The following is a 56,326-nucleotide window of genomic DNA, read 5'->3' on the forward strand; positions in this document are numbered from 1 at the left end:
AAAATACTAGGCGAAACCATGACTCATGGCCCGATGGGCTATTAACCCATAAAATGCTAGGTTTGGCTCTGTAACGCTCTCATAAACCTCAAGAGGATTCAAGAGGAAAGCTATTGATGTGAATTAATTTTCTTTTATCCAAGTGCTGAGAAAAAAGTTTTTTTGCATTTAACTGTTAACACTGTTCACCTCGGTTATTTCTCATTTTATATCATTAAGTTAAGTGATGATGAGTTGGTGAAGGGTGAACAGTCGACTCTTCACCTTTTTTCGCTTTACTCGTTCCGGGGGCGCCCGGTCAGGCAATACTCGGGGGGATAAAAAGTTTTTCCGGTTTTAGTGTTCACACTGTTCACCTTTGCTTTTTTATCAATAATTTCATACTGATACAGGGTGAATATACGGTGAAGGGTGAACAGTGGAGTGTTCACCTTATGGCAATGGCCGGAAAGAAAAAGACCGGCTGTAGCCGGTCTGGAGTGGGTTATGTCGCTGCGGGTTCGTCGCATTTCGGCAGCCAGTCGCCGTAGCTTTCCTCTTTCAGCGACAGGTTGGTCTGTATCCCCTGCTTTGTGTGCCGCTTCTCATAATTCAGGCCGTACTCTTTCAGCATCATGGGCAGCCCCAGTCCGAACATTTTCAGGCTGAGCACGTTCCTGTACCCGTTAGCCTCCATATAGGCCAGATATGCGTGATAAAGATATTTACGGTAATTACGCGGGATGATGCTGGCATTACCCATAAACATCCCGTTGGTCTGCGGCAGCATTTCCAGATAACCGCAAAAATCAAACGTCGGGTCAGCATCACGCTTGATGCTGAGTGCCTCATCGGAGTTCTGCTGCGACTGGAGCAGTGCGCGCGCGGTCATCGGGTCGCTGAATTTCTGCATAAGCTGGCGCACGATAACAGCCAGCTCGCGCGCAATTTTATCCCTGAGCTGCGGGTCGCGCTCTTCCGGGGCAATCTGCTCCGGGAAATGAATAATCACCCGGCGACGTGACACACCGCCGCTGCGGTCGGTGAAGCGCATCGGGTTATTGTTTACCGCCAGAATGACCGCCGGAATATGCGTTGAATACGGGTTCTGGTATTTCGGGTCAACCGAGACCGCATCGCCGCCGGTGATGGCTTTAAGTCCAGCGCCGTCACCGCTCCATTTTTCCTGGTCAGGCAGACGGATAAGCGAGAAGCCAATCAGGGAGGCACGCTTGCGCGGGTCTTCCAGCGTGTCGATGTCGGCCGATGTGGCGTTATCCTCTCCGGCGAGCAGGGTCGCAATTTCGGCCAGAATACTTTTGCCGCTCCCACCGGGACCGGTGACTTCGAGAAAGAGCTGCCAGTCATAGCGGTTCGCCAGCACCATAAACAGCGCAGCGAGTATCACGTCGCGCTTTTGTGGATTTTTACCGGCCGCCCGGTCAAGCCAGCGCCAGAAATTCGGCGCGTGAGTCTCCAGCATTTCGCCTTCCACCGGCGGGGTAAAATCCACGTCGCACAGCGTGCGCAGCCAGTGCGATTTACTGTGCGGGCTGAATATGCCGCCTTGGGTATCGAGTACCCCGTTGCGAAAACCAATCAGACGACGCGCCGGTGTATCCTGCTGCGGAATAATCAGTTTCAGGGTCTCCACCACCGAGGCAATTTTCCCGGATGAGAACGGGGCGCGCAGGCGCTGGAATAAGTCAGCCACATTCCGTGAAAAAGTGGCTGCCGGGATATTTTTCCAGATGCCGTTTTCATAGCGGGACAGGAGCTGGCCGTTCGCATCCACGGCCAGCGCTTCACCGTAATGCTCATGCACCCGCAGAGCCTTGTCACTGGCGCTCATGGCCGTAAATTCCGCCTCGCTCATGGTATCAAACGGACTTTGCGCCGGTGGCCGGATGGCGTCATAAATGGCGTTCCGCGTGGCCTCCCCGCCATTCTGCATAAACGCATCATTCCAGTCGCCGAACACCGGCGGCAGGGCGACAATGCCCTCACAGGTTTCTGCGGCCGCGGCGGCTTTTGTCTGGCCGTCGCCGTTAAGGTCACGGTCGGCAGCGAGGACAATCTGGCAGGCCGGGTGTTTCTGGCGGACAAGGCTCGCCAGAGAAAGGAGGTTCACGGACGACAGCGCCACCATGACGGTTTCACCGGTCAGGTGATGCACGGTGAGCGCGGTCGCATAGCCCTCCGCTATCCACAGGTGTTTTCCGGCCTGTTTTTTCCCTTCGATGGTATGGCACGCTCCTTTTACCGCCCCGCCTTTCAGGGGGCGTTTGAGACCGTCAGAACTGATAAGCTGAAGGTTAACCAGTGCGCCGGTATCGTCATACAGCGGGACAACCACATCACCGGCGCGGAACGTCACGCCGCCGGTTTTATGCGTGACCGTCAGTACCGGACATTCCCGGTCGGGGAAGCCCTTGCGGGTCAGGTAGGCGTTGCCGCTGGCAGGTCGGGTTTTCTCCATGAGCCTGACGGCCAGTGCGGCCGCCGCTTTGCGGTCAGCCTCCGTTTCAGCCTCGGCGGCCGCAATCACTTCGGGGGCAACCGGCGGCAGGTTGCCGGTCACGGCGTTCACCTTCCCGGCAGCCTCTGATGCGTTCATGCCGAACACTTTCTCTACCAGCTTAAGCCCGTCACCCGCACCGCACTGGTTGCAGAACCATGTGCCTCGCCCCTCTTTATCGTCAAAGCGGAAACGGTCAGAGCCGCCGCACACCGGACAGGCCTGATGGCGGTTTTTAATCACCTTCACACCCAGCGCCGGGAGAATGCGCGGCCAGTGGCCGCATGCCTGTTTTACCGTCTCTGTTACGTTCATTTTCATCGTTATTTCCTCCCTCAGTGCACAACAGGCGATTGCATGTGACGGGCGCAGAGTTCATCCATCACGGCCAGCCCGAGAAAGGACAGTGAGGGCGCGGCCTTGAGCGGTCCGGCTTCCATTAAATCTTCCAGCAGTGCACAGGCAATCTGACGGCCTTTTTCCTCGCCGTGCTGGCGCAGGTAGAAGCCCTCCAGCTCGGCGGCAATGGCGCTTTCCAGCGCGTCAAGGGTGAGGTGCGGATAGCGGCGCTGGCGTTCGCATACCGTCAGCCATGCACAGGCCACGGAGCGACGATACAGCGCGGCGCGTAATACGGGCGGTAATGGCTTTTTCATACGTTGCCCTCCCCGGTCAGCCAGCGTTGATTGCAGCGCTCTACCACGCCGTCGAGCTGGGCGGTCATGAGGTAAATCACGGAGGTGAGCTGTGAATGCTGCGAAGGGTCACGACGAACGGTGGCGCAGTCCTGCACCTGCATCAGCTCATTGACGAGCTGGCCGACGTTGCGCATATGCTCCAGACATTCGAGGTCACGGGCAGTAATGGTGGTGTGTCTCATGCACGCACCTCCGCAACCGGCAGACGACCGGCAAACGAGAGGACGTAATCGCGAACGAGGGAACGACGTGCCGCGTGTTCATCACCGGCAACGGTGCGGAGCATACAGATACGGGGTTTACGGTTTGCACGACGAACGGCGGCAAACACAAAGACAAACTGCGGGTGTGACGGGGTGAGGGTCGTAGCCATTAGGGCAACCTCCATTGAGTAGCGGTTAACGCCACCACCGGAGTTCTCACGCTCGGGTGGTAGCCCAGACGGGGGTGAGAAACCGGCCTCAATGGGTACCGGCCAGCCCGAAGGCTGCCCCGCCTGAGCCACCATTACGCGGATACAGCAACGGCTAAAGAACCGATGCGTAAACAACAGGTGCACATAGGCATAGACACAAAAAAAGACGCATGGCGCGTCCGGTGTCGCCACTGAGTAACTCGGGTTCTCACGCCCGGCTGCCGATTTTGCGACAGCGGGAAAACTATACCTGGAAACGGCGACAGGAAGCAAGCCAGAAAAAGGGGCGGTTTGCTGAACGGTCATCATCATGCGTCATACCCCCGGTTACGTTCGGCAATGCGATCTGCCATCCATGCCGTGATTTCAGACTGCGCCCATGCCACGTTTTTGCCGCCCAGGCTGATTTGTTTCGGGAAAGCCTCGCGGCTGATGAGGTCGTAAATGGTTGACCGGGACAGGCCACACAGATGCATCACTTCAGGCAGGCGGATAAAGCGCTCCTGAACGGCATCAGAAACAGGCATCAGTGGTGCGGCAGGGGCAGAAGACGGGGAAGAAAAAGCGGTGTGCATCGGGCTACCTCATAAAGTCCATACAGTGCCGGTCATGTCCGTCCGGCATCGGGTAGCTCCTTATTATGTCTATATTTTTTCTCAGGTCATGTGAGATTTTCGGGGAAACAAACATTGACTTTTCGCTCTGGCAAACAAAGACAAACGCTGGCAAAGATGTGCAAATCACTGCATTACAATGCAGCAATTTATATTGCTTTTAGTTATACATTTTTCATTTTTAGTCGAAATATAGTCTTAGTGGTATAGACAGAGCAAAACAGGAGGGTGAACAGTGGTGAACAGACGGTGAACAGTCATACCCTCAACTGTTCACCCTTTATCTAACTGTATTACTTATATTTTTATTTAAGGTGAACAGTGGTGAATAGTTATAAGTAAAAAAACAATCGATGAGTAGGTTTTGCTGAGACCTTTCTCTGGCAAGCCGGGTTTTGAGTGGTGTTTGTGCCAGAACTGCCACAACTGCAATGAATCGAGATGTTGTGTGATGAAGGGCAGAATCATTTCAGGTTGAATAAACGGAGAGCCTGAACATGAAACCCGAAACAGTCATTACCGCCCTGCAAAATGTTGCCGCTCAGCAGTATGAAGTGAACAACCAGCACATCACCGACAAGCTGAGCGCATTCACTGCGGCCAGAGACACCCACGCGGCCAGCATGCAGGTACTGAAAGAGATTGATACGTCCATTGAACGCTGTAAGCAGGAGCGGCAGACCGCCCTCGATGAGAGCGCAGAGGCTGAGCAGGACTGGCGCAGCCGCTTTCGCACCCTGCGCGGCAGTCTCACCCCTGAAATGAAAGCTGAGCACAGCAGGCGTATCGCCAGTCGCGAGCTGGCCGACGAGTTCACCGGCCTGATTGCGGAGCTGGAGACAGACCGGAAACGCGCCATGCTGAATGCCTGCTCCACCGGCAATAAATACCTTTCAGCGCATGAAGATGCCTTTACCGCTTATGCCGGTGCGGAATGGGCTCAGGCTGTCAACGCCGTTCCTGTCGCCCTCATCCGCGCTTTCCTGCTGCGCATTCGTGCCCTCGAAATGAAGGGAGAAAGCGCCCCGCAGTCCGTGGTCATCAGTGAGCTGCGCGATGCGCTGAGCCGTCAGGGCAGCCTGTATCACTTCGATATGACGCAGGAGCCGGTGTTGTCCGTGACGGGCATGCACCGGCCGCAGATTACTGACGTTGATACGGAGCTGTTACGCAGCCCTGCGAAGAGAATGATGCTCGCCAGAAAGCTGGCTGAAAATGGCGAGACAGAAGCAGAGGGGTAAGCATGTTTCACTGCCCGTTCTGCAAAACCAGCGCGCATTCCCGCACCAGTCGCTATCTGTCCGATAACGTCAAACAGCGCTATCACCAGTGCATGAACATTGAATGCTCGGCCACGTTCCGCACGCTTGAATCCATCGACGGGGTTATTCGTTCACCGGCGACAGAACCAGTTATCCCGGCACCCGCACCGGCGGCCACCGTTAACCGTGCCGGTGCGTAAGCACGGCCAGTCATAAGGAGAAACATACGTGACCACACTGACGCTACAGAAAGCCTTTGAGGCCTGTCAGGCAAACAAATCCGCCTGGCTGCAACGCAGGGATGAACTGAAGCAGGCCGAACAGGCATACCGCGAACAGCTTGCCGGTAACGGCCACAGCGGCCGGAGCCTGCAAACGCTGCGCGAAATTATCGACGTGAAAAAATGGGAAATTAATCAGGCTGCCGGGCGTTATATCCGCTCGCATGAGGAGGTGCAGCGAATCAGCATCCGTAACCGTCTGAATGATTTTATGCAGGCGCACGGCGCGGAGCTGGCCGCCGCCCTTGCCCCGGAGCTGATGAATTATCCCGGGCAACATCCCGCCGTTCAGCGCTGCGCCATGCAGCACTCACTCGACTGTCTGCGTGAGGCGCTACAGGTCTGGCTGGCCGCCGGTGAAAAAATTAATTATTCGGCGCAGGACAATGACATTTTAACGGCCATCGGATTCAGGCCTGATGCGGCTTCGCGAGATGATAGTCGTGAAAAATTCACGCCAGCACAGAACCTGAATTACACCCGCCGCCGTGCAGAACTGGCCGTGCGGTAGTCCGCTTAAAAATCCCAGAAAATCCCGCCATTTTTACGTATAAAAGCCATGCATGCATAAGGTGCATGGTTTTGCATGCGTTTTACCGACACAGGATCCCCCGCCAGCGCCAGCACTGGCGTGCCCTGAGGCCGGTCATGCACCTGCATTAAAAGCGCCCCCTTAAGCGGGCAGGCGGGGCGGGGAGAGCATTGCGCGCGAAGGTTGCATTAATTTAAGGACATGATTAAATGTTCATCACGCATCTTCTTCTGATTAGATTTCTCCTAAAATCAAAGTATTCAACCTCAACTAATGGTGAGCAAATGAGCGAAGGACTGGTCACTTTTTTCAAATATAAACAATTAGGATTCCATAAGAGAGGTGATTCATATTATGAGCCATTGATGATGGCCGATATGCTGGATTCCTTACATACTTGGTTCTCAAGTAGGACCTCATTGGCAGATACATTGCCTTGGGATGACAATACCCCCGGTTATTCTTCAAGGAAAAAAGTTTACTTAAAGGGAATTGAGCGTAACGAGAGCACAGGTGACTATGTTGTAATTTTATGGCGAGCAATTGGAAATGGGAATGGAGTTTATGGTATTCGCTCTGACTCTGCCTTAAGTGATGATCGTTTGTACAGTGCTGATGAAGAGTTAGATGGTGAAAATGTTATATGGGGGGAGCCTGCTTATTATTGGTTTGTTCCTTCTTTAAATATTTTTGCATCAATAAAATTTCATAGTTCAGTTTCAGATACAGAACTGATGAATAAATATCTTCGTGATTTCATGACACTGCATAGTGATATTAAAACAAAGCGTCGAGAAATGAAGGAAGGAAAAAATGGTAATTATTTAAGTATATCTTTTGTTTCTGCTTCTGGCGAGAACTTGTGGCTTAGGATATATAGTGAACAATATACAAAATTAACAAATGAAGCCGACTTAGATAGAATCGCAAACCAGATAACGCACTTCGTCAAACGAGATGTGATTAGCGCATCAGTTCAGCCAGATGCTGGCTGGACAAGGTATTTTAGAGGTCTTCCATTCATTTCTAGCGAAGTAACAAGAGATACTCGAAAAATTGAATTAACTATAGAAGCCTCTCCTACAGGAGAAGAGCTGCGTTCCATTTTTGAAACGTACAATGAAGACTATAATGTTAGTGCTGGTGATTGGGCCAACTTAGGTTTTAGAAAAGAAGGTGTAGGGGGAACATGTTGGTTAAACGAGTTCGTTGTAAGGAATACATTATTAGTTAGTGATATAGGTCAGTATGATGATTCAGGGTTTTATACGACTAGTAGAATTTTGAATGCCTTGCACTTAACTAGAGATAATTTACTGGCTGCCTTTACAAGTTCTCCGGACTCCGAAGAACAGGCGAATTCTTGATTGGTGATGTTTATGAAAGATCAAACTCGAGAGCATCTTAAATATCTTCACATCATTCCATTGGTTGCTATTGTTTGGGCCAGTTTTGCATATCGATCTGATATTGTAAGTCAGGATTTAGACCCGTTAATTTCTATTCTGCAAAATGTTTCTGTAATGGTTTTTACTATAATGGGAATATGGATAGCATATCTATATCCTAATGCAATATTGAGGATTACGCAGCCATCAAAAGTGGATGCTATTTTTTCAGATGAGGATAGTGAGCGAGTCAAGATCATTGTTGGTGTTGTGGTTCTATCCGCAATAGTGTTATCTCTTCTTTTAATAGGAGTTGTTTTAAAGCCGTTCATCATTAAATCTTGGCTGTTTATTCATGCCCCAAGTTTTTTTGTCGGCATTGGTATTTTTTCTTTGCTAATATTGAGTTATTTACAACTTATAGCTCTTTATATTGTGATTGCATCTAATGTTAACTTTATAATTGAACTGAAAAATAAAAAAAACAAACATAACCTCAATAGTAGATTGTAATATTGTAATCACTGGCAGTCTTATTGTTAGACTGCCAGTCCATATTTTATAATGAAATCTTGGAGTAAGGGGAAAGTATTCTGTCTGCATACCACTGCAACATACATCTTCTTTTTTCTATATACTGAGCATGATTATAAGTGCCTCGAATACTATTCTTGTCAACATGAGCTAATTGCATTTCAATCCAGGCGCTATCAAATCCTTGCTCATGAAGTATAGTCGACATAGAATGCCGAAACCCATGACCAGTAGCCCGTCCTTTATAACCAAGCAACTCAATTACTTGTGAAACGCTTTCTTTAGAGATCGGTTTACTACGATTATTTCTACCAATAAAAATGTAGGGATAATGGCCGGTAATAGGTTTGAGCTGATTGAATAGCTCAACTACCTGAGTAGATAAAGGAACAATGTGAGGCCTACGCATTTTCATACGTTCTGCTGGTATTTCCCATATACTTTTCTCAAGGTCAACCTCATCCCATGTAGCAAAGCGCATCTCTTGGGTTCGTACACCGGTCAACATGACGATTTTTGTCGCATTCTTAGTGATGATGCTGCCGGTATACGATTCAAGATCCCGAATAAAATGAGGTAACTCTTCAGCGGATAAGAAAGGATGGTGTTTTTGCTTCGGGACGGCCAGAGCAATGGCTAAATCAGGCGCAGGGTTGTACTCAGCACGGCCAGTTATGATTGCATAGCGATAGACCTCGCCACATCTTTGGCGCACTTTTCTAGTCTTCTCCAGTGCTCCACGCTTCTCGATTCGTCGTAGTACCTCAAGCAGTTCCAGAGGTTTGATCTCATTTATCGGGCGTTTACCGATGAACGGGAAAACATCTTGCTCAAATGTTTTAATGATTTCTTCGCGGTAGGCCACTGTCCAGCGATCGGCTTTATTTGAGTGCCACTCCCGACATATAGCTTCGAATGAGTTTTCTGTTGAGAGCTGCTGTGCCAGCTTTTGGGCTTTGCGTTCCTCAACCGGGTCAATGCCATTGGCAACTTGCTTACGTGCGGTCTCACGCTTCTCACGTGCTTCAGCTAGGCTCACAAGGTCGTAGCTACCAAATGACATTAACCGCGCCTTTCCGGCAAAGCGGAAACGGAAACGCCAGCCCTTCGAGCCATCGGGATTGATAAGCAATGACAGGCCTTGTCCGTCGTTCAATGTGTATGGCTTGTCTTGGGGCTTTGCTCGTTTAATTTGTATGTCTGTTAGTGGCATGTGTATAAGTCAAAAATGTGTATAAAAAATCTATACACATCACTATACATATTTTTCATGGATTCAGGGAGAACTTGTCGGACGGTTACGGATGGAGGATTTACTATATGTTTTGAAAATAAAGGATTTTTATACTTTCTCGGATGGTGACGGAGGAATTTTGGCGGAAGATCACAGGAGTCGAACCTGCCCGGGAACGCTGGCGCCCCCAACTGGATTTGAAGTCCAGCCACCTCACCGGAGATGACGATCTTCCGCGCCTGCATTGCTACATGGAGGCGGGGCGCATTATAGCTACTTTCAGGCATTTACCACATACCCCACACCACTTTTTTCACCTCTCTTTTGACCTTAACCCCCCTGTTTCAGCTAATTCTTAAGAAAATCCTCAGGTTAGCATTTCGTGCTCGCCAACTTTAATCCCGATCACAAAAAACAAGAAACGTAATCTCTTAACCAGAAAACGCAATACCCGCATCTGAAACAATGGTTTAAAACCAATGCAACCGGTCTCAGCGCCCCCTACAGCGTGAAGGATAAAAATATGAGCGAAGTCCTGTCAGTAAAAGAGAAGATTGGCTACGGCATGGGAGACGCCGCCAGCCATATCATTTTTGATAACGTCATGCTTTATATGATGTTTTTCTACACCGATATTTTTGGTATTCCCGCCGGGTTTGTCGGCACCATGTTCCTGCTGGCCCGCGCGCTGGATGCGATCTCCGACCCGTGCATGGGGCTGATTGCCGACCGCACCCGCAGCCGCTGGGGCAAGTTCCGCCCGTGGATTTTGTTCGGCGCCATTCCGTTCGGCATCGTCTGCGTGCTGGCGTATACCACGCCGGACCTCAGCCTCAACGGTAAAATGGTTTACGCCGCCATCACCTACACCCTGCTGACCCTGCTCTATACCGTGGTCAACATCCCTTACTGCGCGCTGGGCGGTGTAATCACCAACGACCCGACGCAGCGTATCTCACTTCAGTCCTGGCGCTTTGTGCTGGCGACGGCGGGCGGCATGCTCTCCACGGTGCTGATGATGCCGCTGGTGAACCTGATTGGCGGGGATGACAAAGCCTTCGGCTTCCAGGGCGGGATCGCCGTGCTGTCGGTGGTCGCGTTCCTGATGCTGGCGTTCTGCTTCTTCACCACCAAAGAGCGCATCCAGGTGCCGCCGAGCACCACCTCCATGCGTGAAGATCTGCGTGATATCTGGCAAAACGACCAGTGGCGCATCGTCGGCGTGCTGACCATCCTCAACATCCTCGCCGTCTGCGTGCGCGGCGGCGCGATGATGTACTACTGCACCTGGATCATGGGCTCGCCGGAGGTGTTCGTCGCGTTCCTGACGACCTACTGCGTCGGCAACCTGATCGGCTCCGCGCTGGCGAAACCGCTCACCGACTGGAAGTGCAAGGTCAGCATCTTCTGGTGGACCAACGCCGCGCTGGCGGTAGTCAGCGTGGCGATGTTCTTCGTGCCGATGCATGCCACCGTGCTGATGTTCGGCTTCATCTTCGTTATCGGCGTGCTGCACCAGCTGGTGACGCCGATTCAGTGGGTAATGATGTCCGATACCGTCGACTACGGCGAATGGACTAACGGCAAACGTCTGACCGGCATCAGCTTCGCGGGCACGCTGTTCGTGCTGAAGCTCGGCCTGGCGCTGGGCGGGGCGATGATCGGCTGGATGCTGGCAGGCGGCGGCTACGACGCGGCAGCCAAAACCCAGAACAGCGCGACCATCAGCATCATCATCGGCCTGTTTACGCTGGCACCGGCGATCTGTTACGTGCTGAGCGCTATTATCGCCAAACGCTACTACACGCTGAAAACCCCCTTCCTGACCAAAATCCTGCGCGAGCTGGCGCAGGGCGCGCGCCGCAATCAGCAGGAGTTTGAAAACCTGCCGGTCAGCAAAGAATTGCAGAACTAAGAGGACGTAAGCATGAAAATCAGTGATGGAAACTGGCTTATTCAACCGGGCCTTAACGTGACGTATCCGGTCCAGGTGTTCGACGTGGAGCAGCAGGGCAATGACCTGGTGGTGTACGTCGCGCCGCGTGACGTGCGCGAACGCACCTGGCAGCTCGACACGTTGATGTTCACGGTGCGCCTGTTTGCTCCGCAGGAGGGGATTATCGGGGTGCGCATTGAGCACTTCCAGGGCGCGCTGAACAACGGCCCGCACTATCCGCTGAACGTTCTGAAGGATGTAAAAGTTGAGATTGAAAACAACGCCGAATTTGTCGAACTGAAAAGCGGCAGCGTCAGCGTGCGCGTCACCAAAGGCGAGTTCTGGGCGCTGGATTTCCTGCGCAACGGCCAGCGCATTACCGGCAGCCAGCTGAAAAACAACGGCTACGTGCAGGACAGCAATACCGATCGCAATTATGTGTTTGAACGTCTGGATCTGGGCGTGGGGGAAACGGTCTACGGCCTGGGCGAGCGCTTCACCGCCCTGGTGCGCAACGGTCAGACGGTCGAAACCTGGAACCGCGACGGGGGCACCAGCACCGAGCAGTCCTACAAGAACATTCCGTTCTACCTGACCAACCGCGGCTACGGCGTGCTGGTGAATCACCCCGAGAACGTCTCGTTTGAAGTCGGCTCCGAGAAAGTGTCCAAAGTGCAGTTCAGCGTGGAAGGGGAGTATCTGGAGTACTTTGTGATCGATGGCCCGACGCCGAAAGAGGTATTAAACCGCTATACCCGCTTCACCGGGCGTCCGGCGCTGCCGCCGGCGTGGTCGTTCGGCCTGTGGTTAACCACCTCTTTTACCACTAACTACGACGAAGCCACGGTCAACAGTTTTATCGACGGCATGGCCGAGCGCGACCTGCCGCTGCACGTGTTCCACTTCGACTGCTTCTGGATGAAGGCCTTCCAGTGGTGCGACTTCGAGTGGGACCCGGTGACTTTCCCCGATCCGGAAGGGATGATCCGCCGCCTGAAAGAGAAAGGGCTGAAGGTCTGCGTGTGGATCAACCCGTATATCGGCCAGAAATCACCGGTATTCCGGGAGCTGAAAGAGAAGGGCTACCTGCTGAAGCGCCCGGACGGCTCCCTGTGGCAGTGGGACAAATGGCAGCCGGGGCTGGCAATCTACGACTTCACCAACCCGGAGGCGTGCCGGTGGTATGCCGACAAGCTGAAAGGCCTGGTGGCGATCGGCGTCGACTGCTTCAAGACCGACTTCGGCGAGCGTATCCCGACGGACGTCCAGTGGTTTGACGGCTCCGATCCGCAGAAGATGCACAACCACTACGCCTACATTTATAACGAGCTGGTGTGGAACGTGCTGAAAGAGACGGTGGGAGAAGAAGAGGCGGTGCTGTTTGCCCGTTCTGCCTCCGTCGGGGCGCAACAGTTCCCGGTACACTGGGGCGGCGACTGCTATGCCAACTACGAATCGATGGCCGAAAGTCTGCGCGGCGGGCTGTCGATTGGCCTGTCCGGCTTCGGGTTCTGGAGCCACGATATCGGCGGGTTCGAAAACACCGCTCCGGCGCACGTCTACAAGCGCTGGTGCGCGTTCGGACTGTTCTCCAGCCACAGCCGCCTGCACGGCAGCAAATCCTACCGCGTGCCGTGGGCGTACGATGACGAGTCCTGCGACGTGGTGCGCCACTTCACGCAGCTGAAGTGCCAGCTGATGCCGTACCTGTATCGTCAGGCGGCGCTGGCCCGCGAGTTCGGCACGCCGATGCTGCGGGCAATGATGCTGGAGTTCCCGGACGATCCGGCGTGCGATTACCTCGACCGCCAGTACATGCTCGGGGATTCAATGATGGTGGCCCCGGTGTTCTCCGAGGCGGGCGACGTGCAGTTCTACCTGCCGGAAGGGCGCTGGACGCACCTGTGGCACAACGATGAAATCGAGGGTAGCCGCTGGCATAAGCAGCAGCACGATTTCCAGAGCCTGCCGGTCTATGTGCGCGACAACACGCTGCTGGCGCTGGGTAACAATAACCAGAAGCCAGACTATGCGTGGCACGAGGGGACGGCCTTCCAGCTCTTCAACCTGAGCGATGGCGCAACGGCGGTAAGTGAAGTGCCTGCGGCGGACGGTTCTGTGGCGTTTACGCTGAAGGCGTCACGTCAGGGCGACGTCGTGATCTTTACCGGCGCGGGAGATGCGCAAAACTGGTCGGTGTGCTTGCGCAACGTGCAGAAGGTCGGCGGCGTAAAAGGCGGTTCACATGTGGGCAGCGAGTGGGGTGTGGTGGTGAAAGCCGAGGGGGATGAGGTGGTGGTTCACCTCTGAACCGTAAAAATGCCCGGTGGCGCTTCGCTTACCGGGCCTACATGAGATCGTAGGCCGGGTAAGGCGAAGCCGCCACCCGGCTATTTACTGTGCCGGAGTCACCGTCGACACCATCCCGCCCGTCATGGTCTGCTGCACCTGCTGTTTATCCATATTCACCGCGCTCAGCTTCCCGTTCACCGTCGGCTTCAGCGGCGCATTCGCCTGCACGCTGCCGCTGGCGGTGAGCTGAATATTGCCGTCGCCCGCAATCGGCAGCGCTGGCCAGCCCCACTGCTGCAAAACGTTGAGCGGTACGCCGCGCCCGTTCAGGCTCACGGTGGTTTGCCGCTGTGGCAGCTGTGACACGGTGGCGGTCGCTTCCAGGATCCCTTTCTCGGTAAAGGCGCTCAGGTCGGTAATATTTACCGTCGCGGCGTTGGCATTCAGCGCCAGCGACGGGCGACGCACGTCGACGCGGTTAAAGGTTGCTGCCGCCCCGTTCAGGGTTGCGTTACCGCCCCACACGCCCCACTTGTGATCCTGCGCCAGCCGCAGATTAGCGCCATAACCGTCGAGGGAGGTGATCTGCCACGGGAACGCCGGATCGATGTCGATCACCAGGTTGCGGCTCAGGCCAAATTTTTTCAGCGTCACGCTGTTCAGCCATGCCGGAAGCGGGTCCATCCACAGCGTTTTCCAGTTTTCCGGAAGCGTATATTCCAGCCCGGCAATGGCAACGTCGTCCAGCACCAGCGCCTGACCCTCGCGCAGCCAGTTGCCGGAGGTGCGCACCATGCCTCCTTCCCAGCGGGAGGTGAACTGACGCAGCGCAATGCCCTGCGGGGAGAATTCCGCATTCAGGATAGGGTCAAACAGATGCAGCGAGCCGTAGATAAATTCGCTGGCGTTCATGGATAACCGTCCCTCCTGGCTTTGCCAGTCACCTTTACTCAGGGTGAGGTGACGCAGGCTGAGATCGAGGTCGGTTACCGCCCAGTCTGGCCCCTGTAGACGGGCATCGGTCACTTCCAGCCGCCCAATCTGTAACGAAGGCAGGGTGGAGAGAGGGGCGAAGAAATCCAGCAGCGATTTGTCGCTTTGCAGGCGGATCTCATTCAGACGCAGGGTGTTGATAACCCAGCCACCGTCGGCATTACGCAGAGCCGAGCCCGTCAGCGAGCCGCGCGCCATATCGGCACCGATGGTATTCAGCACCACCTCTTTGCCGTTGAGTTGTCCCTGAATCAGCACGTTGTTGGCCGGTATGCCGTTGAGCGTGAGCGACCCGGCGCTCATCTGGATTTGCGCATTTTTTCCCAGTACGTTCCCCGCCTCGGGCTGCCACGGGCTGACGCCGCCGGTCACCTTTTGCGCACTGAGATCCCACTCCGTATTCGGGCTGTTAAAGGCCATGTTATTCAGTTGCAGACGGTCGGCCTGGAACGGCAGCGGCGCCGTCTGCGGCGATAAATTCAGCGTGCCATCGAACAGGGTGATGGCATCCATATGCAGCGGGTCGGTGATCTGGCGGCTGCTTAAGCCAATATCCACTTTTTTAGCGACCAGCGTGGCCGGTTTGCCATCTCGTCCGAAGGTAACGTTTTCCAGAAGGATGTGAGAAGGGGATGAAAAGCGGTGATCCATCAGGTCAAAGTTGAGCTCGTAATCGGTATTCACCGTGATCCAGCTGCTGACCTGCGATGCGCCCCAGCGGGTCTGGAGCAGAAAATAAAAGGCGAGCACTACAATGAGCAGGGCTACCAGAAGATAGATAAGCAGCTTTCCAATAAATTTCATGGTCTTCCTTCCCGCGAAACGCACATAAGGGTGTTATGCACGATTTATGCGCAATGCTCAAGGCGGGAATGGTGTAAAGAGATGTCACGGCAGGCATTGACAGCCTGCCGTGTGGGGATCAGTTCTTTTCAGGCGGGAAAATGAGATTCAGCACAATAGCGGTAATACCGCCCGCGGCGATGCCGGAAGAGAGCAGGTTTTTCACCCAGTCCGGGGCAAACTGCAAAATCATCGGCTGCTGGGAGACGCCAAGCCCTACGGCGAGAGACAGCGCAATAATCATGATTGCGCGGCGGTTCAGCGGCTCGCGGGAGACGATACGCACGCCAGAGGCCGCGATGGTACCGAACATGACCAGCGTCGCGCCGCCCAGCACCGGCTCAGGGATGTGCTGCACAAACCCGCTCACCGCCGGGAACAGGCCGAGGACCACCAGCATCAGCGCTACCACGAAGCCCACGTAGCGGCTGGCCACGCCGGTCAGCTGGATCACGCCGTTGTTCTGGCCAAAGCAGGAGTTCGGGAAGGTGTTGAACACCGCCGAGACAAACGAGTTCAGTCCGTTCGCCAGCACGCCGCCTTTCAGACGTTTCATGTACAGCGGGCCGGAGACCGGCTGCTCGGACACGTCGGAGGTGGCGGTGATATCGCCAATGGTTTCCAGCGAAGTGATCATAAAGACCAGCATCAGCGGCAGGAGCAGACTCCAGTCAATGCCCAGGCCGTAGTAGAGCGGCGTTGGCACGGTAATCAACGCGCTGTTGGTTGGGGTGGTGTTTTCCGGCAGCATGCCCAGCGCCCACGCCAGCAGGTAACCGGCCGCCATGGCGATCACCAGCGATGCCACGCGCAGGTACGGGTTACGCTGGCGGTTAAGCAGAATAATGATCGCCAGCACCACGCCTGCCAGCAGCAGGTTTTTCGGCGCGCCGAAGGTATGGTCGCTCATTGCCGCGTAGCCGCCCCCGATGGAGGTCAGACCCACCTGGATCAGTGACAGGCCGATAATCATCACCACCACGCCGGAGACCAGCGGGGTGATCACCCGGCGCGCCAGGTGCAGAACGCGGGAGATGATCATCTCTGTGCAGCTGGCCAGCATCAGGGTGCCGAAAAGCGCCGCCATCATCGTCGGGACATCTGCGCCGCCGGTTTTCAGTGCCGTACCGCCCATGATCAGCGGCGCCACAAAGTTAAAGCTGGTGCCCTGAATCGACAGCAAACCTGAACCCACCGGACCCCAGGCTTTAATTTGAATGATGGAGGCCACGCCGGAAGCGAACAGAGACATACTGATGATGTGTTGCGTATCCTGCGCCGGTAACCCCAGCGCCTGGCAAATCAGCAGAGCCGGCGTGATGACCGCAACGAACATCGCCAGCAGGTGCTGGCAGGCGGCAAACAGGGTTTGAGGCAGCGGGGGACGATCTTCAAGGCGGTAAATCAGTTCGCTGTTTTGCTTCTGCGCAATCGGTTGCGCATCAGCAGACTCCAGAGTGTTAACAGACATCGGCGGCAATCCCACGGTGGAAAAGCGGGCATTTTAGCTGACCACCTGGTAAAAGCAAACGATTGCCAGCAAAAAAAAGAGAGAAAATCTGCCGGTGTGAGCAGGTTTTCTACAACGAACAGCAAAAAAAAATTACACTTTTCGCGCTGGCGGCTCATGACGAGCATCACCCGGCCCAGGATAACGCCGCGTGTGTATGGAATACGCGCATAACAGGAGCCTTTTATGATTCATCTCGATACGTTGTCGACCCTTGTTGCCGCAACGCTGGTTCTTCTGCTTGGTCGCAAGCTGGTACACAGTGTTTCCTTTCTGAAAAAGTACACCATTCCTGAACCTGTCGCCGGTGGATTGCTGGTGGCGCTGGCCCTGCTGGTGCTGAAAAAAAGCATGGGCTGGGAAATCGATTTTGATATGTCCCTGAAAGATCCGTTGATGCTGGCCTTCTTTGCCACTATCGGCCTGAACGCTAACCTCGCAAGCCTGCGTTCGGGCGGCAAGGTGCTGGGCGTGTTCCTGATTGTTGTGGTGGGCCTGCTGCTGATGCAAAACGCCATCGGCATCGGTATGGCGTCGCTGCTGGGGCTGGATCCGCTGATGGGTCTGCTGGCGGGGTCGATTACCCTGTCAGGTGGCCACGGAACGGGCGCGGCGTGGAGCAAGCTGTTCATCGAACGCTATGGCTTTGAAAACGCAACGGAAGTGGCAATGGCGTGCGCGACCTTTGGCCTGGTGCTTGGCGGGCTGATTGGCGGCCCGGTGGCGCGCTATCTGGTGAAACACTCCACCACGCCGGAAGGCAGGCCAGACGATGAAATGGTGCCGACGGCATTTGAAAAACCGGACGTTGGCCGCAGCATCACCTCGCTGGTGATGATTGAAACCATCGCCATGATTGCTATCTGCCTCACCGTGGGCAAAATCGTTGCGCAATGGCTGGCGGGAACGGCTTTCGAACTGCCAACCTTTGTCTGCGTGCTGTTTATCGGGGTGATCCTGAGCAACGGTCTGGCGCAGATGGGCTTTTACCGCGTCTTTGAGCGTGCAGTGTCCGTGCTGGGGAACGTCAGCCTGTCGCTGTTCCTGGCGATGGCGCTGATGAGCCTCAAGCTGTGGGAACTGGCCTCGCTGGCGCTGCCGATGGTGGCGATCCTGGCGGTACAGGCCGTGTTTATGGCGCTGTATGCCATCTTTGTTACCTGGCGCATGATGGGTAAAAACTATGATGCGGCGGTACTGGCAGCGGGCCACTGTGGGTTTGGTCTGGGAGCGACGCCAACGGCCATCGCGAATATGCAGGCGATCACCGAACGGTTCGGCCCGTCGCACATGGCGTTTCTGGTGGTGCCGATGGTGGGGGCATTCTTCATTGATATCGTCAACGCGCTGGTCATTAAGCTCTACCTGATGCTGCCGATGTTTGGCTGATCGTCAGGCGTTGGAATACCGCTCGGTTTCTGGCATCCAGCGTTCAATCAACGCTGCCGCCTGTTCGGGGTAGCGTTCATGAATATGACGCGCAAGGCGTTGTACTTCAGGGATCATGGCCTGATCGCGCAACAAATCCGCCACTTTAAATTCGGCGTTACCCGTCTGACGCGTGCCCAGCAGTTCGCCCGGGCCGCGGATCTCCAGATCTTTTTGCGCAATCACGAAGCCGTCATTGCTGTCGCGTAATACCTGCAAACGCATCTGCGCGGTTTTCGACAGCGGGGCTTTGTAGAGCAGCACGCAGTGAGAGGCGATCGCGCCACGGCCCACGCGCCCGCGAAGCTGGTGGAGCTGCGCCAGGCCCAGGCGCTCCGGGTTCTCAATAATCATCAGGCTGGAGTTCGGCACGTCCACGCCCACTTCGATGACCGTGGTCGCAACGAGTAAATGCAGTTCACCCTGTTTAAACGACTGCATCACCGCCTGCTTCTCGGCAGGCTTCATGCGCCCGTGAACCAGACCGACGTTCAGCTCCGGCAGGGCGAGCTTTAACTCTTCCCACGTGGCTTCGGCAGCCTGCGCTTCCAGCAGCTCAGACTCTTCAATCAGGGTACAGACCCAGTAAGCCTGACGTCCTTCGTGGGTGCAGGCGTTGCGCACGCGGTCAATGATGTCGCTGCGGCGCGTGTCCGGAATGGCGACCGTCGTCACCGGCGTACGGCCCGGCGGCAGCTCGTCGATGGTGGAGGTATCCAGATCGGCATAGGCCGTCATCGCCAGGGTGCGCGGAATCGGCGTGGCGGTCATGATCAGCTGATGCGGGTGGAAGCCCTGTTGCAGACCTTTCTCCCACAGCGCCAGACGCTGATGAACACCAAAGCGGTGCTGTTCGTCGATAATGACCAGCGCCAGGCCGTTAAACTGCACCTGTTCCTGGAAAATGGCGTGCGTGCCGACAATCATCTGCACCTGCCCGCTGGCAATGGCGTCCTGCTGCGCAAGGCGCGCTTTGCCCTTCTGCTTCCCGGCCAGCCAGCCCACTTCGATTCCCAGCGGGGCAAACCAGTTACGGAAATTGTTGGCATGCTGCTCGGCCAGCAGTTCCGTCGGCGCCATCAGCGCCACCTGCTTACCGTGGGCGATGGCGCGCAAAGCGGCCAGCGCGGCAACCAGCGTTTTACCGGAACCCACGTCGCCCTGCACCAGGCGCATCATTGGCACATCCAGCGCCATATCGCGTTCGATCTCGGCAGTCACCCGCGCCTGGGCGCCGGTGGGTTTAAACGGCAGTGAGGCCAGCAGCTTATCTTTGAGCTCATCACGCTGGCTTAATGGCTGCGCGTGGAAGCGCTGCGTACCTGCGCGCAGGGCCAGCATGCTCAGGTTGTGAGCCAGTAATTCCTCAAGGATAAGACGCCGTTGGGCGGGGTGTTTACCGCTTTCTAAATCAACAAGCTGAAGCGTTGGCGGTGGACGGTGCAGGGTGCGTAACGCCTCCGGCAGGCTCATCATGCCCTGTGCCAGCTCCGGCGGTAGCAGCTCGTTAATGGCGCAGGTATCGAGCAGCTCCAGCGCCTGGTCGGTGAGCTTGCGCAGCGTAGCCTGCTTAATGCCTTCAGTGGTTGGATAGACCGGCGTGAGCGTCTCCTGTAGCTCAGGTGAGCTGAGATCGCCCTGCACGCGGTATTCCGGGTGGATCATCTCCGCGCCGTATTTGCCCCGTTTGGCTTCACCGTACGCAAGTACGCGTCGTCCAGTGGCAAGGCTGTTTTTCATTGCCGCATTGAAGTTGAAAAAGCGCATGGTGAGAATGCCGGTGCCGTCGCTGATCTGGCAGGTCATCATTCTGCGTCCGCCAAAGGTGATGTTGCAGTTCAGCACTTCCCCTTCAACGGTGGCGTAAATAGCGGGCAGCAGATCGCCAATCTTATAAAGCTGAGTACGGTCTTCGTAACGCAGGGGGAGGTGGAGCAGGAGATCCTGCACGGTGTGCAGGCCAATCTTCGCCAGTTTACTGCTTTGAGCCGCGCCCACGCCCGTCAGGCTGTTGAGCGGTATGGCTTCCAGCAGGCGGCCTTTCATGATTTAGCCCGCGTACTGCATGGTGGACCACCACTCGGCATCGGCTTCAATTTCGCCCTGCGCGTTGACGTGGGGGTAAGGCAATTTCTTCTGCTTCGCAACGCGAGCCAGCACCGGATAGCCACCTTCAAACAGCAGGCGCTGCTGCTCCTCTTCCGGCAGCATGCTGTTGCTGCGCTCGTACATTCCGGCATTCTGACGCTGGCGCTGCGCTTCATACAGGATCAGCGCCGAGGCGACCGACACGTTGAGTGACTGGACCATCCCGATCATCGGAATGATGATGTCCCGGTCGGCCAAATCCAGTGCTTCCTGCGTGATCCCCGTTTTCTCCTGGCCCATTAAAATGCAGGTTGGACGGGTGTAGTCGATCTCACGGAAATCCACGGCTTTAGCAGAGAGGTTGGTTGCCAGAACCTGCATGCCACGCCCTTTCAGGTGCGAGACCGCCTCACCAATAGTCTGGTGAGTTTTCACGGATACCCAGCTGTTACTGCCTGCGGCGGTGGAGGCCATGGTACGCATACGTGCGCCTGGCCAGACGGCGTGGACTTCATGCACGCCGACGGCATCTGCGGTGCGGACGATAGCAGAGACGTTATGAGGTTTATGGACCTGCTCCATGCAGACCGTCAGATCAGGCTGACGCCTGGCGAGCATTTCGCAGATTCGCTCGTAACGTTTTGAATTCATAATGCTAGTTTCGGTTTCGGGTGACTTTAATGACATCCGGCATCACGCGGATCTTGCGCATAATATTCGCCAGATGCACGCGGTCACGGGCGGTCAGGCGAATAAAGGCGCTGTAAACGCGGCCATCTTTTTCTTCCGTATTCAGGCTTTGAATGTTGGACGAGGCCGTGTTGATCGCTGCCGTCAGGTTCGCCAGTGCACCCTGGTGGTTGAACATATCCACCTTGATTTCAGTGATAAATTCCTGCGCCGTCTCTTTATCCCACTCGACCGCCATGAACTTCTCAGGCTCTTTCTGATAGCCACGGATGTTACGGCAGGATTCGTGGTGGATCACCAGCCCTTTACCCGGGCTGACGTGCGCAATAATCGGATCGCCCGGGATAGGACGGCAGCATTTGGCGAAGGTGATGAGCACCCCGTCAGCGCCTTTGATTGGCAGGTGACCATGATTTTGCGTGGTGGCAGGAACGGCTGTCGTTTCGCCTTGTTGCAGGTTCTTCGCCACGACCACGCTCATGGCGTTGCCGAGGCCAATCTCTGCCAGCAGGTCATCCAGCGAGGCGAGCTTCATACGCTCCAGCTCATGTTGAATGTTTTCTGGCGGGATCTCTGCCAGTTTGCGGCTGCCACCCAGCGCGTGGTTGAGCAGACGACGCCCCAGGCTAACGGAGTCGTCGCGCTTGAGGTTTTTCAGCAGCTGGCGGATTTTTGCGCGCGCTTTTGAGCTCACGACAAAGTTCAGCCAGGCGGCGTTAGGACGTGCCCCCGGCGCGGTAATGATCTCCACCGTCTGTCCGCTGAAGAGCGGCTGCGACAGCGGATAAGGCTGCCTGTCGACGCGGGCACCTACGCAGGCATGGCCGATATCGGTATGCACGGCGTAAGCGAAGTCGACCGGTGTCGCGCCCGCAGGCAGTTCGACAATGCGTCCTTCCGGTGTGAAAACGTAAATCTCATCCGGGAAGAGATCGGATTTAACGCTCTCGATAAATTCAAACGAGCTACCTGCGCTCTGTTGCAGCTCCAGCAGGCTCTGCATCCAGCGCTGGGCGCGGATTTGCGCGGTAGTGCTGCTTTCACCGCCGTGCTCTTTATAAGCCCAGTGCGCCGCGACACCCATCTCCGCCATTTGATCCATATCTTCGGTACGAATCTGCACCTCAACAGGGACACCGTGCGGGCCAATCATGGAGGTGTGCAAAGACTGGTATCCGTTCGCTTTAGGAATGGCTATGTAATCTTTGACGCGCCCCGGACGCGGCTTGTACAGGCTGTGCATCTGCCCCAGCACGCGGTAGCAGGTGTCTGAGTCGTGGACGATCACGCGGAACGCGTAGATATCCATGATCGAGTGAAAACGCTGCTCTTTGAGCACCATTTTGCAGTAGATAGAGTACAAATGCTTTTCGCGACCGCTCACGCGGCACGGAATGCCCGCTTCCTGCAAACGCCCTTCGATTTCAGAGAGGATCTTTTGAATCATCTCTTTACGGTTACCGCGAGCGGCTTTCACCACCTCTTTAATCACGCGATAGCGGTTCGGGTACAACGCTTCAAAACCCAGCTCTTCCAGCTCGGTTTTAATGTGATGAATACCTAAACGGTGCGCCAGCGGACTGTAGATTTCGAGGGTTTCACGGGCGATGCGGCGACGTTTATCCGGGCGAAGTGAGCCCAGCGTGCGCATATTGTGGGTGCGGTCAGCCAGTTTGATGAGAATGACGCGGATATCCTGCACCATCGCCATGATCATCTTGCGAAAGTTTTCGGCCTGCGCCTCTTTCTTGTCGCGGAATTTCAGCTTATCAAGCTTAGAGACCCCTTCCACCAGCTCGGCAACGCTTTTGCCAAACAGCTGTTCCATGTCCTGGTAGGTGGCAGGGGTATCTTCAATCACGTCATGCAGCAGGGCGGCCATCAGCGTTTCGTAGTCGAGTTTCATCTCGGCCAGAATACAGGCCACCGCTACCGGGTGCGTGATATAGGGTTCACCGCTTGAACGTGTCTGGCCCTCGTGAGCGTCACGTGCAACGAGATACGCCTGCTGAAGACGCTTAATCTGGTCTTCAGGCAGGTAGGTTTGAATCAGTTGATTCAGGCTTTCAAACAGATACAAGGGCGACCCGCAGGTTTAATTAACGACGACCTTCAGCAATAGCGGTAACAGCTTGTAATTCAGCGGCTTCCTGCTCTTGCTGCTCCTGGCGCTCACGCACGTCGAGGATCTGGTTGTTGATCAGACCTTCTTCGATTTCGCGAAGTGCAATAACGGTGGTTTTATCGTTTTCTTCCGGTACCAGCGGATCTTTACCGCCTACCTGCATCTGACGAGCGCGACGCGCGGCGACCAGCACCAGGTCAAAACGGTTACCAATTTTCTCTACAGCGTCCTGAACAGTTACGCGTGCCATACTTAAAATGCTCCACAGGTGAAGAAATGACTGGGCATGATACTGAAAGTGGGTTCAGTCTGCCAACAGTTTGGTGATTAATGCGTCATGTCGCTGCTTCTGGCGGCTCATACGCAGACGTTCTGCGCGAAGGATAGTTTTGAGATCGCTCAGCGCGGCATCAAAATCATCATTCACAATAAGGTAATCATATTCCGCGTAATGGCTCATTTCTGCAACAGCTTGCGCCATACGCTTCGCGATAACTTCTTCGCTGTCCTGGCCGCGACCACGCAGGCGGCGATCCAGTTCATCTTTCGATGGCGGTAAAATAAAGATACTGCGCGAATCAGGCATTTTCTTACGAATTTGCTGCGCGCCCTGCCAGTCGATATCCAGGAACACGTTCACGCCGGTCGCCAGTACCTGCTCAATGGTTTCACGTGAAGTGCCGTAGTAGTTACCGAAAACTTCTGCGTGTTCAAGAAACGCGTCTCTGCCAATCATCGCTCTGAATTCGTCGTGATTCACAAAGAAATAGTGTTCACCGTGCACTTCACCCGGACGCGGTGCTCGCGTGGTGTGAGAAACAGAAACCTGCGTATCGTACAACGGTTGGGTTTTTAACAGTGCCTGAATAAGGCTGGATTTACCCGCGCCACTAGGGGCAGAAACAATATAAAGCGTGCCTTGAGCCATGAGAGTCTTTTGTATGTGTTAACGAAGAAGTCCTACATACGGGCTTATTATACACGTCGCCGCTGTGTGACGTAGCCTTTGTCACACTTTTTCCCCTGGATGATTAAATTTTGCGTGCCGTTTTCAGCTTTTACCTTCCTTTTGCTGCAATAAAAACAATGCGCTGAAGCGCGCTCGTAAAATGCAATTTTGCAGCTGGTCTGCGGCTCCCGGGCAGGGTATACCCTTCGCAAAACAGGGAGGGGTAATAATGGTGAAATGGATAAGCATACTGATGATCTTCTTAAGCAGCGGGGCGATGGCAATGTGCCCGGTCTGGTCACCGGCTAAAGCCGGGCAGGAGATCGCGGCCCTGAAGGCGCAGCTGACCCGCTGGAATGAAGATTACTGGAAGCAGGGCAGCAGCGAGGTGAGTGACGACGTTTACGACAGGCTTAACGCCCGCTTAAAACAGTGGCAGCGCTGTTTTCACGATGAGCCGCTGCACGACGATCGCCCTGCCGCCAGCGGGACGGTGAAGCATCCCTTCGCCCATACCGGCGTGCATAAGGTAGAGAGCAAGCAGGCGCTTAGCCGCTGGATGGCGACGCAGCAGGAGCTCTGGGTACAGCCAAAGGTGGATGGTGTTGCGGTCACCCTGGTCTACAAAAACGGCAAGCTGGCGCAGGCGATTAGTCGGGGCGACGGCTTACAGGGGGAAGAGTGGACGGCACAGGCGCGAATAATTCCCGCTATTCCGCAAACGCTGGCCGGGCCGCTTGCCAACAGTGTGTTGCAGGGTGAACTTTTTCTGCTGCGCGAGGGGCATATCCAGCAGCGGATGGGAGGGATGAACGCGCGTGCGAAGGTAGCGGGAGCGATGATGCGCGCGACCGATCGCGCAGCGCTGAAGCAGACAGGCATTTTTATCTGGGCCTGGCCGAACGGCCCAAAAGCGATGAAAGCACGCCTTTCCGCGCTGGCGGAGGCAGGTTTTACCCTGACGGCCCGCTATACCCTGCCGGTTAAAAACGTGGCTGACGTGGAGGCGCAGCGGACGGCCTGGTTTAAGGCTTCGTTGCCCTTCGCCACGGATGGCATTGTGGTCCGCGCCTCGGCAGAGCCGCCGGGTGAGCAATGGCTGCCGGGGGAAGGGAGTTGGGTCGTCGCATGGAAATACCTTCCTGTGGCCCAGGTGACGGAAGTCAAAGCGATTCACTTTACCGTTGGCCGTACCGGGCGGATCACCGCGATTGCGCAGCTTGAGCCGCTGATGCTCGACGATAAACGTGTACAGCGCGTCAGCTTAGGGTCGGTTAACCGCTGGCAGAGGCTGGATATTGCCCCCGGCGATCAGGTGCTGGTAAGCCTGGCGGGACAAGGTATTCCCCGGCTGGATAACGTGGTGTGGCGCAATGTGGATCGCCGTAAACCGCAGCCGCCCTCATCGCGCTATAACGGTTTAACCTGTTTCTATGCCTCTCCGGAGTGCATGGAGCAATTTTTTGCCCGGCTGACGTGGCTAAGTTCCAGGCAGGCGTTAGATATCGAAGGAGTGGGCGAATCAGGATGGCGGACCCTCTATCAGGCGCATCGGTTTGAGCACCTCTTCTCCTGGCTACAGCTCACGCAGGCGCAGCTCACCGCGACGCCGGGGATATCGGCATCGCATGGCGCTGCGCTGTGGCATCAGTTTAACCTGGCGCGGGAGCGTCCTTTTATCCGTTGGATCACCGCGATGGGAATACCGCTGGCCCGGTCGACGCTCAGGGCGGCAGGGGATCGCACCTGGCAGGCGCTGAGTCAGCGAAGCGAAGCGGAGTGGCGGATGCTGCCGGGTGTCGGGCAGGAGAAGGCCCGCCAGGTCGTAAACTGGCTGCATCAGCCTCAGATTGATGCCCTGGCAAAATGGCTGGCCGCAGAGCACATCGGTGGATTTTAATCGGCATGCGCTCCTGAACAGACTGGCGAGGGGGCACATACTTCCGCTGCCGTGAAATAGCGTATTTATGAGACGCGGTTTATATACGCAATAATTATGAATATAAATGAATCATTCATGATGAATATATTTTGAGGAAATATTATTCCCCATCCCAATTTCAGGATTTGCTCTGCTTGCGTTTTTATTTTCTTCGAGAGAGCGGCTTAATTGATCTCAATCACTATTAATCGAGAGCAATAGCCGGGAATGAAGGGGTTATAGGTGATGCAGCCTGTATGCTGAACGAGGTGTTGCTTTTAATTTCAGTAAGTTAAGTGTTTTATTAATAATATGTTGAGTTTTTCCTGGTTAACAATTGGTCATATTTATTCTGCCGGAAATCATTGCGTCAAATTATTATAAGAATTATCTTATCCAAAATTTTTAAGGTAGTTACCGCTGGGGTGCATTTCGCATCACTTCTGCGTTTTCCTTTCTTTTTGCACCCCGTGAGGGAGTTAACTATCTGAACTCCAATTGAAGCAATTAAGGGTACCGAAATATATCCTGGCGGTTTATATGCGCTGGTGTTCAGAGCCCAGGGCTTTTACATGGATGATTTTCCGTCCCTGTCGGGCCGGAATTCAGCCCCGGGCTTTATGCCCGTTAACCGGGACCTGGTTTCCAGGTGCTCATATTTTCCTTCATTTGAATGAGGACCAAAAATGAAAAGGACGCTTTGTACAGTGCTGACGGCACTCACGCTGGCGACTGCCCTGCCTGCTATAGGCGCTACCACCGAAGCAGGTAGCACCAGCGCAGCAACAACCGGTACAACAACCGGAGCAACGGTGGGAACTACCGCTGGCACTACGGGAGGACTGGCGGCAGGTGCGATTGGGACAACCGCTGTTGTCACCACCGCTGCGATTGCCGGCGTAGCGACGTTAGCCGTTGTCGCGGCAAGCGACAGTGGCGATGACTCAGGCAATGGTACTTCCACGACGACAGTTACCCGCTAAGGCTGGTGCGCAAGGCGATATAGCTTTGCGCTGAACAGCGCAACGACTTGACCCGGTGGCGATATCAAAGCCGGGTATTTAATTGATTTCAATGTTATTTAATCAAGGATTTCTGGTGAGACTGTTTATTCTGCTCATCATGACTCTGCTGATCCAGGGATGTACGCCGAGCCAGCAGAGCATTATTGAGACCTTTAACGCCAGCCTGGACGGGCGCCAGGATGTGACGGTAACGGACGGGCAGATTCAGGCGCTCCCATACTCAACCATGTACCTGCGTCTGGATAATGGCCCGAGGATCCTGGTGGTTCTCGGATACATCGAACAGGGAAACAGTAAATGGTTATCGCAGGATAATGCAATGATCGTCACGCATAACGGTCGCCTTATCCACACGCTCAAGCTCCCTTATAACCTGCTTGAGGTAACCAACCTTGAGCACGATCCGCTGCGCCACACGCCGCAGCTCCGCGACGGCAGCCAGTGGTCGCGCGATGTGCGCTGGCAGGAAGAGGGGCGGTATCGCTCCGCACACCTGACCTCGCGCTTCTCCCTGAGCGGGATTGAAAACCTGACCCTTGCCGGAAACACGCTACGTTGTCAGGTCTGGCAGGAGACGGTGCAGGCCGACGGCCTCGATCGTCACTGGCATAACACCTTCTGGATTGATTCCGCCACCGGGCAGGTACGCCAGAGCGAACAGATGCTCGGCGCGGGCGTATTCCCTGTCGCCATGACGATGTTGAAGCCCGCCCCATGAACAGACTCAGAAAATGGTTACCTGGCGTAGGGCTATCTCTCTTCAGCCTGTCCGCCTCATGCGCAAGCGTCGTTACCGTGCATCAGCCGGGCAAAACGTGGTCTGCTGAACCGGCTGATACGCTCTCCCGGCTGGTCACCCAGCCGCAGCTGAGCAACGTCTGGTGGCAGGGCGCTGTCATCGCAACCCCTTCCGCCACGCGGCGCGCGCAACAGACGCAACAGCAGGTGCTGGCGTCGCTTTCAGCCTGGCAGAATCGCGCCGATGACGAGCGGATCGCGACCATTCGCGCTGTCGCTGCACAGATCCGCTCCCTGCGGATCGTCGGGCGGCAGTTTGTCAGCCTCGATCCAGACGCCGTGCGTACCGACGCCCGCGGCGATCGTTCCCTTGAGGGCCGTTACGATCTGTGGCTCTCGCCTGCGCCCCGCACTGTCACGCTGATGGGGGCGGTCGCCACGCCGGGGAAACTGGCCTGGCGACCGGGCGCAAGCATCAGGGATTACTTACAGGGGCAGCTGCGGCTGGCTGGCGCCGACAGGAATCACGTGACCGTTATCGATCCTGACGGCAGTACGGTTGTTGCGCCAGTGGCGTACTGGAATGCACGCCATATTGAAGCAGAGCCGGGCGCTGTTCTGTGGGTGGGGTTTGATCCCCGGGCGGTGCCGGACGATTTTACCGATCTGAATGAGCAAATCGTTGCGCTCCTGACGCGGCGGATACCTGACTGATGAACAAACTTTTTTTACTGAGCGGCCTTGCTCTGGCGATCTCTTCTGCCTGCCACGCGGAGCTGCGTACCTGGCCCGATCCGACCGGACCGTCACAGTCCGACTTTGGCGGCACCGGCCTGATGCAAATGCCCGACGCGCGCTTTGGCCGGGAAGGGGAATTCAGCATCAACTACCGCGATAACAACCAGTATCGTTTTTACTCCTCTTCGGTCGTGCTCTTTCCGTGGCTGGAAGGGACGATTCGTTATACCGACGTCCGCACCCGCAAATACAGCAGCGACGAGGATTTCAGCGGCGATCAAAGCTACAAGGATAAGTCGTTCGACTTTAAGGTTCGTCTGTGGGAAGAGGACTATAGCCTGCCGCAGGTAGCGCTCGGCAAGCGCGATATTGCGGGCACCGGCCTGTTCGACGGTGAATATCTGGTTGCCAGTAAAATGGCCGGACCGGTCGATTTTACCTTTGGAATAGCCTGGGGATATCCCGGTAATAGCGACAACGTGGGTAACCCGCTGTGCCACGACAACAATAAGTATTGCACCCGCGGCGAATCACATGATGCCGGGGATATCAGCTTTAGCGATATGTTTCGTGGTCCGGCGTCGCTGTTTGGCGGACTCCAGTATCAGACACCCTGGCAGCCCCTGCGCCTGAAGCTCGAGTATGACGGCAACAATTATGCCGATGATTTTGCCGGCTCCATTAAGCAGTCGAGCCATATTAACGTGGGGGCGGTCTATCGCGTTGCCGACTGGGCCGATCTCAACCTCAGCTACGAGCGCGGCAATACGCTGATGTTTGGCTTCACCCTGCGGACCAATTTTAACGATCTGCGCCCCGCGCTGCGTGATAACCCGAAACCGGCCTGGCAACCGGCACCGGCAGGCGAGACGCTGGACTATACCTCGGCGGCAAACCAGCTCACCGCGCTTAAGTACAACGCAGGCTTCGATGCGCCGGAGATCCTTCAGCACGGCAATACCTTATACATGACCGGCGAACAGTATCGCTATCGCGATCCGCGCGAAGCGGTGGATCGCGCCAACCGTATTCTGATCAATAACCTGCCCGACGGGGTCGACACGATCGCTATCACCCAGCGGCGTGACCATTTGCCGCTGGTCACGACGCAAACCGACGTCGCCAGCCTGCGCAAACAGCTGGCGGGAGAGCCGCTCGGCCAGGAGGAGGCGCTCAGGCAGCAGCGCGTCGAGCCTGTGGATACTACAGCGTTCGGGCGCGGCTACCGTATTCGCGCCGATCGCTTCAGCTACAGCTTCAAACCGACGCTGGCGCAGTCGCTGGGCGGTCCGGAAGATTTCTATATGTTCCAGGTGGGGGTGATGGCCAGCGCCAGCTACTGGCTGACCGATCGTCTGCTGCTCGACGGCGGCGTGTTCGCCAACCTCTATAACAACTACGACAAGTTCAAATCCTCGCTGCTTCCCGCTGACTCCAGCCTGCCGCGAGTCAGAACCCATATTCGAGATTATGTCAGCAATGACTTCTACATCAACAACTTACAGGCCAACTATGTCGATGCGCTGGGGCACGGCTTCTATGCCCAGATTTATGGCGGCTACCTCGAAACCATGTACGGCGGCGTGGGAGCAGAGGCGCTCTGGCGCCCGCTGGATAGCGACTGGGCGCTGGGCGTGGATGCGAACTACGTCAAGCAGCGCGACTGGGACGACATGATGCGCTTCACCGACTACAGCGCGCCAACCGGATTTATCACCGCCTACTGGAACCCGGCGAAGCTCAACAGCGTGCTGATGAAGCTGAGCGTCGGGCAGTACCTGGCGAAGGATAAAGGCGCCACCCTCGACGTCGCGAAGCGATTCGACAGCGGCGTGACGGTAGGCGTCTGGGCGGCGCTGACCAACGTCTCGAAAGAGGATTATGGCGAAGGTGGCTTTAGCAAAGGCTTCTACATCTCGATCCCGCTTGATCTGATGACGATCGGCCCAAATCGCAACCGGGCGGTGGTCTCGTGGACGCCTCTCACGCGTGATGGCGGCCAGATGTTAGGCCGTAAATATCAGCTCTATGACATGACGTCAGAACGCGAAACCCCGGTAGGGCAGTAGTACCGGATGAAACAGGCATTACTTAACCAGATGATTTTCCTGAATGAAAAACGTTAAATTTTCCGTGCTTGCGTTGGCTATGATGGCGTTAAGCGGTTGTACTATCGTACCGGGCCAGGGACTTCGCACCCAGGGCAAAGATATTATCGATCTGCCTGACAGCAATTACGATCTGAATAAGATGGTCAACGTCTATCCGCTCACGCCGGGGCTGGTGGAGCAGTTGCTGCCTGGCAAAGTCGACTCCCGCGCGAATCCTGAACTGGATCGCCAGCTCCAGAACTACCAATATCGCATCGGCGTCGGCGACGTGCTGATGGTTACCGTCTGGGACCACCCGGAGCTGACCACCCCCGCAGGTCAGTACCGTAGCGCCAGCGATACGGGCAACTGGGTAAATGCCGATGGCACGATCTTCTACCCCTATATCGGCAAAATCCGCGTCGTCGGCAAAACGCTGGCCCAGGTGCGCGATGAGATCGCCGCCCGGCTGGACTCTGTGATTGAGAGCCCGCAGGTGGATGTCAGCGTCGCGGCGTTCCGCTCGCAAAAAGCCTACGTGACGGGCGAAGTGGCTAAGTCGGGCCAGCAGCCCATCACCAACATTCCGTTGACCATAATGGATGCGATCAATGCGGCAGGCGGCCTGACGTCGGAGGCGGACTGGCGCCACGTGGTGCTGACCCATAACGGCCAGGACACGCACATTTCTCTCTACGCGCTGATGCAGCGCGGCGATCTCACCCAGAACAAACTCCTCTATCCGGGCGATATTCTCTTCATTCCCCGTAATGACGACCTGAAAGTGTTTGTCATGGGCGAGGTGGGTAAACAGAGCACCCTGAAGATGGACCGTAGCGGCATGACGCTGGCGGAAGCGCTGGGTAATGCGCAGGGCGTGAATCAGGATATGGCCGACGCCACGGGGATCTTTGTGATTCGTCCGTTGCAGGGCAAGCAGAACGGCAAAATCGCCAACGTCTACCAGCTTAACGCCCGGGATGCCACCGCGATGGTGTTGAGCACCGAATTTCAGCTTGAGCCTTACGACATCGTCTATGTCACCACCGCGCCGCTGGTGCGCTGGAACCGCGTGATCTCTCAGCTTGTGCCGACCATTACCGGCGTACATGACCTGACTGAAACAGGGAGATATATCAGAACATGGCCAAACTAACGTTTAACGCCATCCTGGTGATCTGTACCGGCAATATCTGCCGCTCTCCCATTGGGGAACGGCTGCTACGCCGGCTGCTTCCCGCCGCCCGGGTCGATTCAGCGGGAACGTGTGGCCTGGAAGGGAGCACCGCCGATTCACAGGCGACAGAGATCGCCGCCGAACGCGGCACCCTGCTTGAGGGCCACGTGGCGCGCAGGCTCACCCCCGCCATGGTGCGCGATTACGATCTGATTCTGGCGATGGAGCTGGAACATATCGAGCAGGTCACGGCTATCGCACCGGAGGCGCGCGGCAAAATGATGCTCTTTGGTCACTGGACGGGCAGAAAAGAGATCCCGGACCCCTACCGTAAAAACCGGGACGCATTTGAATATGTTTATGGGCTGCTGGAGCAGGCCAGTCTGGAATGGGCGAAACGGCTCAGTTAATCACACGGGATAGTTACGTTTTATGTCAACAAATAACCTTCACGCCCATGATGCGTCTGCCGCGAATAACGAGATCGATCTGGTGCGCCTGTTGGGTGAGCTGCTCGACCACCGAAAATTTATTCTCATCCTTACCGCGCTGTTCACGCTGGCGGCACTGCTTTATGCGCTCTTTGCCACACCGGTTTATCAGGCCGATGCGCTGATACAGGTGGAGCAGAAACAGGGCAACGCGCTACTCAGTAACCTTAGCGAGTTCATCCCTGACTCCTCGCCAGAGTCGGCGCCGGAGCTTCAGCTTCTCCAGTCGCGCATGATCCTCGGTAAAACGATTGATGACCTGAACCTGCGCACGCAGGTAAGTGAAAACTATTTTCCCCTTGTCGGACGCGGCTGGGCGCGGCTCATCGGCCAACAGCCTGGCATCGTCGATATCCGTATGCTCAATCTTCCCCCTGTCGCGGGCCGGGCGCAAAAGCTGACGCTGACCGTCGGCGAGAAGGGCCACTATCAGCTGGAAGGCGATAACGTGACGTTACAGGGCGTAGTGGGACAGCCGCTGAGCGCGGCGAATATCGCCATTACCATTGCCGCTATCCAGGCGAAGCCGGGTACGCAATTTACGATTACACAGCTGAGCGAGCTGGAGGCCATTGACGCGCTACAGCTGCGTTTTTCCGTGAGCGAGCGCAGCAAGGACAGTGGGATGCTTGGCCTGACCATCACGGGGGAAGATCCCGATGAGATGGCGCGCGTGCTTAACTGCATCGCCGATAACTATTTACAACAGAACGTGGCTCGCCAGGCGGCGCAGGATGCGAAAAGCCTGCAATTTTTGAAGCAGCAGCTTCCGCAGGTGCGCAGCGAGCTGGACCAGGCCGAGGAGAAGCTCAACCGCTATCGCCAGCAAAATGACTCCGTTGACCTGAACCTGGAGGCAAAAGCGGTGCTGGAGCAGATTGTAAATGCGGACAATCAGCTCAATGAACTGACCTTCCGGGAAGCGGAAATTTCGCAGCTCTACAAAAAAGATCACCCCACCTACCGGGCGCTGATTGAGAAACGCCAGACGCTGGAGCAGGAAAAAAACCGCCTGAATAAACGGGTATCGTCCATGCCGTCAACCCAGCAGGAGGTGTTGCGCCTGAGCCGTGATGTGGAGTCGGGACGCGTTATCTACCAGCAGCTGCTTAACCGCGAACAGGAGCTGAGCATCGCCCGGTCGAGCGCAATTGGTAACGTCCGCATTATCGATCCGGCCGTGACCCGGCCGCAGCCAGTCAAGCCGAAAAAAGCGCTGGTCGTCGTTCTGGGGGTTCTCCTGGGTCTGTTCGTCTCTGTGGGCTGGATCCTGGCGCGCAGTATGCTGCGTATGGGCATTGAAACGCCGGAGCAGCTGGAGGAGCATGGGATTAACGTCTATGCCACCGTACCGCTGTCGGAATGGCTGGCTAAAAAGATGCGTTTGCGCAAAAAAGACTTTATGTCCTCAGGGCTGCGCCATAAAACCAAACATATCCCCTTCCTGGCGGCGGATAACCCGGTCGATCTCTCCGTGGAGGCGATTCGCGGCCTGCGCACCAGTCTGCATTTTGCGATGATGGAGTCAGCGAACAATATACTGATGATCTCTGGCGCCACGCCTGACAGCGGTAAAACCTTTGTCAGCAGTACCCTGGCGGCCGTCGTGGCGCAGGCGGGCCAGAAAGTGCTCTATATTGATGCGGATATGCGTCGCGGGTATGCCCATGATCTGTTTAAGCTCGACAATACCTGCGGCTTGTCAGAAATGTTGTCCGGTAAGGCGGAGTATACCCAGGGCGTTCAGACCTTCGATAAAGGCGGATTCGATACCATCGTGCGCGGGCCGATCCCCCCTAATCCGGCGGAGCTTCTGATGCATACGCGTTTCCAGCAGCTGCTGGACTGGGCGAATGAACGCTACGATCTGGTGATTATCGATACGCCACCGATCCTGGCGGTCACCGACGCGGCTGTTGTCGGCCGTCGCGCAGGCACCACGCTGCTGGTCGCCCGCTTCGGGATGAACAGCGTGAAGGAGATGCTGGTCTGTGTACAGCGTCTGGAGCAGAGTGGCGTCAATACCAAAGGGGTGATTCTCAACGGCGTCGTTAAGCGGGCAAGCAACGCTTACGGCTACGGCTATCATCACTACGGTTACAACTATTCGAGTAATTGATTATCCGGCGCCTGCCCGTTCTGACATTAATGCGCATTGTGTTTGTAATGAAAAACGGGCAGGCCCAGCTTAAGGCGCAATGCCAGCATACGCGCGGTGAAGCCAAACAGCAGGGTGGAGATAACAACCACATCGTGGCTGGTGACATAGTGCTGCAAGGCGACATAAAGCACTGCCGCGGCAAAGGAGATGCCGGCATACAGTTCCTTCTGGAAAACCAGCGGGATACGCTTGCAGAACATATCCCGCAGCACCCCGCCAAACACGCCCGTGATCACGGCAGCGATGGTGGCGATAACCGGGCCTTCACCCATATCGAGAGCGATTTGTGCGCCAATGATGGAAAAAACAATCAGCCCAAGCGCATCCAGCACCAGGAACACGCGGCGCAGATGAGGCATCACCGGGGCCACAATCGTGGTTAGCACGGCTGCCGTTGCCACGATAATGACGTACTCAGGGTTTTTTACCCAGCCGAGCGGATAATGGCCAAGCAGGATATCGCGCACGGACCCGCCGCCGAGCGCAGTGGCTGTGGCAATGATAATCACGCCGAAGGTGTCCATACGGCGACGTCCGGCAGCGAGCGCGCCGGTCATGGCTTCTGCGGTAATGCCAATAAGATAGAGAATGTGAAGCAGCATAAACCCTCCGGAATGAAGAGGAGGAGATTAGCGATTTGTGCGGAAGATCACGATTGAGATTTTCTAAGGCGAGGGGGTTTGCCCTACAGAAATTTATCAACGCATGCCTGGCGGGCTTGTGATAAGGCGGCAGGAAAAGAAATTAAGGCTAAATAAGGATTAGAAAAAGTAATGGGTGGTGTGCGAGGCAACACCACCCTGAAAGGAATTACTCGATATTCTGGATCTGCTCGCGCATCTGCTCAATCAGGACCTTCAGTTCAATCGCTGAATTGGTTACCTCTGCATTGATAGACTTAGACGCCAGCGTGTTCGACTCGCGGTTGAACTCCTGCATCATAAAGTCGAGACGGCGGCCTACCGCTTCTTTCTTCTTCAGAATGTTGTAGGTCTCTTTAACGTGCGCTTCCAGACGATCCAGCTCTTCAGCCACGTCCACACGTTGCGCCATCAGCACCAGCTCTTGTTCCAGACGGTTGTTTTCCAGCTGGACTTCCGCCTCTTCCAGTTTGGCGACAAGACGCTCACGCTGCCATTGCAGCACTTCTGGCATATGAGCGCGCACTTTAGCGACTTCGGCGCTCACGCCTTCAAGGCGTTGCTCAATCATCGCTTTCAGCGCCTGGCCTTCGGTTTCGCGGGCAACGATAAAGTCGTCCAGCGTGCCGTCGAGTGCAGCCAGGATTTCAGCGGTAATCGCGTCCAGATCCTGCTCTCCGGCGGCCATCACGCCAGGCCAGCGCAGAATATCAACCGGGTTGATCTCGCCTTCATCGCTCTGCATTTTGACCCAGTTCGCCGCATTAACCAGGTGTTTCGCCAGTTTTTCGTTCAGGATCAGTTCGCCCTGCGCGCTGGCATCGGGCTCAAAACGCAAATTACATTCCACTTTCCCGCGGGTCAGACGCGTACGGATACGCTCACGTACCACAGGCTCCAGGCTGCGGAACTGTTCCGGCATACGGAAATACGTTTCCAGATAGCGCTGGTTTACCGAGCGCATTTCCCAGGTAGCGCTACCCCAGCTACCCTTGATTTCACGCCGGGCGTAGGCGGTCATACTGCGGATCATAGACATTCCCGTTTTTAAAGGAGAGATGGGGGGATTATAGCTTTCAGGGGCTTCTCAGGATAGGAATAAGCGTCCTTTATCCGTATAATGCGCAGCCACATTCGTTTCAAGCCGGAGAATCCATCATGCGTCCAGCAGGTCGTAGCGCCAACCAGGTGCGTCCCGTCACCCTGACCCGTAACTATACAAAACACGCTGAAGGCTCCGTGCTGGTTGAGTTTGGTGACACCAAAGTGCTTTGCACCGCGTCCATTGAAGAGGGCGTGCCTCGCTTCCTGAAAGGCCAGGGCCAGGGGTGGATCACCGCCGAATACGGTATGCTGCCGCGCGCAACCCATACCCGTAATGCCCGTGAAGCGGCAAAAGGTAAGCAGGGCGGCCGTACTATGGAGATCCAGCGCCTGATCGCGCGTGCGCTCCGCGCCGCGGTTGACCTGAAAACGCTGGGTGAGTTCACCATCACGCTGGACTGCGACGTGATCCAGGCCGATGGTGGCACGCGTACGGCCTCTATTACCGGCGCCTGTGTGGCGCTGGCAGATGCCCTGAACAAGCTGGTTGCCGCCGGTAAGCTGAAAACCAACCCAATGAAAGGGATGGTTGCTGCTGTCTCCGTTGGTATCGTTAACGGCGAAGCGCTTTGCGATCTGGAATACGTTGAAGATTCTGCCGCAGAAACCGACATGAACGTGGTGATGACCGAAGATGGTCGCATCATTGAAGTGCAGGGTACGGCAGAAGGCGAGCCATTCACCCACGAAGAACTGCTCACCTTGCTGGCGTTGGCCCGAGGGGGTATCGAATCTATTGTAGCGACGCAGAAAGCGGCGTTAGAAAATTGATTTTAAGGCGACCAATGAGTCGCCTTTTTTTTGCCTGTAAGACTGAAAAGACAAAGGAGCAAATCCATGAAATCGTATCAGCGCCAGTTTATTGAGTTTGCGCTTAACAAGCAGGTACTTAAGTTTGGCGAGTTTACGCTGAAATCCGGGCGTAAAAGCCCGTATTTCTTCAACGCCGGGCTGTTTAATACCGGGCGCGACCTGGCACTGTTAGGCCGCTTCTATGCCGAAGCGCTGGTGGATTCCGGGATTGATTTCGACCTGCTGTTTGGCCCCGCGTACAAAGGCATTCCAATTGCAACCACCACGGCGGTGGCGCTGGCGGAGCACCATGACCGCGACGTACCGTACTGCTTTAACCGTAAAGAGGCCAAAACCCACGGTGAAGGCGGTAATCTAGTAGGCAGTGCGTTGCAGGGGCGTGTGATGCTGGTGGATGACGTGATCACCGCAGGTACCGCGATCCGTGAATCGATGGAGATTATCCAGGCTAACGGCGCAACGCTTGCGGGTGTGCTGATTTCACTCGATCGTCAGGAGCGCGGGCGCGGCGACATTTCTGCTATTCAGGAAGTGGAGCGCGATTATGGCTGCAAGGTCACGTCGATTATCACGCTGAAAGAGCTGATTGCGTATCTGGAAGAGAAGCCTGAGATGGCGGATCATCTGGCAGCGGTAAAAGCGTATCGCGAAGAGTTTGGCGTTTAATTCAATTGCCTGGTGGCGCTACGCTTACCGGGCCTACCCGTTCGTAGGCCGGATAAGGCGAAGCCGCCATCCGGCGATGGCGTTACTGTAACTGAGCAGCCACTAACGGCCAGCGGGCGTCAAAATCGTCCGTTGGTCGATATTTAAACTCGCTGCGCACAAACCGGGAGAGCATCCCTTCGCAAAATGCCAGGATCTGGCTTGCCAGCAGGGTCTCATCCGTATTATATCCCTCGCCTTCCCGCATTTTCTTCTCGCGCAGAACCTGACGCAGCTGGGCTTCGATACGCTCAAAAAGCTGGTTTATACGGCCTTGCAGACGATCCTGTTCAAACATCAGCGCGTGGCCGGTCAGAATACGGGTCAGACCCGGGTTACGTTCACCAAAGCCCAGAATCAGCAGCACAATCAGACGCAGACGCGTGCTGGTGTCTTTTTCATCCTTCAGAATCAGGTTGATGCGCGTGATCAGGCTGTCTTCGATAAACTCGATCAGGCTGTCAAACATCCGGGTTTTGCTCGGGAAATGACGATACAGCGCCGCCTCTGACACGCCCACAGAGGCCGCCAGCTTTGCGGTGGTGATGCGTTGACTGCCGTCGCTGGATTCAAGCATCAGAGCCAGAGATTGAAGTATTTCTTCGCGACGATTCCTTTTCGCGGTTTGTTTTTCTGCCATGTTACAAAATACCCCTGAAAATAAGCACTTGTCAGGCTGGCAACCACACAGCGACCCGCAAACTGACGTTTGCGGTTTGTTATTGCATTATGGCGCTGTGAGATGCGTGTTTGTCGGGCAGTTATTTGCGCCCGGAATGGCCGAAGCCGCCTTCGCCACGGTCGGTAGCATCGAAGTCTGCCACCAGGTTAAATTCTGCCTGCACCACCGGTACAAACACCATCTGCGCGATACGCTCGCCCGGCTCAATGGTGAAGCTGTCCTGGCCACGGTTCCAGACGGATACCATCAGCTGACCCTGATAGTCAGAGTCGATCAGGCCGACCAGGTTACCCAGCACGACGCCATGCTTATGGCCCAGGCCAGAGCGCGGCAGGATCACCGCTGCCAGTGACGGGTCAGCAATGTGAATCGCCAGCCCGGTCGGGATCAGGGTCGTTGCACCCGGCGCCAGTTCTACGGCGTCATCGAGACAGGCGCGCAGGTCAAGACCGGCAGAGCCGGAGGTGGCATACGTTGGCAGCGGAAATTGCTCGCCAACGCGCGGGTCCAGAATCTTAACGTCGATTTTTTTCATCATAACGGGTAACGATCTCGTCCAGTAATTGTTGGCCCAGGAGTTCTTTGCGCTCAAGCGGTAAGACTTTATCTCCATCCTGCCAGAAAAGGTGCAATGCGTTGCTGTCGCTGTTAAATCCTTGCGTGGACAGCGATACGTCGTTCGCGCAAATCAAATCGAGGTTTTTGCGGGTACGTTTTTGCCGGGCATATTCTTCCACATTATTCGTTTCTGCGGCAAACCCAACAACGTAAGGACGATGAGTTTTCAATGCGGCGACACCGGCAACGATATCCGGGTTCTTCACCATTTTTATTGTTAATTCATCACCTTGCTTTTTAATTTTGGCGTCGGCAATGGTTTCGGCGCGGTAATCAGCGACGGCCGCACAGCCGATAAAAATATGCTGCTGTTGAGCATGTGCCTGTACGGCGGCTTCCATTTCCAGCGCGGTCGTTACATCAATACGCTGCACGAACGCAGGGGTGGCAAGCGACACCGGGCCGCTCACCAGCGTGACGTTCGCGCCGCGTTTGGCTGCCGCGGCAGCAATCGCAAAGCCCATTTTGCCGGAGCTGTGGTTGGTGATGTAACGCACCGGATCCAGCGGCTCGCGCGTGGGACCCGCGGTAATCATGATGTTGAGATGTTGCAGATCGTTGACAGGCGAGAAATGGGCGGCGGCCATATCAACAATCGTCAATGGGTCGAGCATACGCCCTGGCCCAACGTCGCCGCAGGCCTGGCTGCCGCTGTCCGGTCCCCAAATCAGCAGGCCGCGCGAGGCCAGCGTGTCCAGATTATGCTGGGTAGCGGCGTTGCGGTACATCTGCTGGTTCATTGCGGGCACAACCGCGACGGGCGCAGGCGTGGCGAGGCAAATGGTCGTTACCAGATCGTTCGCCATACCGGCTGCCACGCGGGCAATTAAATCTGCCGTGGCGGGGGCAAGGATAACCAGATCGGCCCATTTCCCCAGTTCAATGTGGCCCATTGCGGCTTCGGCTGCCGGGTCGAGCAGGCTGTCGGATACCGGGTATCCCGAGACGGCTTGCAGGCTCAGCGGGGTGATAAAGGCTTTGCCGCCTTCGGTGATCGCGACCCGTACGTCGGCCCCGCGCTCGCGCAAACGGCGCACCAGGTCTGGCGTTTTATAGGCAGCAATACCGCCGCTGACGCCAAGAACGATTTTTTTACCGGCCAGGCTCATCATGATTCTTTCCTGTTGGGTTTCACCAGAGAGCGGGCATTTTATCACAATCCCTAAAACGGGGTGATGATGTCCTTAATTCACTTTGCGAGGCGTTACGCAAGAACGAAACGTCAGCGTCGAGCCCCGAATTTGCCTGTGGCAGCATAATGGCAAACAGAAGGAGGCCGGGCATGGAAGAGACTGAACTGCTGCTACCGCGTGAAAAAATGCTGCGTCATGGCGTCACGTTGTTAAAGGACGACGAGCTGCTGGCGCTCTTTTTACGCACAGGCACGCCGGGGAAAACGGTATTTACGCTGGCGAAAGAGCTGATAGACCATTTCGGTTCACTGTATGGATTGCTGACCGCTGAGCTGGAGGCGTTTACGCACGTTGAGGGCATTGGCGTGGCGAAATATGCCCAGTTACGGGGCATTGCCGAGCTAGCCCGGCGATTTTACAACGTGCGTATGGAGGAGGAAGACCCGATCCTCACCCCCGACATGACTCGCGAATTTCTGCAAAGCCAGCTCTCCGATCTGGAGCGGGAGATCTTTATGGTGATCTTTCTCGACAACAAAAACCGGGTACTGAAACATACCCGCCTTTTTTCGGGAACATTGAGCCACGTTGAGGTGCATCCGCGTGAAATTGTGCGGGAAGCGATAAAAGTGAATGCAGCCGGCGTGATCCTCGCGCATAATCACCCCTCTGGCTGTGCAGAACCAAGCAGAGCTGACAAAGCAATTACCGAACGTATTATCAAATGCTGTCAATTCATGGACATTCGTGTGCTGGACCATCTGATAATTGGCCGCGGAGAGTACATTTCTTTTGCCGAACGTGGCTGGATTTAGGCCTTTTCTCGCGATCCATCGGGATCTTTGTCTGTTCGGGACTTGAGCACACCGCCGAGTCAGCGTATACTACGCCACCTTTGAGAATCTCGGGTTTGGCATTTGGGCCTGGCAATCGAGAGTTCAATAGAACTATGCGATGACCGGGCTGTAAAGCCTGACGAGGCGCCGATACCCCATACGAAGCTCGAGCTAATTTGATTTTTGGAGAATAGACATGTCCCGAGTCTGCCAAGTTACTGGCAAGCGTCCGGTGACCGGTAACAACCGTTCCCACGCACTGAACGCGACTAAACGCCGTTTCCTGCCGAACCTGCACTCTCACCGTTTCTGGGTTGAGAGCGAGAAGCGTTTTGTCACCCTGCGCGTATCTGCTAAAGGTATGCGTGTAATCGATAAGAAAGGCATCGATACAGTTCTGTCCGAACTGCGTGCCCGTGGCGAAAAGTACTAAGTACTTAAAGAGGAAATAAATCATGGCTAAAGGTATTCGCGAGAAAATCAAGCTGGTTTCTTCTGCTGGTACAGGTCACTTCTACACCACCACGAAGAACAAACGTACTAAGCCGGAAAAACTGGAACTGAAAAAATTCGATCCAGTTGTACGCCAGCACGTACTGTACAAAGAAGCTAAAATCAAATAATTTTAGTCTCCTTGTATTGAAAAACCCCGCAACTGCGGGGTTTTTTGCATTCTGCATCTCAACGGAGGAACCATGCCTGAATTACCTGAGGTAGAGACCAGCCGCCGCGGCATTGAGCCCCATCTGGTTGGCGCGACTATTCTTCATGCTGTCGTTCGCAACGGGCGTCTGCGCTGGCCGGTGTCCGATGAGATCCACGCGTTAAGCGACAAACCTGTCCTGAGCGTACAGCGCCGCGCGAAATACCTGCTGCTGGAGCTACCTGACGGCTGGATCATTATCCATCTGGGCATGTCGGGAAGCCTGCGCATCCTCACCGAAGAGTTGCCTGCGGAAAAGCACGACCACGTTGATCTGGTGATGAGTAACGGCAAAGTGCTGCGTTACACCGACCCGCGTCGCTTTGGCGCATGGCTGTGGACCAAAGAGCTGGAAGGACACAACGTGCTGGCGCATCTCGGACCTGAGCCGCTGTCAGAGGCGTTTAACGCGGATTATCTCAAAGAGAAGTGCGCGAAAAAGAAAACCCCGATTAAACCCTGGCTGATGGATAACAAGCTGGTGGTGGGGGTGGGGAATATCTATGCCAGCGAATCGTTGTTTGCCGCCGGGATCCATCCCGATCGGCTGGCCTCCTCGCTGTCGGCGCAGGAGTGCGAGCTGCTGGTCAGAGTAATTAAAGCGGTACTGCTGCGCTCAATTGAGCAGGGCGGGACGACGCTGAAGGATTTCCTGCAAAGCGACGGGAAGCCGGGCTATTTTGCGCAGGAGTTGCAGGTTTATGGCCGTAAGGGTGAGCCGTGCAGAGCCTGCGGGACGCCGATTATTGCCACGAAGCACGCTCAGCGCGCCACGTTTTACTGCCGTCAGTGCCAGAAGTAGGGTTACTTTAGCTTTTCCATCAACGCCTGGTGGACGTTAACCGGCAGAAAGTGGGTAACGTCCCCGTGATGGCGCGCCACCTCTTTCACCAGCGAAGAAGAGATGAAGGACCACTCTTTGGAGGGCATCAGGAATACGCTCTCCAGCTCCGGCATAAGATGGCGGTTCATGTGTGCCAGCTGCATTTCATATTCGAAGTCTGCTACCGCGCGAAGACCGCGGATCAGGATATTGGCCTGCCGGTCACGGGCAAAGTTTGCCATCAAGTCGCTGAATCCGACGACCTCAACATTCGACAGATGCGAAATCGCATCGGTGGCAAGCTGCACGCGTTCGTTCAGGTCGAACATCGGCTTTTTGCTCGGGCTGGCGGCAATGGCCAGAATCACCTTGTCGAACATACAGGCCGCACGGGTGATGATATCAAGATGACCGTTAGTGATCGGATCGAAGGTACCCGGATAAATCGCTTTTGTGCTCATGGCTCACGTTTTCTCTGAGTAGCCGCGGTTCAGCGCCCACAGCTCGGTGTATTTGTTGAAAGTATACTGGGCATTCACTACGGCCAGTAACCAGCCCTGTTTGCCGTCCAGCACGCCGCCACGCAGCAGCAGCGTTTTCAGAAACGCGCCCAGCGTGTGGGTGAAGATGCCGGTCAGCGTGGCCTTCTTGCCGCGCGCATGCCGCTCCTGCGCCCAGGCGGTGGCATAGTTCAGCTGTTTGCGCTGGAAGCTGGCGAAATCGCGGCAGGTCAGATGAAGCAGATCGCCCGTCAGGGGGATGATCTGAGCGCCATCGCAGGCCAGAGATTCATGGACCAGGTTATCGTTGTACTGATAACGCTCGCGCACATAGAGGCGCATCACGCGGTCGGGGTACCAGCCGCTGTGGCGCATAAAGCGGCCCAGGAAATAGTTACGACGCGCGATACTGTAGACCGCGCCAGGCTGTGGCGCGGCAAGCACCGTTTGAATGGCCTGTCGGAGTTCCGGGGTGACGCGCTCATCGGTGTCGATCATCAACACGTAATCGCCCGTGGCGTAACCCTGCGCACGCTGACGCTGAATACCGTAGCCCTGCCAGTCGGTGTCGGTAAAGACTTTTGCCCCGGCTGCACGGGCAACGTCCGCCGTATTGTCCGTACTTCCGGAGTCGAGAATGACGATTTCGTCAGCCCAGGCAACAGAGGCCAGGCAATCCGGAAGCAGGTCGGCGGCGTTTTTGGCGATCATCACGACCGACAGACGCGTTGACATTAGTGGCTCCGCTGCGGCAGGTAAGGTTGCAGAAGTTGCAGCAGACGGGTCAGCGCCCCCTGGTTCTGATGCAGGACTTCAACGGCGTGACGACCGTACCACAGGCGGTAATCTTCGTCAGTCAGAAGGGTAGAGACCTCTTTGACCACCGAATCCGCGTCGGTCACGGTGATTAAGCCATCGGCTTGCTGCAATTTCGCGCAGATATCTTTGAAGTTAAACGTGTGTGGCCCCATCAGCACGGGAATGGCGTGGGCTGCCGGCTCCAGCGGGTTATGACCACCGCGCTCCACCAGGCTTCCGCCAACGAAAGCAAGATCGGCGATCCCGTACAGCAGCATCAGTTCGCCCATCGTATCGCCAATCACCACCTGCGTGCTGCCAGAGGGAATTTCGCCGCTGCTGCGCAGGGTGAAGCTGAAACCGCCTTTTTGCACCATCTCGCGGGCATCTTTAAAACGCTCAGGATGGCGAGGAACCAGAATCAGCAGTAAATCAGGGAATTTTTCCAGCAGCTGACGGTGAGCCTGAAGAATAATGGCTTCTTCGCCGTCATGGGTGCTGGTGGCAATCCAGACCTGGCGACGCGGCGCCCACTGACGACGCAGTGTTACCGCACGGGCGGCGAGTTCAGGGGTGACGGAAATATCGAACTTCAGGCTACCCGTGACCGCAAGCTGGTTGCGCTTCAGGCCGAGGGCGATAAAGCGCGCGGCATCTTCTTCGTTCTGCGCGGCGATCAGCGTGATTTTGCTGAGCAGGCGACGCATAAATTTACCCAGCTTGCCGTACCCTTTCGCCGAGCGTTCCGACAGACGCGCGTTGGCGATAACCAAAGGAATTTTACGGGCATGCAGGGCGGAAATCATATTCGGCCAGAGCTCGGTTTCCATGACGATCACCAGTTTAGGGCGCACGGTATTCAGGAAACGGTTCATGGCGCAGGGGAGATCGTACGGCAGGTAGACGTGATGCACGTCTTTACCGAAGGCAGACATCACGCGCTCTGAGCCGGTTGGCGTCATCGTGGTGACGGTGATGGGCAGTGACGGATAACGGTGGCGCAAGGCACGCACCAGTGGAATGGCGGCCAGCGTTTCCCCGACTGACACGGAATGCAGCAGAATACCGTCCGGCGCCACTTTATTGCGGCAGTAGCCATAACGTTCGGCCCAGCGTTTACGGTACGCAGGCGCTTTACGGCTACGAAGCAACAGTCGCAGCCACACCAGTGGCTGAATGATGTAGAGCAGGGCGGTATACAACAATTCCAAGCGATTATCCGTTTTTTTAGTTTCGGCCGGGAAATTCTAAGCATTTAAGCGTGCTAAAGCTATCTCTTATGCCAGATACCGTTTTAAACGGAAGTAGCGTCGGCCCAGGCGCCAGCGCAAACGCGGGCTTTTGGCACTTTTCCAGATGAGCTTCCAGATCCCGGTGTCGAAGAACTCTTTGATTATCATTGATTTCTTCGCCTCATCCTTCATGTTGTCGAAGGTATGAATAATTCCCAGACCCTCTTTAGCGATTTGCCAGTAACAGGCCGGGATATTTTTCACTTTATCCGGGTAGCGCTGGTTAATGGCATCAAGCATCTTCAGGATCTTCATGTAATGGCGCGCAGAGCGAATCAGCGTGTCGTCATTATCCGGGGTGTGCGATACCGAGGCGGAGTGAATGTAGTAGTCGTAAAAGCGTTCGCTGGTGTACTGAACGCGTTCCGCGGCAAGCAGCACCTCAGTCGTCCACGGGATATCCTGATGGCGCAGGCCTGGCTCGAAACGGAAGCCGTGCTGACGAATAAAATCGTGACGATAGATATTCAGCCAGGTCACATGCAGGAACTTACGTGAATCCAGCGCCTTTTTTAACCATGCCGCGCCATTCATGACGCCCGTTGAGGCGAGCTTATCTTCAGGGAAGATAGGGCGAGACGGTTTTTTGTTATTTTCCCAGACGTAGTTGCCATTGCAGGTGGCGACATCCAGATTCTGCGTGACGGCCATATCCAGCAGACGCTGGTACATGCCGGGTTTGAAGACATCATCAATATCCGGGAAAGAGAGATACTGCCCGGTCGCAACGGCCAGGCCAGTATTACGCGCGATGGACACGCCCTGATTAGGTTGTTCAATAACCTGCATCTGTGGCAGCTTTTCGCGCCATTTTTCGACAATCTGCATCGAGCGGTCAGTGGAGCCGTCATTCACGATGATGACTTCCACACTGTCGATGTGTTGATTTACAAGGCAGGTAAAGAACTGATCGAGAAAAGCTTCACCGTTATAAACGGCAACCACCACGCTTAATAAAGGCGCTGAATTTTGCATATGAAACCTGATTATTTTTGGTTGTCGACCAAAGCAATGTATTGCTGGCAAATGGCGTTGATACCGAACGAGGCGATCGTTTCGCGATCAACAACCGGCGGAGAGGCATACAGTTCTGCCAGTGTTTTCGCCAGTGATTCGTCGGTTAACGCGGTCAGACCACGCGCCAGGGGGCCAGTAAGGATCTCAGCAGGGCCGCCAGGGCAGTTTGTACTCACCGGTGGGGTCTGACAGATAATGGACTCTACCAGTACGTTACCAAAACCTTCGCAGTCGGAACTTAACACTAAAAGGCGTGCCCCTTTGATCCACGGGTAGGGGTTAGTTTCGAACGGGCGGAAGACGATCTTGTTTTCAATTCCCAGCTTAGCGGCAAGCTGTTTGAGCTGGTTTATTTTCGCGTCAGAACCTTTACCCATCAACACCAGCGATGCGTCGATCTTGCTCAGCGCGAACGCCCGCAGCAGCCGGTCGTGACGTTTGTGTTCATGAAAACGGCCAACGTGGATAATGTAATCCTGCCCCTGCATCTCAAAGGGCGCTTCCGCCAGACGCTGAATTTCAGGGATATCAAAGGGGTTATGGATAACCGCTTTGCGCCGCAGGGGGATCGCGAGTACCTCAGACAGATCGTGCAGCACGGCGCCGGATACCGCCACCACGTTGCGGTTTTCATAGGTATGACGAATTTTATAATGCTTAAACCAGCGAGAAAGCCCGCTGCGATGGCGCAAATAGGAAAAGGAGAACATCCCGTGTATGCAGAACCAGACCTTATCCCGATCCAGCACGCGGCTGTGCGCTACGATACGGTCGGTTTTATGCAGATGCGAGAACACGACGTCAAATTTACCGCTGCGTTCTGCCTGCTCGATGGCGCGATCCAGCAAACGGGCGCGACGCGGGATCTCGGTCAGCTTCCGCCAGGGTTTTTTACAGGTATCCTGCACAACCTGAAAATCGATACCTTCCGGAATGGCGTAGTCGCACACCTTCCGTAAGGAGAAAAGGGTGACCTGATGCCCCAGTTCTGTCAGTCCGCTGGAGAGGGTGAGAACCGTTTTTTCGGCTCCTCCACCGGGTAAACCATCAATAATCATTAGGATGCGCATTATTAATCCAGTAATTTTTGATAAAGCGAAATAAGCTGACTTGATAGTTTTTCAGGGGTTGCTTCTCTGACGCGTTCACGCGCCGCAAGCCCCATATTGTTATTTTTTTCCAATGAAGGGATGGACATGACGGCCTCCTTCAATGTGTGGATATCAAGTGCATCACAGTAAAACCCGTTCTGGCCTTGCTCAATAAATTCTGAACCACCGCAACTCTCTGACGTAATGACGGGCAATCCACAGGCCATTGCTTCAAGTATGACGTTAGGGAAAGGATCATACAGCGTCGGCAGCAGTAAACCATCAGAAAGCTGATAAAATGGCAGCGTCTCTTTTTGCATCCCCAGGAAACGGATTTGCCCCTCACAGCCTAATGAGCGGGCGAGGTCGCGATAACGGCTTTCCGCTTTATCCTGACCGACCACAACCAGCCACGCCGAAGTTCCTGCTATAGCCCGAATAGCGCTTGCCAGCCCCTTGCGTTCAAACCCTGAACCCACGAAGCAGAAAATGACGGTATCAGCGGGTAAGCCAAATTGCTGACGCAGTACAGCACGCTGACGCTCTTCTGCCGGAACGAAGCGGCTGGAATCTATTGAATTATAAATCACATGTATCTTTTTTGCGTCAATATCAAAGTCTTCGACGATTTCGCGCTTGATCATCTCCGCATTACAGATAACGGCTTTCAACTCGGGCGCCTGGTACATTTCACGTTCTGCGTGCATCACGTAGCGGTGATAGCGATCGTGCATAAGCAGCTTCGCGCGCCAGGCGGGAAGAATACGCGTACGCTGTAGCAGCCAGCGTCGATGTACACCATCCCCGGCGCGGTAAATATCGCAGCCCGGAATACGTTCATGGCTCTGGACAATATCAAACTGCTGTTGCTGCCACAGCGCGCGCGCGGCGTGTGCAAAGCCGCGCTCACGGCTGATGCGGCCCCACTTTCGGGGATCGCAAATATGAATATGCCAGTCGTCCTGCTTTTCGCCCTGCCACTCACGGGTGATGACGTTGAGCTCAAGATTTTGATTGCTCAGCGCGGTAAGTGCCCTGGAGACAAAACGTTCTGCTCCGCCATCCGGACGATATTTTTGGCGCACAATGGCCAGACGATGAAGCTTCATTGCAGGTTTCTCCTTGCGGCGGAGACGACAGCATCAACGGGGATGGCGTCGAGATAACGTTCCGTCGTTTTTGTATCAATGGCGTCAGGGTTGGGAAGCGGGCCGTAGTCGCCTGCCCAGATGACCTCGCCGTTAACCTGCCATGGCGACCAGAACGTCAATTTTGACGGGCCAAACAGCGCCACGCAGGGCGTCTGAAGGGCGGCGGCCATGTGCATGGGTACGGAGTCAACGCCAATGAAAAGGATCGCGTGATCGATAAGCGAAGCCAGCTGGCGCAGGGTTAACTGCCCTGCCAGCGATACAACACCCGTCTGCGGGGAGGCGGCAAGAATACGGTCAATCATCGCCAGCTCTTTCTTATCCGGTCCCGCCGTAAGGACGATAGTGTGGCCGTCCTGCTGCAACGCGGCGATAGTTTGCGCCATTTTGCCTTCGTCCCAGCACTTAAAGAACCAGCGTGAAGTGGGTTGAATAACGATGTAGCGGTCTCCCACGCCATTTTGCGTCAGCTTTTGGTGAGCATGGCGCCAGTCATCCGCGCTATAAGCCATGGTCACGGTAGGGTTGGCCATTACCGGCAGCGCTGACAGTATGGAGAGATTTTGTTCAACGGTGTGCAGCGACTGATGGCTGGCGACCGAGACCAGTTCACTGTGACAAAAACGCCAGAAGGCATTATTGCGCTTGTTAAAGGCGAACCCGAGCCGAACCGGTGCGCCGGTGAAGCGGGTAACAATCGCGCTGCGCCATTGATCGGCAAGATTGATCACCAGATGATAATGCTGAGCGCGTAAAGCACGAAGCAACTGCCACTCTTTTTGCAGGTGCTTCAGCGTCCCCAGCTGCTTCCATTTACGATCGATACCATAGATCGTCCCGATTGCCGGATGCGCGGCGAGCATGTCTCGCGTCTCTTCATAGAGAAGCACGTCGATTTGGGCTTCAGGCCATTTCTGGCGTAATGAATTGATGACGGGGGTGGTGAGTAACATGTCACCATGATGGCGAAGTTTGATCAGTAAAATGCGCAAATCAGGCGTGTCAGGTAAGTTATTCATCATCATCTTATCGGCGTTGTACTATTGGCAATTCTAATAGACCTGGTAACGACTTGCACTCTTTCTCCATAATGTCAGGAATTTCCCTGGAAGGGTTTACTCCTGCTTTCGGGCGTGCGTAACATAGCGCTAACTATTTTGTCTTGCGGGCTCATTATGAAAAAACCAGCGTTTATCATCACGATCGATACCGAAGGGGATAATCTCTGGCAGAACCACCGGGTGATCAAAACGGAAAACGCGCGCTACCTGGCGCGGTTTCAGGCGCTTTGTGAACGCTTCGGCTTTAAGCCCGTCTGGCTGACCAACTACGAGATGGCCGTCGAACCGGTATTCATTGAGTTCGCGAAAGAGGTCATAGCCCGCGGTCAGGGTGAGGTGGGAATGCATCTCCATGCCTGGAACAGCCCTCCGGAGCACGATCTGACCGGTGATGACTGGCGCTGGCAGCCTTATCTGATTGAGTTTTCAGACGAGGTCATGCGTGAGAAAGTGCTCTTCATGACCCACTTACTGGAAGAGACTTTCCAGACAAAAATGCTCAGCCATCGCGCCGGGCGCTGGGCATTCGACAGCCGTTACGCCCAGTTGCTGATTGAGCTGGGGTATCAGGTTGATTGTTCCGTTACGCCGCGTGTGAACTGGCGCAACGCGAAAGGTGCCCCGCAGGGTAAGGGCGGAACGAATTACCAGCATTTTCCCGATCGTGCCTACTTTTTGGACGTAGACGACATTTCCCGGCCGGGAAACAGCCCTCTCCTCGAAGTGCCGATGAGCATCCAGTATAAACACCCGGCATGGCTGAATTCCCTGAAGCAGGGTTATGATCGTCTGCGCGGTAAATACCGTTCTCCGTCAGTTAACTGGTTACGCCCGTCCGGAGGAAATGCGGCGGAGATGATTAAGGTGGCGCAGCAGTGCCTGGCTCAGGGGAATGACTACGTGGAGTTCATGCTGCATTCGTCGGAATTTATGCCTGGCGGCAGCCCTACTTTTAAAGACGAGGCCGCGATTGAAGGGCTGTATCAGGATCTGGAGCAGCTCTTTACCTGGTTATCAGATAAGACCGTGGGGATGACGCTGGCGGAGTTTTACCAGTACAAAAAATAGTTATGCCCGCCAGGCGGGCATATTTGTTATTGCTGTTTTGTTTGTGAGAAAGGTGTACTTAGCGCAAACAAAATCATAAAGAAGATTAAGGCTTCTGAACTGAGCAGTATGACATCCGTCAGTCCATACAAAAGCAAAAGAAGCATCGACGTCAGCAGCAGCGCGTTTCTGTTTCGTAGGGCATACACAATCATCGAAACGAAGAAAAAGAGCATTACCGCCACGCCGGGGATCCCCTGCAAAGAGTATTTCTCAATAAATTCATTATGCAGGTGGACTTTGATGTATTCGAGTGCACTGCCAAGGTGAGGATGGCCGTCTTTTATATACTGCCGTGTCCACGTTTCACGGTCTTCAAGTGATTGCCCCAACGGATGTGCAAGACCATTCGCGATCCCGACAGTCCACATCGAAAAACGTGCGCCAAGTGACGTGCGGTCATAGCCTTTCTGATAATTCTCAAATTCAATTTGGGTTTGCGTTATTTTCGGGGAAATTAACGGCTTGTAGCTCACGATGACAATCCCGGCCACAATACATAAAAAGATGAGAGTGGATTTGAGATGAATCTTTCTGAAATGATACAGCGTGAGCACAACCGCCAGAAGCAGATATAAACCCATCGCAGCACGGGTCCCCGTCAACAGTATGACGAAGTAAGAAATTAATATAGTGAAGCCCGCAACAACATACAGCTTCACGTTCTGTTGAAGGTAAAGACTGTATACGAAAGCCAGTGACAGGACAGAATAAACGTAAGCTGAAACGGTGGCACGGTTAATTGCCATCTCAACGCGAGTCATACCTTGCGAGGCCTGCCACAAGCCATACCCTGTGGCGAGCACAAACCCCAAGGCCGTTGCGAAGAAGAACAATTTCCTGAAGGTGTCCTTATCGATATAAATCTTAAAGCGGTCAATATAGAAAATCAGGACACTCGCTAAAATTAACTTTTTGCTGGCACCGAGATAGTCGCTGTAAAGGTTGAGGCCCTCGTTATGATACTCATAGACTAAGTACCAGCCGAGGTTAAGTAACCCAATCAGCAGAATGGGCAGCGCTATAGTAAAAGGTCGCAGAGTGATTTTTTTATATTCGAAAGCCAGGCCAATAATACTGACGTAAATAGCAATATAGAAAAACTCTCTTTGCTTCCCTGAACTGACCAATGCCAGCATCAAAGAGATGAGGCTCAAAGCGATCGTCAGTTGATAGAGCCGTGGTTTTATTTTTTCCATAACGCCTCAATAACCCTTTTTTTGTAGCTAAAACGAACATCGGTGGACAGGAAAAAAGACAATGTATACATGGCCTTTACGCGTTGTTTCACGAGCTGCAATTGTTGGTCTGTAAGACAGGACCGATGGTTGCTGTAAATATCAAACCAGTGGCAATTGACGAGATGTTTGTAGCGTGACGGAAATGTTCTTTCCATCTGTAACGTGCATTCGACAAGCGTTGAAATTTTGCTGGCGTCCAGACTGCTCGACAAACTGTCGCGACGCTTGATGTAATAATAATGCCCCTGGCGTTGATAGGCTATTTTGCTCGATTGCATCAACATTCCCGGGAAGACAGCGAAATCCTCATAACATAACATCGGAGGAATAGGGTTACTCTCGTACAGGCTACGATGAATAAACTGGCCAATGAGATGTGCCTGAAAGTCTTTATGACGTAAGAAGCGAGCGACTGCTTCATGTTGTAACAATGGCACAGGATTAAATCCCTGCCAGTCTGAAGTCATTTTCCGGGGATCGCGAATCTCAAGCAAACGTGTCAGTAACATATCCGGACGTTGCGCTTTCAGGAAGGCTATTGCGTCCCTCAGGCTGCCCGGCTTTAAGCAATCGTCACTGTCGAGCATCGTAATATACTCACCCGATGCCAGTGCGACAGCGCTGTTTCTTACCCGGCCTACGTTACGAAAGTTCACGGTGCGCGTTATGATCTGAGGAAATTTCGGCGACCACTCATCAATTATTGCCTGCGTGGCATCCTCAGAACTGTCATTGAAAATAATGACTTCAGTATCCTGAACGGTTGCTGCCAGCAGGCTTGAAAGCGTGGCGTGCAGCGTAGCTTCAGCGTTATGCGCAGCAATAATGACGCTTAAAAAAGCCATAAAAATTAGTTTCCTTGAGCGTCGGTAGCGCTAGCCAGTGAGCGGGCTTTTGGTAATGTACGGATAAACTGCTGAAGATCGTGTAACGCGGAGTCAGTGACAGAGAATAGCGCTTCCCGTTCTTGCGGGAAGTAATAGCGCGTTTCAAACACATAAGAACAAATGTTATCGTCATTCCCGATCAGCATCACATTGCCAAGCGGACGCTGTTCATAGTGACAACACGGTCCAAACAGCAGGACCACCGGCACGCCGACGGCGTCTGCGATGTAGACATTCCCTGAGTCAGACGCGATATAGCAGTCCATCTTAGAAATGGCCCAGGGAAGCTCTTCCAGCGAAATTTTGCCAATAAGATTGATAAAATTGGGGATTTCACCGTAAAGACGGGTGATATCGTCCATCCACGACTGTTCGTTTGGCGCGCCGAAGACATAAAACTCGCAGGGTAAATCAGCGAGTTGATCAACAATCCGCTTCCAGATAACCGGAGGGACGGTTTTGGCTTTATTGCCCGCCGCAATACTGATGCCGATGCGGATAACGCCAGGTTTATCAAGAATGGCCGGCCAGGTCGTCGGCTTGAAGAGCGGCTTTGTGGCGTGCTTGGGAGAGTCTTGCCACGTGAGCGAGCGGTCGGCCAGTTTCAGGTAGTTCGTCACCGAAAGCGTTTTTTTGCCATGCTCAACGGTACCGTCAGCCGCGAGATAGAAAATCCCGTGGTACCACCTGCGCGTGTAAATGCTTAAAAATTGTTTGTTTTTTGCATTACAGACGGCGGCAAAAAAGAGGTTCACGCTGTTGGGCTGTAGCAGGTAGACGTTGTCGTAGCGGTTCATGATCCTGCACGCGAAGCACAGTTTACGCCACAGGTTGCGCTTATGCTGCTCGATAAAATAGATCTGCTCAATAGTCTCATCATGCTTCGCCAGCGCGCCAACGCTGCGACTGATCAACACATCGCTTTTTTGCAGCCAGGCCAGAAGAGGCGTCGCATTAATAAAGTCACCGATTTTGGCTGTCTGAATGACAAGGTTCTTGCCCGTGTCCTTTCGAAACAGCTTCCGGATGAGTTTCACCGGAAAGAGTAAAATCAGCAGAAATACATAACTCATGGGTTAAATATCCCTGTTGGAAAGCCGATGGCTGCCCTGTAAATATGAAAAAATAGCATCTGCGCTAATATCCTTCGTTTGGTGCGTAGGGCTGACCATCTGATGCTGGTTTTTACCGTAACCCCCGATCAACCCCGGATCGGTCGGGCCGAAAATCGTGATATTAGGACGATCCAGTGCGGCGGTTAAATGGCTTAACCCTGTATCCACAGAAACGACGGCGTTAGCGCCCGCCAGCTGTGCGGCAACCTGCGCCAGTGTGAGTTTGGGTAACACCTCGACATGGGAAAAACCGGCTGCCAGACGCTCCGCACGCTGCCGCTCATGTTCAGCGCCCCACGGGAGTTTAATATGGATACCGCAAGGTTGCATTAGTTCAATCAGCCTTCTCCAGTGCGTTTCCGGCCAGTGCTTATCATCGCGCGTTGTGGCATGCAGGAAGACCAGATACGGCGCGATATCCCTGTCCGTTTCGCGCAGAAAATGCTGTGCGATGGCGTAGTCACCCTGGAGGTCGGGTTTTGCATAGCCGAGACTCTTAGCGAACAGCTCGCGGGTACGTTCCACGGCGTGCTGCTGCTTCGCAATATGGTGGCGACGATTATAGAACAGGCTCGCCAGCGGTTCGCGGGCGGTTTGCCAGTCCATGCCGTGCTTTACGCCGTGCGCCAGACGCGTGACCAGCGCGGCGCTTTTCACCAGCCCCTGGGCGTCGACGATCGCGTCGTAACGCCGGGCCTGCACCGCTTCGCGGAAGGCTTTGCGTTCGGCTTTAATCTGTGCGGAGAACCACGCTTTGCGCCAGCGGCGAATGGCCACCGGGATCACGCGATCAACCGCTTCATGCCAGGTGGGGATCTGCGCGAAGCCTTCTTCCACCACCCAGTCAAAACGGATGCCGGGAATGGCCCGCATGGCGTCCGTCAGCGACGGCAGCGTATGCAGAACATCACCCATTGAGGAGGTTTTAACGATCAATACCCGCATCCGTTATCCTTCTTCGCTCAACAGCAGTGCGTTGAGTTCTTCGAGAACACGCTGCGGGGTAATGTCGATCAGGCTCTGATGGTAACCTTCTGCGGCATCGCCTTTGCGCACCTTGTGGTAGCCGGTGATCAAACGGATCACGCGCGCTTTGTGCGACAGCGGCGGCGTGAAGTCCGGGCTGCTTGGGCCATACAGCGCGACCAGCGGACGATCCAGCGCGGCGGCGACGTGCATCAGACCTGAGTCGTTGCTGACCACGGCCTTACAGGCGGCAATCAGGATAACCGCCTGCTCGAGCTGCGTTTCCCCTGCCAGGTTGCGACACCAGGCCTGTTGCTCAGTGCTCAGCGTGGCGAGAATTTCATTGCCCGCCTCATGATCTTTCGCCGAGCCAAACAGCACAATTTGATAGCCTTCGTCGATAAGTTGTTTCGCCAGCTCTGCGTAGTGATAGTGCGGCCAGCGTTTTGCCGGGCCAAACTCTGCGCCGGGGCAGAAGCCAATCATCGGGCGTTCGGACGAAATGCCAAACGCGTTGCAGGTGTGGGATTTCTCCCCATCGCTTACCTGGAGTTGCGGCCACAGCAGCGGCTGCGGCAGATCTTTCGCGCTGCGCATCACGCCTTTGTCGTAGGCCAGCGCCACGTAGCGCTCCACCATCAGCGGCCAGGCCTCTTTATCCAGCACCCGGGCGTCGTTCAGCAGGCCGTAGCGCATTTCACCGCGCCAGCCGGTACGATGCGGGATGCCCGCAAAGAAGGGCACGAGGGCGGATTTGAAGGAGTTTGGCAGCACGTACGCGCGGTCATAGCGCTTCTCACGCAGGCTGTGACCGAGTTTGCGGCGTTCACCGATTTCCAGCGCCCCGTGGCCGAGCGGCATCGGGATCGCCTCGTTCACTTCCGGCATACGCGATAACAGCGGACGGCACCATGCGGGTGCCATCACGTCGATTATCGCCTGGGGATAACGCGCCTTGAGCGTGCGATAGAGACTTTGCGACATCATCATGTCGCCCACCCATGACGGGCCGATCACCAGAATTTTCATACTTATGCGTCGCGGTTCAGCCAGGCCATATATTCCGTTACGCCTTCGGCAACGGTCTTGAACGGCTTGTCGTAGCCTGCGGCGCGCAGGTTAGTCAGGTCCGCCTGGGTGAATGCCTGGTAGCGGCCTTTCAGCTTATCCGGGAACGGAATGTACTCAATGCTGCCTTTTTTATGGTACGCCAGCGTCGCGTCTGCCACCGCCTGGAAAGATTCCGCGCGGCCGGTGCCCAGGTTGAAAATGCCGGACACGCCATTTTCCAGGAACCACAGGTTTACTGCCGCCACATCGCCCACGTAGACGAAGTCACGCTTAAAGCCGTCGCTGCCTTCGAACAGTTTCGGGCTTTCGCCGTTATTTAAC

General features: G+C 55.1%; 55 protein-coding genes and 1 tRNA gene (1 of these 56 cut by a window edge). 23 read left to right on the forward strand and 33 right to left on the reverse strand.

Going from position 1 to position 56,326, the window contains the following annotated elements:
- Positions 1-484: 484 nt before the first annotated feature.
- Genes ACNQ0W_RS04335 through ACNQ0W_RS04355 form a run of 5 tightly spaced genes read right to left on the reverse strand, consistent with a single transcriptional unit; the run spans position 485 to position 4,185 of the window.
- Positions 485-2,818, reverse strand: a complete 2,334-nt coding sequence (locus ACNQ0W_RS04335; protein ID WP_063153276.1) for a primase-helicase zinc-binding domain-containing protein — start codon at positions 2,816-2,818, stop codon at positions 485-487.
- Positions 2,819-2,832: 14 nt separating this feature from the next.
- On the reverse strand, positions 2,833-3,153 hold the full coding sequence (locus tag ACNQ0W_RS04340; protein ID WP_063153277.1) for a DUF5375 domain-containing protein: 321 nt from the start codon (positions 3,151-3,153) through the stop codon (positions 2,833-2,835).
- On the reverse strand, positions 3,150-3,377 hold the full coding sequence (locus ACNQ0W_RS04345) for a hypothetical protein (protein WP_058686225.1): 228 nt from the start codon (positions 3,375-3,377) through the stop codon (positions 3,150-3,152). Before ACNQ0W_RS04345 ends, ACNQ0W_RS04340 begins: the two co-directional genes overlap by 4 nt.
- Entirely contained in the window at positions 3,374-3,922 is a 549-nt protein-coding gene (locus ACNQ0W_RS04350; RefSeq protein WP_063153278.1) for a host cell division inhibitor Icd-like protein, read from the reverse strand. The genes ACNQ0W_RS04345 and ACNQ0W_RS04350 overlap by 4 nt, the downstream gene beginning before the upstream one ends.
- Positions 3,919-4,185, reverse strand: coding sequence for a helix-turn-helix transcriptional regulator (locus ACNQ0W_RS04355; protein WP_023165627.1), 267 nt, complete (start codon positions 4,183-4,185; stop codon positions 3,919-3,921). The genes ACNQ0W_RS04350 and ACNQ0W_RS04355 overlap by 4 nt, the downstream gene beginning before the upstream one ends.
- Positions 4,186-4,721: 536 nt before the next feature.
- On the opposite strand from ACNQ0W_RS04355, the gene ACNQ0W_RS04360 reads away from it, so the two are divergent.
- The 3 genes from ACNQ0W_RS04360 to ACNQ0W_RS04370 are packed head-to-tail and all read left to right on the forward strand — an operon-like array spanning position 4,722 to position 6,278.
- On the forward strand, positions 4,722-5,465 hold the full coding sequence (locus tag ACNQ0W_RS04360) for a hypothetical protein (protein WP_063153279.1): 744 nt from the start codon (positions 4,722-4,724) through the stop codon (positions 5,463-5,465).
- Positions 5,466-5,467: 2 nt separating this feature from the next.
- The gene (locus tag ACNQ0W_RS04365; RefSeq protein ID WP_032634242.1) at positions 5,468-5,686 is read left to right on the forward strand and encodes an ogr/Delta-like zinc finger family protein; all 219 of its coding nucleotides are present in this window, start codon (positions 5,468-5,470) and stop codon (positions 5,684-5,686) included.
- 28 nt (positions 5,687-5,714) lie between these two features.
- On the forward strand, positions 5,715-6,278 hold the full coding sequence (locus ACNQ0W_RS04370) for a phage polarity suppression protein (protein WP_063153280.1): 564 nt from the start codon (positions 5,715-5,717) through the stop codon (positions 6,276-6,278).
- Between the two features lie 5 nt (positions 6,279-6,283).
- Here ACNQ0W_RS04370 and ACNQ0W_RS04375 read toward each other — a convergent pair whose 3' ends face one another.
- Complete coding sequence (locus ACNQ0W_RS04375; RefSeq protein ID WP_063153281.1) at positions 6,284-6,427, reverse strand: hypothetical protein; 144 nt, start codon at positions 6,425-6,427, stop codon at positions 6,284-6,286.
- A gap of 156 nt (positions 6,428-6,583) precedes the next feature.
- Between ACNQ0W_RS04375 and ACNQ0W_RS04380 the strand changes: the two genes are divergently transcribed.
- Both ACNQ0W_RS04380 and ACNQ0W_RS04385 read left to right on the forward strand, forming a co-directional pair.
- Positions 6,584-7,666: a hypothetical protein gene (locus tag ACNQ0W_RS04380; protein ID WP_063153284.1), complete on the forward strand. Its 1,083-nt coding sequence runs from the start codon at positions 6,584-6,586 to the stop codon at positions 7,664-7,666.
- 12 nt (positions 7,667-7,678) lie between these two features.
- Complete coding sequence (locus ACNQ0W_RS04385; RefSeq protein WP_223824779.1) at positions 7,679-8,200, forward strand: hypothetical protein; 522 nt, start codon at positions 7,679-7,681, stop codon at positions 8,198-8,200.
- 46 nt (positions 8,201-8,246) lie between these two features.
- Here the strand turns inward: ACNQ0W_RS04385 and ACNQ0W_RS04390 are convergent, their stop codons facing one another.
- The gene (locus ACNQ0W_RS04390; RefSeq protein ID WP_063153282.1) at positions 8,247-9,434 is read right to left on the reverse strand and encodes a tyrosine-type recombinase/integrase; all 1,188 of its coding nucleotides are present in this window, start codon (positions 9,432-9,434) and stop codon (positions 8,247-8,249) included.
- A 161-nt stretch (positions 9,435-9,595) separates the two neighbouring features.
- Positions 9,596-9,690 (reverse strand) — tRNA-Sec (locus ACNQ0W_RS04395).
- A 288-nt stretch (positions 9,691-9,978) separates the two neighbouring features.
- Here ACNQ0W_RS04395 and ACNQ0W_RS04400 point away from each other — a divergent pair.
- Both ACNQ0W_RS04400 and yicI read left to right on the forward strand, forming a co-directional pair.
- Positions 9,979-11,370 (forward strand): glycoside-pentoside-hexuronide family transporter, encoded by a 1,392-nt coding sequence (locus ACNQ0W_RS04400; protein ID WP_015570055.1) that lies wholly within the window; start codon positions 9,979-9,981, stop codon positions 11,368-11,370.
- Between the two features lie 12 nt (positions 11,371-11,382).
- A complete protein-coding gene (gene yicI, locus ACNQ0W_RS04405) occupies positions 11,383-13,701 on the forward strand; it encodes an alpha-xylosidase (protein WP_062933112.1) in 2,319 nt (772 codons plus the stop codon).
- Positions 13,702-13,785: 84 nt separating this feature from the next.
- Here yicI and ACNQ0W_RS04410 read toward each other — a convergent pair whose 3' ends face one another.
- Together ACNQ0W_RS04410 and xanP are read right to left on the reverse strand one after the other, a co-directional pair.
- Positions 13,786-15,480 (reverse strand): AsmA family protein, encoded by a 1,695-nt coding sequence (locus tag ACNQ0W_RS04410; RefSeq protein ID WP_062933113.1) that lies wholly within the window; start codon positions 15,478-15,480, stop codon positions 13,786-13,788.
- Between the two features lie 118 nt (positions 15,481-15,598).
- Positions 15,599-16,990 (reverse strand): xanthine/proton symporter XanP, encoded by a 1,392-nt coding sequence (gene xanP / locus ACNQ0W_RS04415; protein ID WP_015570053.1) that lies wholly within the window; start codon positions 16,988-16,990, stop codon positions 15,599-15,601.
- A gap of 225 nt (positions 16,991-17,215) precedes the next feature.
- On the opposite strand from xanP, the gene gltS reads away from it, so the two are divergent.
- Positions 17,216-18,418, forward strand: coding sequence for a sodium/glutamate symporter (gene gltS / locus ACNQ0W_RS04420; RefSeq protein WP_006812438.1), 1,203 nt, complete (start codon positions 17,216-17,218; stop codon positions 18,416-18,418).
- A gap of 3 nt (positions 18,419-18,421) precedes the next feature.
- On the opposite strand, the gene recG is transcribed toward gltS, so the two are convergent.
- The 5 genes from recG to gmk are packed head-to-tail and all read right to left on the reverse strand — an operon-like array spanning position 18,422 to position 24,288.
- Positions 18,422-20,503: an ATP-dependent DNA helicase RecG gene (recG, locus tag ACNQ0W_RS04425; protein WP_062933114.1), complete on the reverse strand. Its 2,082-nt coding sequence runs from the start codon at positions 20,501-20,503 to the stop codon at positions 18,422-18,424.
- 3 nt (positions 20,504-20,506) lie between these two features.
- Entirely contained in the window at positions 20,507-21,196 is a 690-nt protein-coding gene (gene trmH, locus ACNQ0W_RS04430; RefSeq protein WP_003860922.1) for a tRNA (guanosine(18)-2'-O)-methyltransferase TrmH, read from the reverse strand.
- Between the two features lie 4 nt (positions 21,197-21,200).
- Positions 21,201-23,315: a bifunctional GTP diphosphokinase/guanosine-3',5'-bis pyrophosphate 3'-pyrophosphohydrolase gene (spoT, locus tag ACNQ0W_RS04435; protein WP_003860921.1), complete on the reverse strand. Its 2,115-nt coding sequence runs from the start codon at positions 23,313-23,315 to the stop codon at positions 21,201-21,203.
- 19 nt (positions 23,316-23,334) lie between these two features.
- Positions 23,335-23,610, reverse strand: coding sequence for a DNA-directed RNA polymerase subunit omega (rpoZ, locus tag ACNQ0W_RS04440; protein ID WP_000135058.1), 276 nt, complete (start codon positions 23,608-23,610; stop codon positions 23,335-23,337).
- A 54-nt stretch (positions 23,611-23,664) separates the two neighbouring features.
- Positions 23,665-24,288 (reverse strand): guanylate kinase, encoded by a 624-nt coding sequence (gene gmk / locus ACNQ0W_RS04445; protein ID WP_006177710.1) that lies wholly within the window; start codon positions 24,286-24,288, stop codon positions 23,665-23,667.
- Between the two features lie 250 nt (positions 24,289-24,538).
- Between gmk and ligB the strand changes: the two genes are divergently transcribed.
- From ligB to etk, 8 genes are all read left to right on the forward strand, one after another.
- Positions 24,539-26,209: an NAD-dependent DNA ligase LigB gene (gene ligB, locus ACNQ0W_RS04450; RefSeq protein ID WP_062933115.1), complete on the forward strand. Its 1,671-nt coding sequence runs from the start codon at positions 24,539-24,541 to the stop codon at positions 26,207-26,209.
- Positions 26,210-26,916: 707 nt separating this feature from the next.
- Positions 26,917-27,213: a hypothetical protein gene (locus ACNQ0W_RS04455; protein WP_017383628.1), complete on the forward strand. Its 297-nt coding sequence runs from the start codon at positions 26,917-26,919 to the stop codon at positions 27,211-27,213.
- A gap of 115 nt (positions 27,214-27,328) precedes the next feature.
- Complete coding sequence (locus ACNQ0W_RS04460) at positions 27,329-27,973, forward strand: YjbF family lipoprotein (protein ID WP_062933116.1); 645 nt, start codon at positions 27,329-27,331, stop codon at positions 27,971-27,973.
- Positions 27,970-28,707 carry a capsule biosynthesis GfcC family protein gene (locus ACNQ0W_RS04465; RefSeq protein ID WP_063613832.1) on the forward strand — a complete coding sequence of 246 codons (738 nt, stop codon included), beginning with the start codon at positions 27,970-27,972 and terminating at the stop codon, positions 28,705-28,707. The genes ACNQ0W_RS04460 and ACNQ0W_RS04465 overlap by 4 nt, the downstream gene beginning before the upstream one ends.
- Positions 28,707-30,800 carry a YjbH domain-containing protein gene (locus ACNQ0W_RS04470; protein ID WP_074135699.1) on the forward strand — a complete coding sequence of 698 codons (2,094 nt, stop codon included), beginning with the start codon at positions 28,707-28,709 and terminating at the stop codon, positions 30,798-30,800. Before ACNQ0W_RS04465 ends, ACNQ0W_RS04470 begins: the two co-directional genes overlap by 1 nt.
- A gap of 43 nt (positions 30,801-30,843) precedes the next feature.
- The gene (locus tag ACNQ0W_RS04475) at positions 30,844-31,977 is read left to right on the forward strand and encodes a polysaccharide export protein (RefSeq protein ID WP_023295705.1); all 1,134 of its coding nucleotides are present in this window, start codon (positions 30,844-30,846) and stop codon (positions 31,975-31,977) included.
- Positions 31,965-32,408, forward strand: coding sequence for a protein-tyrosine-phosphatase (locus tag ACNQ0W_RS04480; RefSeq protein ID WP_045348436.1), 444 nt, complete (start codon positions 31,965-31,967; stop codon positions 32,406-32,408). The genes ACNQ0W_RS04475 and ACNQ0W_RS04480 overlap by 13 nt, the downstream gene beginning before the upstream one ends.
- Positions 32,409-32,430: 22 nt before the next feature.
- Positions 32,431-34,608 carry a tyrosine-protein kinase gene (gene etk, locus ACNQ0W_RS04485; protein ID WP_062933119.1) on the forward strand — a complete coding sequence of 726 codons (2,178 nt, stop codon included), beginning with the start codon at positions 32,431-32,433 and terminating at the stop codon, positions 34,606-34,608.
- A 26-nt stretch (positions 34,609-34,634) separates the two neighbouring features.
- Here the strand turns inward: etk and ACNQ0W_RS04490 are convergent, their stop codons facing one another.
- Entirely contained in the window at positions 34,635-35,252 is a 618-nt protein-coding gene (locus ACNQ0W_RS04490) for a trimeric intracellular cation channel family protein (RefSeq protein ID WP_015570045.1), read from the reverse strand.
- A gap of 208 nt (positions 35,253-35,460) precedes the next feature.
- Positions 35,461-36,324, reverse strand: a complete 864-nt coding sequence (locus ACNQ0W_RS04495) for a YicC/YloC family endoribonuclease (protein ID WP_252047442.1) — start codon at positions 36,322-36,324, stop codon at positions 35,461-35,463.
- Positions 36,325-36,449: 125 nt separating this feature from the next.
- Here ACNQ0W_RS04495 and rph point away from each other — a divergent pair, with 125 nt between their 5' ends.
- Both rph and pyrE read left to right on the forward strand, forming a co-directional pair.
- A complete protein-coding gene (rph, locus tag ACNQ0W_RS04500) occupies positions 36,450-37,166 on the forward strand; it encodes a ribonuclease PH (protein ID WP_015570044.1) in 717 nt (238 codons plus the stop codon).
- Between the two features lie 66 nt (positions 37,167-37,232).
- On the forward strand, positions 37,233-37,874 hold the full coding sequence (gene pyrE / locus ACNQ0W_RS04505) for an orotate phosphoribosyltransferase (protein WP_039269348.1): 642 nt from the start codon (positions 37,233-37,235) through the stop codon (positions 37,872-37,874).
- A gap of 82 nt (positions 37,875-37,956) precedes the next feature.
- Here pyrE and slmA read toward each other — a convergent pair whose 3' ends face one another.
- The 3 genes from slmA to coaBC all read right to left on the reverse strand — a co-directional run bounded on the left by slmA (position 37,957) and on the right by coaBC (position 40,322).
- A complete protein-coding gene (slmA, locus tag ACNQ0W_RS04510) occupies positions 37,957-38,553 on the reverse strand; it encodes a nucleoid occlusion factor SlmA (RefSeq protein ID WP_003860901.1) in 597 nt (198 codons plus the stop codon).
- Positions 38,554-38,674: 121 nt separating this feature from the next.
- Positions 38,675-39,133: a dUTP diphosphatase gene (dut, locus tag ACNQ0W_RS04515; RefSeq protein ID WP_015570042.1), complete on the reverse strand. Its 459-nt coding sequence runs from the start codon at positions 39,131-39,133 to the stop codon at positions 38,675-38,677.
- A complete protein-coding gene (coaBC, locus tag ACNQ0W_RS04520; protein ID WP_169802592.1) occupies positions 39,111-40,322 on the reverse strand; it encodes a bifunctional phosphopantothenoylcysteine decarboxylase/phosphopantothenate--cysteine ligase CoaBC in 1,212 nt (403 codons plus the stop codon). Before coaBC ends, dut begins: the two co-directional genes overlap by 23 nt.
- Before the next feature lie 173 nt (positions 40,323-40,495).
- Here coaBC and radC point away from each other — a divergent pair, with 173 nt between their 5' ends.
- The 4 genes from radC to mutM all read left to right on the forward strand — a co-directional run bounded on the left by radC (position 40,496) and on the right by mutM (position 42,687).
- The gene (gene radC, locus ACNQ0W_RS04525; RefSeq protein ID WP_006812419.1) at positions 40,496-41,161 is read left to right on the forward strand and encodes a RadC family protein; all 666 of its coding nucleotides are present in this window, start codon (positions 40,496-40,498) and stop codon (positions 41,159-41,161) included.
- A 217-nt stretch (positions 41,162-41,378) separates the two neighbouring features.
- Entirely contained in the window at positions 41,379-41,615 is a 237-nt protein-coding gene (rpmB, locus tag ACNQ0W_RS04530; protein ID WP_002436699.1) for a 50S ribosomal protein L28, read from the forward strand.
- A gap of 22 nt (positions 41,616-41,637) precedes the next feature.
- Positions 41,638-41,805: a 50S ribosomal protein L33 gene (gene rpmG / locus ACNQ0W_RS04535; RefSeq protein ID WP_003024094.1), complete on the forward strand. Its 168-nt coding sequence runs from the start codon at positions 41,638-41,640 to the stop codon at positions 41,803-41,805.
- 72 nt (positions 41,806-41,877) lie between these two features.
- Positions 41,878-42,687, forward strand: a complete 810-nt coding sequence (gene mutM, locus ACNQ0W_RS04540) for a bifunctional DNA-formamidopyrimidine glycosylase/DNA-(apurinic or apyrimidinic site) lyase (RefSeq protein WP_003860879.1) — start codon at positions 41,878-41,880, stop codon at positions 42,685-42,687.
- A 2-nt stretch (positions 42,688-42,689) separates the two neighbouring features.
- Here the strand turns inward: mutM and coaD are convergent, their stop codons facing one another.
- The 7 genes from coaD to rfaQ all read right to left on the reverse strand — a co-directional run bounded on the left by coaD (position 42,690) and on the right by rfaQ (position 49,582).
- A complete protein-coding gene (gene coaD / locus ACNQ0W_RS04545; protein ID WP_015570040.1) occupies positions 42,690-43,169 on the reverse strand; it encodes a pantetheine-phosphate adenylyltransferase in 480 nt (159 codons plus the stop codon).
- 3 nt (positions 43,170-43,172) lie between these two features.
- On the reverse strand, positions 43,173-43,943 hold the full coding sequence (locus ACNQ0W_RS04550) for a glycosyltransferase family 2 protein (protein WP_062933121.1): 771 nt from the start codon (positions 43,941-43,943) through the stop codon (positions 43,173-43,175).
- Positions 43,943-45,217, reverse strand: a complete 1,275-nt coding sequence (gene waaA / locus ACNQ0W_RS04555; protein WP_003860874.1) for a lipid IV(A) 3-deoxy-D-manno-octulosonic acid transferase — start codon at positions 45,215-45,217, stop codon at positions 43,943-43,945. Before waaA ends, ACNQ0W_RS04550 begins: the two co-directional genes overlap by 1 nt.
- Positions 45,218-45,283: 66 nt before the next feature.
- Positions 45,284-46,273 carry a glycosyltransferase gene (locus tag ACNQ0W_RS04560; RefSeq protein ID WP_047733240.1) on the reverse strand — a complete coding sequence of 330 codons (990 nt, stop codon included), beginning with the start codon at positions 46,271-46,273 and terminating at the stop codon, positions 45,284-45,286.
- Positions 46,274-46,284: 11 nt separating this feature from the next.
- Entirely contained in the window at positions 46,285-47,385 is a 1,101-nt protein-coding gene (locus tag ACNQ0W_RS04565; RefSeq protein WP_062933122.1) for a glycosyltransferase, read from the reverse strand.
- Between the two features lie 2 nt (positions 47,386-47,387).
- Positions 47,388-48,515 (reverse strand): glycosyltransferase family 4 protein, encoded by a 1,128-nt coding sequence (locus ACNQ0W_RS04570; protein ID WP_062933123.1) that lies wholly within the window; start codon positions 48,513-48,515, stop codon positions 47,388-47,390.
- Complete coding sequence (gene rfaQ / locus ACNQ0W_RS04575) at positions 48,512-49,582, reverse strand: putative lipopolysaccharide heptosyltransferase III (RefSeq protein WP_074135700.1); 1,071 nt, start codon at positions 49,580-49,582, stop codon at positions 48,512-48,514. Before rfaQ ends, ACNQ0W_RS04570 begins: the two co-directional genes overlap by 4 nt.
- Positions 49,583-49,732: 150 nt before the next feature.
- Here rfaQ and ACNQ0W_RS04580 point away from each other — a divergent pair, with 150 nt between their 5' ends.
- Positions 49,733-50,686 (forward strand): polysaccharide deacetylase family protein, encoded by a 954-nt coding sequence (locus ACNQ0W_RS04580; RefSeq protein ID WP_062933124.1) that lies wholly within the window; start codon positions 49,733-49,735, stop codon positions 50,684-50,686.
- A 26-nt stretch (positions 50,687-50,712) separates the two neighbouring features.
- On the opposite strand, the gene ACNQ0W_RS04585 is transcribed toward ACNQ0W_RS04580, so the two are convergent.
- The 6 genes in view from ACNQ0W_RS04585 to rfaD are tightly spaced (at most 5 nt apart) and all read right to left on the reverse strand, a layout consistent with a single transcriptional unit that may run on beyond the window.
- Positions 50,713-51,924 (reverse strand): O-antigen ligase family protein, encoded by a 1,212-nt coding sequence (locus ACNQ0W_RS04585; RefSeq protein ID WP_062933125.1) that lies wholly within the window; start codon positions 51,922-51,924, stop codon positions 50,713-50,715.
- Positions 51,912-52,811: a glycosyltransferase family 2 protein gene (locus tag ACNQ0W_RS04590; RefSeq protein ID WP_062933126.1), complete on the reverse strand. Its 900-nt coding sequence runs from the start codon at positions 52,809-52,811 to the stop codon at positions 51,912-51,914. Before ACNQ0W_RS04590 ends, ACNQ0W_RS04585 begins: the two co-directional genes overlap by 13 nt.
- 5 nt (positions 52,812-52,816) lie before the next feature.
- A complete protein-coding gene (locus tag ACNQ0W_RS04595; RefSeq protein WP_062933127.1) occupies positions 52,817-53,926 on the reverse strand; it encodes a glycosyltransferase family 9 protein in 1,110 nt (369 codons plus the stop codon).
- Positions 53,927-53,929: 3 nt separating this feature from the next.
- Positions 53,930-54,913 carry a lipopolysaccharide heptosyltransferase RfaC gene (gene rfaC / locus ACNQ0W_RS04600; protein ID WP_062933128.1) on the reverse strand — a complete coding sequence of 328 codons (984 nt, stop codon included), beginning with the start codon at positions 54,911-54,913 and terminating at the stop codon, positions 53,930-53,932.
- A 3-nt stretch (positions 54,914-54,916) separates the two neighbouring features.
- Positions 54,917-55,963, reverse strand: a complete 1,047-nt coding sequence (gene rfaF, locus ACNQ0W_RS04605) for an ADP-heptose--LPS heptosyltransferase RfaF (RefSeq protein WP_015570031.1) — start codon at positions 55,961-55,963, stop codon at positions 54,917-54,919.
- 2 nt (positions 55,964-55,965) lie between these two features.
- Positions 55,966-56,326, reverse strand: the 3' portion of a protein-coding gene (rfaD, locus tag ACNQ0W_RS04610) for an ADP-glyceromanno-heptose 6-epimerase (RefSeq protein ID WP_062933129.1). 572 nt of this gene lie beyond the right edge of the window; 361 of the gene's 933 nt are visible here — the last part of the coding sequence; its start codon lies off the right edge, out of view; it ends in the stop codon at positions 55,966-55,968.

Origin of the sequence: Enterobacter cloacae complex sp. 6730903, from assembly GCF_048283985.1 — a bacterium.
Classification (GTDB): Bacteria; Pseudomonadota; Gammaproteobacteria; order Enterobacterales; family Enterobacteriaceae; genus Enterobacter; species Enterobacter hormaechei_C.

Bases quoted from the DNA above. Each gene is read 5' to 3' on its own strand.
- ACNQ0W_RS04560 (WP_047733240.1), bottom strand. From the start codon at position 46,273: ATGCAAAATTCAGCGCCTTTATTAAGCGTGGTGGTTGCCGTTTATAAC.
- ACNQ0W_RS04470 (WP_074135699.1), top strand. From the start codon at position 28,707: ATGAACAAACTTTTTTTACTGAGCGGCCTTGCTCTGGCGATCTCTTCT.
- ACNQ0W_RS04340 (WP_063153277.1), bottom strand. From the start codon at position 3,153: ATGAAAAAGCCATTACCGCCCGTATTACGCGCCGCGCTGTATCGTCGC.
- ACNQ0W_RS04490 (WP_015570045.1), bottom strand. From the start codon at position 35,252: ATGCTGCTTCACATTCTCTATCTTATTGGCATTACCGCAGAAGCCATG.
- pyrE (WP_039269348.1), top strand. From the start codon at position 37,233: ATGAAATCGTATCAGCGCCAGTTTATTGAGTTTGCGCTTAACAAGCAG.
- yicI (WP_062933112.1), top strand. From the start codon at position 11,383: ATGAAAATCAGTGATGGAAACTGGCTTATTCAACCGGGCCTTAACGTG.
- ACNQ0W_RS04550 (WP_062933121.1), bottom strand. From the start codon at position 43,943: ATGTCAACGCGTCTGTCGGTCGTGATGATCGCCAAAAACGCCGCCGAC.
- recG (WP_062933114.1), bottom strand. From the start codon at position 20,503: ATGAAAGGCCGCCTGCTGGAAGCCATACCGCTCAACAGCCTGACGGGC.
- ACNQ0W_RS04380 (WP_063153284.1), top strand. From the start codon at position 6,584: ATGAGCGAAGGACTGGTCACTTTTTTCAAATATAAACAATTAGGATTC.
- ACNQ0W_RS04400 (WP_015570055.1), top strand. From the start codon at position 9,979: ATGAGCGAAGTCCTGTCAGTAAAAGAGAAGATTGGCTACGGCATGGGA.
- ACNQ0W_RS04475 (WP_023295705.1), top strand. From the start codon at position 30,844: ATGAAAAACGTTAAATTTTCCGTGCTTGCGTTGGCTATGATGGCGTTA.
- ACNQ0W_RS04565 (WP_062933122.1), bottom strand. From the start codon at position 47,385: ATGCGCATCCTAATGATTATTGATGGTTTACCCGGTGGAGGAGCCGAA.
- ACNQ0W_RS04465 (WP_063613832.1), top strand. From the start codon at position 27,970: ATGAACAGACTCAGAAAATGGTTACCTGGCGTAGGGCTATCTCTCTTC.
- dut (WP_015570042.1), bottom strand. From the start codon at position 39,133: ATGATGAAAAAAATCGACGTTAAGATTCTGGACCCGCGCGTTGGCGAG.
- xanP (WP_015570053.1), bottom strand. From the start codon at position 16,990: ATGTCTGTTAACACTCTGGAGTCTGCTGATGCGCAACCGATTGCGCAG.
- coaBC (WP_169802592.1), bottom strand. From the start codon at position 40,322: ATGAGCCTGGCCGGTAAAAAAATCGTTCTTGGCGTCAGCGGCGGTATT.
- coaD (WP_015570040.1), bottom strand. From the start codon at position 43,169: ATGAGCACAAAAGCGATTTATCCGGGTACCTTCGATCCGATCACTAAC.
- radC (WP_006812419.1), top strand. From the start codon at position 40,496: ATGGAAGAGACTGAACTGCTGCTACCGCGTGAAAAAATGCTGCGTCAT.
- ACNQ0W_RS04480 (WP_045348436.1), top strand. From the start codon at position 31,965: ATGGCCAAACTAACGTTTAACGCCATCCTGGTGATCTGTACCGGCAAT.
- ACNQ0W_RS04355 (WP_023165627.1), bottom strand. From the start codon at position 4,185: ATGCACACCGCTTTTTCTTCCCCGTCTTCTGCCCCTGCCGCACCACTG.
- ACNQ0W_RS04585 (WP_062933125.1), bottom strand. From the start codon at position 51,924: ATGGAAAAAATAAAACCACGGCTCTATCAACTGACGATCGCTTTGAGC.
- rpmB (WP_002436699.1), top strand. From the start codon at position 41,379: ATGTCCCGAGTCTGCCAAGTTACTGGCAAGCGTCCGGTGACCGGTAAC.
- rfaQ (WP_074135700.1), bottom strand. From the start codon at position 49,582: ATGATGATGAATAACTTACCTGACACGCCTGATTTGCGCATTTTACTG.
- ACNQ0W_RS04495 (WP_252047442.1), bottom strand. From the start codon at position 36,324: ATGATCCGCAGTATGACCGCCTACGCCCGGCGTGAAATCAAGGGTAGC.
- ligB (WP_062933115.1), top strand. From the start codon at position 24,539: ATGGTGAAATGGATAAGCATACTGATGATCTTCTTAAGCAGCGGGGCG.
- ACNQ0W_RS04390 (WP_063153282.1), bottom strand. From the start codon at position 9,434: ATGCCACTAACAGACATACAAATTAAACGAGCAAAGCCCCAAGACAAG.
- rpoZ (WP_000135058.1), bottom strand. From the start codon at position 23,610: ATGGCACGCGTAACTGTTCAGGACGCTGTAGAGAAAATTGGTAACCGT.
- etk (WP_062933119.1), top strand. From the start codon at position 32,431: ATGTCAACAAATAACCTTCACGCCCATGATGCGTCTGCCGCGAATAAC.
- ACNQ0W_RS04455 (WP_017383628.1), top strand. From the start codon at position 26,917: ATGAAAAGGACGCTTTGTACAGTGCTGACGGCACTCACGCTGGCGACT.
- ACNQ0W_RS04570 (WP_062933123.1), bottom strand. From the start codon at position 48,515: ATGAAGCTTCATCGTCTGGCCATTGTGCGCCAAAAATATCGTCCGGAT.
- ACNQ0W_RS04360 (WP_063153279.1), top strand. From the start codon at position 4,722: ATGAAACCCGAAACAGTCATTACCGCCCTGCAAAATGTTGCCGCTCAG.
- ACNQ0W_RS04580 (WP_062933124.1), top strand. From the start codon at position 49,733: ATGAAAAAACCAGCGTTTATCATCACGATCGATACCGAAGGGGATAAT.
- mutM (WP_003860879.1), top strand. From the start codon at position 41,878: ATGCCTGAATTACCTGAGGTAGAGACCAGCCGCCGCGGCATTGAGCCC.
- rpmG (WP_003024094.1), top strand. From the start codon at position 41,638: ATGGCTAAAGGTATTCGCGAGAAAATCAAGCTGGTTTCTTCTGCTGGT.
- ACNQ0W_RS04385 (WP_223824779.1), top strand. From the start codon at position 7,679: ATGAAAGATCAAACTCGAGAGCATCTTAAATATCTTCACATCATTCCA.
- rfaF (WP_015570031.1), bottom strand. From the start codon at position 55,963: ATGAAAATTCTGGTGATCGGCCCGTCATGGGTGGGCGACATGATGATG.
- ACNQ0W_RS04375 (WP_063153281.1), bottom strand. From the start codon at position 6,427: ATGCAGGTGCATGACCGGCCTCAGGGCACGCCAGTGCTGGCGCTGGCG.
- ACNQ0W_RS04365 (WP_032634242.1), top strand. From the start codon at position 5,468: ATGTTTCACTGCCCGTTCTGCAAAACCAGCGCGCATTCCCGCACCAGT.
- trmH (WP_003860922.1), bottom strand. From the start codon at position 21,196: ATGAATTCAAAACGTTACGAGCGAATCTGCGAAATGCTCGCCAGGCGT.
- ACNQ0W_RS04350 (WP_063153278.1), bottom strand. From the start codon at position 3,922: ATGATGATGACCGTTCAGCAAACCGCCCCTTTTTCTGGCTTGCTTCCT.
- ACNQ0W_RS04410 (WP_062933113.1), bottom strand. From the start codon at position 15,480: ATGAAATTTATTGGAAAGCTGCTTATCTATCTTCTGGTAGCCCTGCTC.
- rfaC (WP_062933128.1), bottom strand. From the start codon at position 54,913: ATGCGGGTATTGATCGTTAAAACCTCCTCAATGGGTGATGTTCTGCAT.
- ACNQ0W_RS04595 (WP_062933127.1), bottom strand. From the start codon at position 53,926: ATGAGTTATGTATTTCTGCTGATTTTACTCTTTCCGGTGAAACTCATC.
- ACNQ0W_RS04345 (WP_058686225.1), bottom strand. From the start codon at position 3,377: ATGAGACACACCACCATTACTGCCCGTGACCTCGAATGTCTGGAGCAT.
- ACNQ0W_RS04335 (WP_063153276.1), bottom strand. From the start codon at position 2,818: ATGAAAATGAACGTAACAGAGACGGTAAAACAGGCATGCGGCCACTGG.
- gmk (WP_006177710.1), bottom strand. From the start codon at position 24,288: ATGGCTCAAGGCACGCTTTATATTGTTTCTGCCCCTAGTGGCGCGGGT.
- gltS (WP_006812438.1), top strand. From the start codon at position 17,216: ATGATTCATCTCGATACGTTGTCGACCCTTGTTGCCGCAACGCTGGTT.
- slmA (WP_003860901.1), bottom strand. From the start codon at position 38,553: ATGGCAGAAAAACAAACCGCGAAAAGGAATCGTCGCGAAGAAATACTT.
- ACNQ0W_RS04590 (WP_062933126.1), bottom strand. From the start codon at position 52,811: ATGGCTTTTTTAAGCGTCATTATTGCTGCGCATAACGCTGAAGCTACG.
- rph (WP_015570044.1), top strand. From the start codon at position 36,450: ATGCGTCCAGCAGGTCGTAGCGCCAACCAGGTGCGTCCCGTCACCCTG.